This window comes from Kitasatospora sp. NPDC093806 (genome assembly GCF_040683335.1).
In the GTDB taxonomy this organism is placed as follows: Bacteria; Actinomycetota; Actinomycetes; order Streptomycetales; family Streptomycetaceae; genus Kitasatospora.
In genome coordinates this window covers 1-56095 of the sequence record NZ_JBFBDO010000052.1, presented here as the reverse complement: position 1 = coordinate 56095, position 56095 = coordinate 1, and the positions used below count along the sequence as shown (strand labels likewise).

The 56095-nt window shown below is 74.0% G+C and carries 26 protein-coding genes, 1 pseudogene and 1 riboswitch; of the genes and pseudogenes, 7 read left to right on the top strand and 20 right to left on the bottom strand.

Translation table 11 applies throughout. From position 1 onward, the window contains the following. A pseudogene (locus tag AB0N76_RS23485) lies at positions 1-128 on the top strand (pirin family protein); the annotation flags it as partial. Positions 129-333: 205 nt separating this feature from the next. Here AB0N76_RS23485 and AB0N76_RS23480 read toward each other — a convergent pair. The 6 genes from AB0N76_RS23480 to AB0N76_RS23455 all read right to left on the bottom strand — a co-directional run bounded on the left by AB0N76_RS23480 (position 334) and on the right by AB0N76_RS23455 (position 12287). Continuing rightward, a complete protein-coding gene (locus AB0N76_RS23480; protein ID WP_363559926.1) occupies positions 334-1404 on the bottom strand; it encodes a serine hydrolase domain-containing protein in 1071 nt (356 codons plus the stop codon). Between the two features lie 356 nt (positions 1405-1760). Continuing rightward, entirely contained in the window at positions 1761-2516 is a 756-nt protein-coding gene (locus AB0N76_RS23475) for a (2Fe-2S) ferredoxin domain-containing protein (RefSeq protein WP_363559924.1), read from the bottom strand. Further along, positions 2513-3331: an ABC transporter ATP-binding protein gene (locus AB0N76_RS23470; RefSeq protein ID WP_363559922.1), complete on the bottom strand. Its 819-nt coding sequence runs from the start codon at positions 3329-3331 to the stop codon at positions 2513-2515. The genes AB0N76_RS23475 and AB0N76_RS23470 overlap by 4 nt, the downstream gene beginning before the upstream one ends. Next, positions 3328-4470, bottom strand: coding sequence for an iron chelate uptake ABC transporter family permease subunit (locus tag AB0N76_RS23465; protein WP_363559920.1), 1143 nt, complete (start codon positions 4468-4470; stop codon positions 3328-3330). Before AB0N76_RS23465 ends, AB0N76_RS23470 begins: the two co-directional genes overlap by 4 nt. After that, positions 4467-5285 (bottom strand): ABC transporter substrate-binding protein, encoded by an 819-nt coding sequence (locus AB0N76_RS23460; protein ID WP_363559918.1) that lies wholly within the window; start codon positions 5283-5285, stop codon positions 4467-4469. The genes AB0N76_RS23465 and AB0N76_RS23460 overlap by 4 nt, the downstream gene beginning before the upstream one ends. Positions 5286-5523: 238 nt before the next feature. Next, a riboswitch (cobalamin riboswitch) is annotated at positions 5524-5728 on the bottom strand. 103 nt (positions 5729-5831) lie between these two features. Beyond that, a complete protein-coding gene (locus AB0N76_RS23455; protein ID WP_363559916.1) occupies positions 5832-12287 on the bottom strand; it encodes an RHS repeat-associated core domain-containing protein in 6456 nt (2151 codons plus the stop codon). A gap of 84 nt (positions 12288-12371) precedes the next feature. Here AB0N76_RS23455 and AB0N76_RS23450 point away from each other — a divergent pair, with 84 nt between their 5' ends. After that, positions 12372-12632, top strand: coding sequence for a hypothetical protein (locus AB0N76_RS23450; RefSeq protein ID WP_363559914.1), 261 nt, complete (start codon positions 12372-12374; stop codon positions 12630-12632). Positions 12633-12794: 162 nt separating this feature from the next. Here the strand turns inward: AB0N76_RS23450 and AB0N76_RS23445 are convergent, their stop codons facing one another. Further along, positions 12795-12965: a hypothetical protein gene (locus tag AB0N76_RS23445; RefSeq protein ID WP_363559912.1), complete on the bottom strand. Its 171-nt coding sequence runs from the start codon at positions 12963-12965 to the stop codon at positions 12795-12797. Here AB0N76_RS23445 and AB0N76_RS23440 point away from each other — a divergent pair. Beyond that, positions 12955-17652, top strand: coding sequence for an FG-GAP-like repeat-containing protein (locus tag AB0N76_RS23440; RefSeq protein WP_363559910.1), 4698 nt, complete (start codon positions 12955-12957; stop codon positions 17650-17652). The genes AB0N76_RS23445 and AB0N76_RS23440 overlap by 11 nt on opposite strands. Positions 17653-17910: 258 nt before the next feature. Here AB0N76_RS23440 and AB0N76_RS23435 read toward each other — a convergent pair whose 3' ends face one another. After that, the gene (locus AB0N76_RS23435; RefSeq protein WP_363559908.1) at positions 17911-28053 is read right to left on the bottom strand and encodes a hypothetical protein; all 10143 of its coding nucleotides are present in this window, start codon (positions 28051-28053) and stop codon (positions 17911-17913) included. A gap of 384 nt (positions 28054-28437) precedes the next feature. Between AB0N76_RS23435 and AB0N76_RS23430 the strand changes: the two genes are divergently transcribed. From AB0N76_RS23430 to AB0N76_RS23420, 3 genes are all read left to right on the top strand, one after another. Continuing rightward, a complete protein-coding gene (locus AB0N76_RS23430) occupies positions 28438-29106 on the top strand; it encodes a helix-turn-helix domain-containing protein (protein ID WP_363559906.1) in 669 nt (222 codons plus the stop codon). Between the two features lie 72 nt (positions 29107-29178). Beyond that, positions 29179-30639 (top strand): MFS transporter, encoded by a 1461-nt coding sequence (locus AB0N76_RS23425; RefSeq protein ID WP_363559904.1) that lies wholly within the window; start codon positions 29179-29181, stop codon positions 30637-30639. Between the two features lie 38 nt (positions 30640-30677). Further along, positions 30678-31103: a VOC family protein gene (locus tag AB0N76_RS23420; RefSeq protein ID WP_363559902.1), complete on the top strand. Its 426-nt coding sequence runs from the start codon at positions 30678-30680 to the stop codon at positions 31101-31103. 248 nt (positions 31104-31351) lie between these two features. On the opposite strand, the gene AB0N76_RS23415 is transcribed toward AB0N76_RS23420, so the two are convergent. The 5 genes from AB0N76_RS23415 to AB0N76_RS23395 form a co-directional block, all read right to left on the bottom strand. Continuing rightward, positions 31352-31597 (bottom strand): hypothetical protein, encoded by a 246-nt coding sequence (locus AB0N76_RS23415; protein ID WP_363559900.1) that lies wholly within the window; start codon positions 31595-31597, stop codon positions 31352-31354. A 177-nt stretch (positions 31598-31774) separates the two neighbouring features. Beyond that, the gene (locus tag AB0N76_RS23410) at positions 31775-32806 is read right to left on the bottom strand and encodes a hemolysin family protein (RefSeq protein ID WP_363559898.1); all 1032 of its coding nucleotides are present in this window, start codon (positions 32804-32806) and stop codon (positions 31775-31777) included. After that, on the bottom strand, positions 32803-34176 hold the full coding sequence (locus AB0N76_RS23405) for a hemolysin family protein (RefSeq protein ID WP_363559896.1): 1374 nt from the start codon (positions 34174-34176) through the stop codon (positions 32803-32805). The genes AB0N76_RS23410 and AB0N76_RS23405 overlap by 4 nt, the downstream gene beginning before the upstream one ends. Before the next feature lie 215 nt (positions 34177-34391). Next, the gene (locus tag AB0N76_RS23400; RefSeq protein WP_363559894.1) at positions 34392-34748 is read right to left on the bottom strand and encodes a hypothetical protein; all 357 of its coding nucleotides are present in this window, start codon (positions 34746-34748) and stop codon (positions 34392-34394) included. A 104-nt stretch (positions 34749-34852) separates the two neighbouring features. After that, the gene (locus AB0N76_RS23395) at positions 34853-35509 is read right to left on the bottom strand and encodes a hypothetical protein (RefSeq protein WP_363559892.1); all 657 of its coding nucleotides are present in this window, start codon (positions 35507-35509) and stop codon (positions 34853-34855) included. Between the two features lie 240 nt (positions 35510-35749). Here AB0N76_RS23395 and AB0N76_RS23390 point away from each other — a divergent pair, with 240 nt between their 5' ends. Then, complete coding sequence (locus tag AB0N76_RS23390; RefSeq protein WP_363559890.1) at positions 35750-36181, top strand: M4 family metallopeptidase; 432 nt, start codon at positions 35750-35752, stop codon at positions 36179-36181. Positions 36182-36477: 296 nt separating this feature from the next. Here AB0N76_RS23390 and AB0N76_RS23385 read toward each other — a convergent pair whose 3' ends face one another. From AB0N76_RS23385 to AB0N76_RS23355, 7 genes are all read right to left on the bottom strand, one after another. Next, entirely contained in the window at positions 36478-37725 is a 1248-nt protein-coding gene (locus AB0N76_RS23385) for an MFS transporter (protein WP_363559888.1), read from the bottom strand. Beyond that, entirely contained in the window at positions 37722-38987 is a 1266-nt protein-coding gene (locus tag AB0N76_RS23380) for a lysine 2,3-aminomutase (protein WP_363559886.1), read from the bottom strand. Before AB0N76_RS23380 ends, AB0N76_RS23385 begins: the two co-directional genes overlap by 4 nt. A 127-nt stretch (positions 38988-39114) precedes the next feature. After that, complete coding sequence (locus AB0N76_RS23375) at positions 39115-39333, bottom strand: MbtH family NRPS accessory protein (protein ID WP_363559884.1); 219 nt, start codon at positions 39331-39333, stop codon at positions 39115-39117. A gap of 84 nt (positions 39334-39417) precedes the next feature. Beyond that, positions 39418-40644, bottom strand: a complete 1227-nt coding sequence (locus AB0N76_RS23370) for a cytochrome P450 (protein WP_363559882.1) — start codon at positions 40642-40644, stop codon at positions 39418-39420. Continuing rightward, positions 40641-47885 (bottom strand): amino acid adenylation domain-containing protein, encoded by a 7245-nt coding sequence (locus tag AB0N76_RS23365; RefSeq protein WP_363559880.1) that lies wholly within the window; start codon positions 47883-47885, stop codon positions 40641-40643. The genes AB0N76_RS23370 and AB0N76_RS23365 overlap by 4 nt, the downstream gene beginning before the upstream one ends. Continuing rightward, on the bottom strand, positions 47885-55816 hold the full coding sequence (locus AB0N76_RS23360) for an amino acid adenylation domain-containing protein (RefSeq protein WP_363559878.1): 7932 nt from the start codon (positions 55814-55816) through the stop codon (positions 47885-47887). Before AB0N76_RS23360 ends, AB0N76_RS23365 begins: the two co-directional genes overlap by 1 nt. Beyond that, positions 55813-56095: phosphopantetheine-binding protein (locus AB0N76_RS23355; protein WP_363559876.1), on the bottom strand; the 283-nt coding region annotated here is incomplete at its 5' end. The genes AB0N76_RS23355 and AB0N76_RS23360, both read right to left, overlap by 4 nt.

Sequence of the window (56095 nt, the reverse complement as noted above, 5' to 3'; positions counted from 1 at the left end):
TCCGCCGGGCCCGCGAGGACTGGGAGACCGGCACCCGCTTCGGCGACGTCCACGGCTACGACGGGGACCGGCTGCGGGCGCCGGAGCTGCCCGACATCCCGCTGAAGGCGCGCGGACGAGTGCGCTGACCTGGACAATGCCTCGACGGCGTTCCGCTCCTCGTGTGTGCCTCCTCGGCAGGGCGGCCGACGCCGACCCGCGTCGGCCATGGCGGCTTCGGCGGGTCCGGTTGTGTGGTACGTGCTCGTGCACGGATGAACTCCTCTGCTGGAGCGGGCAATTGGAAGGGGCCGCGGGTTCGGCGCGGAGAACCCGCGGCCGGATCGGGAAGGGTCAGCGGCAGATGGCGGATTCCACCGCGGCCTCCACGTGCTGCTCGGCCCCGCGAGTCGGAATCATGGTCACCGCGATGCTGGCGGCGCGGCCGTCATCGGTGGCGCCGCCGGCGGTGTAGTAGCCGGGGATGGTCCCGCCGTGGCCCCAGTACAGGCCCCCGCACGGCAGTGGCCGGCTCACCAGGCCCAGCCCGTAGCGGACACCCGGACCCACCTCGTCGGCGGGGACGGTGGTGCGCATCTCGGCGAGCTGCGCCGCCGGGAGGAGGTGGCCGTCGAGCAGCGCCGTGTAGAAGCGGATCATGTCGCTGTTGGTGGAGACGGCGGCGCCCGCAGCCCAGCCCCAGGACGGGTCCAGTTCGGTGTAGTCGCGGAACGAGCCGTCGGCTTCTCGGTTGTAGCCCTTGGGGTGGGCCTCGTGGATGCTCGTGTCCCCCGGGCCGGGGAAGGAGGTGTGGCGCAGGCCGATCCGGTCGACGATGCGCCGGTTGATCTCTTCACCGAGCGGCCGCGCGGTGACCTTCTGGATGATCAGGCCCGCCACCAGGTAGTTGGTGTTGCTGTACTCCCAGCGCGCGCCCGGGGCGAAGTGAGCCTTCCGGGCCAGGGCCGCGTCGAGAAGGTCACGCGGTTCGTAGTACCGGGTCGGATTGGTGAGGATCGAGTCCTTGTCCACGTATTCGGGCAGGCCGCTGGTGTGTTGGAGCAGTTGGCGGACGGTGATGGCGCGTCCGTCGATGCCGTCGCCGCGCAGCAGGCCGGGGAGGTGGGTCTCGACGGGGGAGTCCAGGCCCACCTTTCCTTCGGCGACGAGCTGGAGGACGACGACGGCGGTGAAGGCCTTGGTGTTGCTGCCGATCCGTACCTGTCCGTTCGCCGGGACCTTGGCCCCGGTGGCGAGGTCGCCGACGCCGGCGGTGTAGCTGCGGGTGCGGCCGTCGCGGCCCTTGACGGAGGCCAGCGCGGCGGGCAGGCCGTCCTCCCGCACCAGCGCGTTGAGGCGAGACTGGACGGTGTCCGGCCTGCCGCCCGCGAACGCCGCGGTCGGTGCCAGTGCCCCGGCCGTCATCACCCCGGCGGCCACGGCGGTCACGACCGCCACCGCCCGGTGTCGGCCGCCCCGTCGGGAGAGCGGGAAGCGGCTGTGCGGTGCGTGCTCGTACACGAAAGGACCCCTCGGTGAATGGCGCCGGTGATTCCCGGCCTTGATCAAGAAGACCATTCGGGGGCAGGGGAGTTCGTCCGCACCCAGGACGAAGCCGCACCCGGGAGCGGACTCCGGGAGTCACTCTCGACCGGGACCGTACTCCCGGCATCCGGAGCCTCGGGTACGGCGACCGGGGGACCGACCAGCCGTACGCGGAGCAGCCGCGATCCCCGGGCCGGGAGCGGAGGTCCGGTGTGCTCCCGGCCCGGTGGGCGTGATCAGGGGAGGTCGGTCGGGTGCTCCTTCCGGTGGCGGGGGAGGCGGTGGGACTCGACCGGGCGGCCGGCGGTGAGGTGTTCGGTGACGATGCGGTCGGCGGCGGCCGGGTCGACCTTGCCGTACCAGACGTCGTCGGGCTGCACGCTGACGACGGGGGCCTGGTTGCAGGGGAACTGGCAGCCCGTCTGGGTGACGAGCACGTCGTCGTCCCCGAGGCCCTGCTCGGTGAGCCTCCGCACCAGGGCGCGCAGTCCCTCCTCCGCGCCCTGGGCCGCGCAGCGCGGGCCGCGGCAGACCAGGACCTGGTGCCGGTGGCCGGGGACGTCCTCCCAGGCCGCGGAGGTGAGGCCGGGCTCCTCGCCGGTGATGGCCTTCGTCGTCGCGGCCACCGTGCCGACGGCGTCGGGCGAGTCGGCCAGACGGGTCGCGACGAGGAGTTCGGGGCGGTGGCCCGCGCGCTCGCGCCACCAGTGCGCGGCGATCCGCCGCAGCCAGGAGTGGGCCGGGCCGGAGGCCGCGAGGCGGAGGCCGATCACGACCACGGTCCCGGTGCCCGTGTCGGCCAGCCTGGTCAGCTCGGCCGACAGGGAGGGGTCCGCCTGCTGGAGGAACGCGATCGAGGCCCGGTGCGCGGCCGCCGTCCGGAGGAGTTCGTCACGACGGACGGCCTCCGCGATCGACATGCCGACCAGGAGGACGGCACCGGGGCGGTCGGCGGGGCGGTGGGCGGGGGCTGCCGGGGCCGGCGAGGTCAAGGCGAAGTCCTTTCGGGGAGCAGTCCGTTCCACCGGATGTGCGGTCGGTCGTGCCGGGGGTGTCGTTCCACGGTGGCGTCGACGCCGTAGACGCGCGCGATCATGGGCGAGGTGAGCACCTTGGAGCCGGGCCCGTGCGCGACCAGTCGGCCGTCGAGCAGGACGGCGACCTCGTCGCAGTAGGCGGCGGCGAGTTCGAGATCGTGCAGCGCCGCCACCGTGGTGATGCCCAGCCCGCGCACGGTGTCGAGGAAACCGAGCTGGTGGCGCAGGTCGAGGTGGTTGGTGGGCTCGTCGAGCAGGAGCACGCCCGGTTCCTGCACCAGCGCCCGCGCGAGCTGCACGCGTTGCCGCTCGCCACCGGACAGCGTCGGCCAGGACCGGTCGAGCAGGTGGCCGACGTCGGCCGCCGCGACGGCACCGGCGAACACGGACCGCTCGTGGGCGTCGGCGGCGGCGTTCGCCGGGACGGGCCAGCGGCCGCGGTACGGCGTGCGTCCCAGCTCGACGACCTGACGGACCGGCAGCGCCAGCCGGGTGTCCGCCTGCTGCTCCATGAAGGCCACCTCGCGTGCGCGCCGGCGGGCGGTGAGCGCGTGGAGGTCCGCCCCGTTCAGCAGGACCCGCCCGGCGCTCGGCCGGGTCAGTCCGGCGAGCGCGCGCAGCAGGGTGGTCTTCCCGGCGCCGTTGGGCCCGAGCAGGCCGGTGATCCGGCCGGGGCCGAACGCGAGCGAGACCTCGTCCAGCAGGGTGGTGCCGCCGATGCGCACCCGGAGTCCTTCCGCGCGCAGCTCGGCGGGGGGCGGCGCCGTCATCGCCCGCTCCCCTCGGCCCGGCCCTGGCGCCACAGCAGCCAGGCGAAGAAGGGCGCTCCGAGTCCGGCCGTGACGACGCCGACCGGGATCTCCCGGTCGGGGAGGACCGAGCGCGCCAGGATGTCGCTGCCCACCAGGAGGGACGCGCCCACCAGCGCCGACGCGGGCAGCAGGACGGCGTGGCGGGGGCCGCAGAGGAGGCGGACCACATGCGGGACGACCAGGCCGAGGAACCCGATCACGCCGGTGTGGGCGACCAGGCACGCGGTCACCAGTGCGGCGGTGGCGACCAGGACCCAGCGGGTCCGCTCGACGTGGACGCCGAGGGAGCGGGCGGCGGTCTCGCCGAAGGCGAAGGCGTCCAGGTCGCGGGCCGCGGAGGCGAGGACCGTGACACCGGCCAGCGCGACCGCCGCCAGGAAGACGGCGGTGGGCCACCGCACGCCCGCGACCGAGCCGAGCGTCCACTCCATCACCCCGCGCGCCGCGTTGCGGTCCCCGAGGACCAGCACGGCGAACGAGGTGTAGGCCCCGCACAGCTGTCCCACGGCGATGCCCGCGAGCACGGTCCGGGTGGTCGGCAGCGACCGGGTGCGCGCGCCGGCCAGGGCCAGCACGACGGCGGCGGCGAGCAGCGCGCCGGCGAAGGCCGCCGTCGCCACCGCGCCGGTGCCCACGGCGCCGGACACGCCGACGCCGAGGACGATCACGGTGACCGCGCCGGCGGCGGCCCCGTCCGAGATCCCGAGCAGGAAGGGGTCGGCCAGGTCGTTCCCGGTCAGGGTCTGCAGCACGGCGCCGCAGACCGCGAGACCGGCGCCGGTCGCGGCCGCTCCCAGGACCCGGGGCAGCCGCAGCTGCCAGACGATCCGGTCGTCCAGCAGCGTCACCTGCGGGTCGCCCAGCCCGAGCCGGCGCGCCACGACGTCGACCACCGTCCGGACCGGCTCGGGCTGGGAGCCGACGGCCAGACCGAGGAGCACGGTGGTCAGCAGCACGGCCGCGGCGACGGCCAGGACCGCCGCCGCGCGGCCCCGACCGGCGGCCCGCCACCCGGCGGGGCGGGGTGCGGTCGGGCCGGCTGCGGTGGGGCGGGGTGCGGTGGGGTCGGCTGCGGTGGGGCGGGGTGCGGCGGTCATGACCCCGGGCGCAGTCGGCCGAGCTCCGCCGACACCCGGGCGGCGCCGTCGGCGAGCAGCACACCGGGCGTCGACTCGGAGAACGGGACCACCACGAAGGCCTTGCGCCGTACGGCGGTGAGCGTGCTCAGCACCGGGTCGCCCTGCAGATAGTCGATCTTGGACTGGGCGCTGTCCCAGTCGGCGTCCGCGAGCACGATGGCGTCCGGGTCCGCGGCGACGACCTTCTCCCAGCTGACGTTCTGCCAGGCGCCGGGCAGGTCCGCGAAGACGTTGCGGGCGCCCACGGCGTCGAGCACGAGCTGAGGCCCGCCATGGCCGGAGCCGACGAACGGCGCCTTGGTGTCCGAGTCGAACCACAGCACCTTCAGGTCCTTGCCGGCGGCCGTCGCCGCGAACCGGGCCAGCTGCTGCTCCTGCTGCCGCTGGATCGCGGCGGCCCGCTCGGGGACGCCGAAGACCTGGGCGACGTCGTTCAGTTCGCCCCACACCGCCTGCCAGGTCGTCGGCGGCACCTTGCTCTTGTCACCGCAGCCGAACGGGGACAGGTACGACGGGATGCCCTGGCCGCGCAGCTCCTCCCGGGTGCCCGCGACCTTCTCGGTGTACGCGCTGGCGTAGGAGGCGTACAGGAAGTCGGGGCGCGCCGCGAGGAGCTTCTCCTTCGTCGGGTACTGCTTGGAGAGCACCGGAACGGCGTCGTAGGCCGCCTTCCACTGCTCCGGGACGGCGTTGTCGAGATAGGCGGTCCCGGCCATCCGGGACTCCAGGCCGAGGGCCAGGGCCAGCTCGGTGGCACCCTGATTGAGTGTCACCAGGCGCTCGGGCGGCGCACCGACGGTCACGGTGGTCCCGCAGTTGTCCACGCTGACCGGCGCGGCACTTGCGGTCGTCCCGCCGGACGCGACCGGGGCGGGGGCACCGGCGCAAGCGCCGAGCACGCCGGTGAACAGGACGGCCGCGACCGCGCGGCCGATGTTGACCGGACGTGCGGAACGTATGGATCGAAACGGGTACGGCAAAGCGCTGGGCACGTGTTCTCCAAAACCCTCGTGGAACATGTCGCGCCGTGGCCGGTCTCCTGGCTTCCGCATCGACGCACCGCAGCCGACCTTCCCGGGCGGCTGTTCAGCCGTCCCAGTGGCCCTGACCGCTGGCAGAGCCGGTCAGCGAGGGCCGCGGCACTCCGCGGCAACAGTGGCGAGGGCCGCACCGGACTCAGACCGGTTTCCCGAACACCATGGCCACTGCAAGGTATCAGGTGGTCAGGCCGGTGCCGATCGATGCCCCGGGGGCTTGAGGGTCCGAGTGCGCGTCGGTCCTCCGGCACCGGCCGGAGGGCCGACGGGAGCCGCTGGGGCTCAGTCGACGGGGCTGTTCGGTCGGTGCGGGGTCGTCCAGGAGTCGTTCGGGATTGTCCACTCGAAGTCGCGTCCGTCGACCCAGGGGAGCCGCTTGGTCCACCGCTGGGTGGCGGCGATGCCCAGACGGGAGGCCTTGTCGGACCCGATCTGCCGGGGTGGCTTGGCAGCCCGGTACTGGATGGCCTCCACGTGCGGGAAGTCGTCGCCGTCGATCTTCACGGTGACGCCTTCGTCGTAGCCGCAGTCGTTCTTCGGCACGCCCAGTTCGACGTCATAGTCGACGGAGAACTTTTTGAGTCCAGGCCAGTTCGGGACGAACCCGATCAGGCCCTTGATGGTGGTTTTGAAGCCGTCGTCGGTCATCTTCGGGTCCGTCAGATCGTTGCCGTCGCCTTTGGCATGCGCTCCGATTTCGATCTGGGTGGGCGGAAAGAGATGGGTCGGTGCGAAGTCCATGACCACCTTTCCGGTGTCCGTGTCCCAGGCGAGGACGAGCCGGTAGGGCGCGTCGCCGTCGGTGGTGAACCCCCGGTCGTCCCCGGCGAAGGGTCCGACGGCCCTGTCCGCGATGAAGAAGCGCACGACGATGATGCCGTTCCCCGGTCGGGTCGGGCCGTCCTTCCTGATCTTCGTGTGGCCGGGATCCCAGCCCGGGTCGAAGAGCCGCCTGACCTCCTCGTAGTCCTGGTCGACCGCCATGAGGCCGATCGCGACCGAGAGCACCGCCGACCCGATCCCGGGGAGGAGTCCCTGCCACTGCGGGTCCGGCAGCAGGCCGCTCGGGTCGGAGCCGGTGGCCGGGGCGTTGTTCGCGTAGGCGTAGCCGTTCATCTGCTGCGGATCGGTCAGGTCCATCACGGGGTCGACGCTGATGAAGCGGCCGAGGGCGGGGTCGTACTCGCGGGCCCCGATGTGGGTGAGCCCGCTGCTGTCCTGCGGTTTGCCGAGGAAGCCCTTGTCGTCCGGCCAGGTGCCGGCCGCGGTGCCCTGCGGGGGTTGCGCGCCCCGGGGTGCGCCGAAGAGGGTCTGCTTGCGCCGGGTGACCTGCTGGGTGGCGCCGTCGATGCTGGTCGTGGCGGTCCCGTGCCGGTCGGCGGCCTGGAAGGTGACGGTGGTGGTGCCGGTCGCGGTGGCGCTGCGGACGGCGACGACCACGCCGTCGTGGGTGTAGCTGCGGGTCCCGAGGACCTTGGCCGACACCCGGTCCCAGGTGAGTTCGGTCTCGCCCAGGTAGAGGGTGACGAGGCCGGGTTCCTTGCGGAGCAGGCGGTTGCCGTCGGCGTCGTACACGTACGTCGAGCCGCCGCCCGCGCCGGCGGCCGGGTCGTTCGCGGCCAGGTGTCCCTGGTCGTTCCAGCCGAGGGTCTGGTCGAAGGCGCCGCCCGCGCCGGTGGCCGCGCGGCGGCGGAGGTTGCCCTCGGCGTCGTAGGCGTAGGTCTCGGTCCTGGTGCCCCCGGGGCCGGTCTCGCTCACGCCGGTGGTCCGGTGGCCGGTGTTGGCGTAGGTGCGGACGGTGCTGCCCGCGCCGCCGAGGCCGTGCCGGGTCTCGGTGCTCCGGTTGCCGGCGGCGTCGTACGTGTAGCTGGTCCAGTAGGCGTCGGGGCCGCCGACGTTCGCCGACGCTCCCGAGGCCGTGGGCGCCTTCGCGCACTGGTCGGTCGCCGTCCAGGCCTCCGTCGTGCGGCGCAGGGCGTCGTAGGCGAAGCACTGGGTGTCGGTCTGCGGGGTCCCGGCGCCGGCCTTCTGCTGCTCGCTGACGGCGGTGACGTTGCCGGCGGGGTCGTAGCCGTAGTGGGTGTCGGTGAGGTCGACTGGCGCGAGGTCGCGCTTGACGCTGACGTCGGTCAGCAGGCCGGTGTGCGGGTCGTAGCCGAGGCGCTGGTAGACGCGCTTGCCGGTGATCGAGGAGTCGACGCCGCTGGTCCGTCCGTAGTTGTCGTACGTGGTGTTCTGGACGTACGGCAGGAGGCCGGCGGTCGTCAGCGGCAGGCCGAGCGAGCCCTCGTAGGTGTGGCCGACGGTTTCCGCACCGAAACCGCCGGCCGCCGGCAGGTCGGTGCCCTCGGGCTTGCCGGTCTGCTGGTTGTAGTAGTACTTCCAGCTGTAGGTGCCGGCCAGTTGCCGTTCGGCGGCGGGGATGGTGACGGTCCGGCCGGTGGGCTGGTTGCGGTCGTCGTAGCCGGTGACCGCGGTGGTGTACGCCTCGCCGTTCTCGTAGCTGGTGGAGGAGGTGAGTCGGCCCTTGGCGAGGGTGTCGAACAGCCAGGCGGACCGTACGGTGGTGCCGTTGCGGACGGCGGTGGTCCGCCCGAGGGCGTCGTAGTCGGTGGTCAGGGTGACGCCGCGGGCGTCGGTCGCGGTGACCGGGCGGTCGAGGGCGTCGTAGGTGAAGCTCTGGGTGCCCTTGTCGGGGTCGCCGGTCGTGGTCCGCCGTCCCCGGACGTCGTAGGCGTAGGTCCACACGGCGCCGCCGGGGCCGGTCACCTTGGTGAGCAGGCCGCGGTCCGCGTACTCGTAGCCGGTCGTCACCCAGGCGGTGCGGGCGGCGTCGGTGTACTGGCGCAGTTCCGTGGTGTTGCCGCGGACGTCGGTGAGCTTCGTGGTGGCGGTGCCGCCGCTCGGCGGGAGGACGGTGGTGCGGTCGCCGCCGTAGACGGTGGTGGTGCGGGTCTTCTCCTGGTTGAGGTACTTGGCGACGACGGCGGTCGGGCGGCCCGCGCCGTCGAACTCGGTGACCTGCTGGTTCACCACGCCGTACGGGTCGCCGGTGACGAGCTTCGGCTCCGGCGCGCCGGTGGTGTAGTACGGCTTGAACTCGATCGGGCTCCGGCCGTGCGTGTCGTAGAACTTCTCCGTGATCAGCCGGCCCCCGGGGGTGAGCTGCTGGGTCTGGCGCTCGCGGAGCAGGGAGTCGTAGAGGGTGTAGCCGGTCAGGTAGGTCCCGTTGGGCAGGAGGGTCTTCGAGGTGACGATCGAGGGGCCGGTCCGGGTGACGTCGTAGCTGTACCGGACGCTGGGGTAGGACTGGTGGCCGGCCTTGGTCCAGCCCGCGGCCCAGCCCTGGGTCAGGCGGCCGAGGGCGTCGTAGACGCGGTCGGAGCGCTTGCCGTTGGGATCCACGGTCGCGGTGGTGAGGCCGCGGCGCGGGTCGATCTCGCTGGTGACGACGTGGCCGAGCGGGTTGGTCACCACGCTCCGCGCCGCGAGTTCCCCGGCGGCGGGGGTGTAGGCGGTGGTCGTGGTCGCGCCGGCGGCGTCGGTCATGGACGTCGCGCGGCCGTACCGGTCGTGGCCGACGGTCACCGTCGGCGCGTAGCCGGACCCGTCGCCCTTGATCTGCTCGGTCCCGGTGAGCAGCCCGCGGGTCGGCGCGGTGCCCGGCGTGCCGCCGTCGTATGCGCTCCGGTTGTCGGCGACCACGTCCCGGGGCCGGGCCGGGGTGTTCGCGCAGCCGGTGGCGACCGTCTCGATCCGGGACGGGAAGTCGAGCAGGTTGGCGGCGGTGTCGCGGGCGTACTCGGTACGGGTGCAGCGGTCGTCGGAGCTGACGGCGAGGTCGCCGAGGTCCTCCGACGTGGCGACCATGCCGTACCCGTCGTAGGTCGTCGCGGTCGCGTTCCGGCGCCACCCACCGCCGTCGACGAGGGTGCGGGTCTCGGTGCGGGCGGTGCCGGAGTAGCGGGCGACGAGGTCGGGGAGTCCGGGGCGGGCCCGGGTGGCGGTGGGGGCGGACTGCCAGGGGGTGTTGGTGGTGGCGGAGACGAGCGGGCCGCCGTCGCCCAGGTAGGTGCGGGTCTCCCGGGGCATGCCCTGGAAGGCGGTGTCGTCGTCGACGGTGGCGCCCTCGGAGTCGGCGACCCTGGCCCCGGGGATGCCGCGCAGGTAGACGGTCTCGGCCAGGGTGCGCCGGTCGTTGCCCGCGCCGGTGCGGGTCTGGACGGTGCCGTAGCCGCGGTACTCGGACCAGGTGCGCTGTTCGGGCCGGCTGAGTTCGTCGGTGGACTTCGCCCAGGCCGGTCCGTCCAGGTAGGTGTAGTCGGTGACCTTGGCCGGGGCCCCGCCGGTGTTGTCCTCCTCGCGGACCTGGGTGACCACGTACTTGTGGAACCAGTCGAGGGTGGGCTTGGTGTCGGAGGGTTTCTGCCAGTAGACCGGGTAGCAGCGGCGGCCGTTGGTCTCGGGGGCGGGCAGGTCGGCCGTCGTGCAGTCCTGGCCGGAGTAGACGGCGGCGATGGTCGCGCCGGTCTCGGTGGTGATGCTGTTGACGCGCCGGCGCAGGAAGGGCGGGGCGCCGTCGCCGGTGCCGTCGACCCGGTTGGCGAGCTGGACGCCGTTGAAGGTCACCGGCGGGACGGTGATCGGGCCGCCGCTGCCGGCGGTGCCGGTGCGGGTGACGGATTCGAGCCAGAGCGGGAACTCCTTGGCGGTGTCCCCGGTGGGCGGGAAGGTCTGGGCCAGCGACCAGGAGTCGACCTCCTGGTAGGCGCCGCCCACCAGCACCTTGGTGGTGACGGCGGTGAGCCGCTTGCGGGTCCAGAAGGACGGCGAGAACTGGCCCTTGCACTCCTTGCCGTCCGCGCAGTCGAGGTCGAAGGGGACGTCCGGCCACCACCTGGTGGTGTCCTTGGCGGGGTCCGGGTCGGTCTTGAGTTCCGCCGGCGCGCAGGTGATCTTCGCGGCGGCGTCGGGCAGGCAGCGCTCGGAGACGCCGAAGTCGACCCGGGCCGCGGCCGTGCCGTACACGGCGTCGGCGCGCAGGCCGTACTCGATCCGCAGCGGGTGGCCGCCGCGCACGTACGGGGTGGCGGTCGAGGCGCCGGTGGTGGTGCTGCCGTTGCGGCCGTAGTTGTTGGTCTCCTTGGCGTAGTAGACGGCCAGCGCGTTGCCGCGCGGGTCGACCACGTAGTCCAGGTTCCACCGCCAGCCCTGCTGGCACCAGGAGCCGGCGTAGTCCCCGGGCCGGTTGCAGTCCTCGCCGGGGTTGTTGCCGTAGACGGGGACGGTCCAGGCGGAGCCGGTCTCGTCCTTGCCGGCGGTCCAGCCGGGGAGGCGGTTGAGGCCGAAGAAGTACTGCACGCCGGTGGCGTCGGTGACCTTCCAGTGCTCGCCGTTGTCGTCGCCGTTGCCGGCGCCGGTCAGCTTCTCCACCTTCGAGGCGTTGTCGTTGACGGGGTGCCAGCTGCCGTCGGCGGCGCGGACCAGTTCGGTGGTGCTCCCGTTGAGGGACAGGGTGGCGTTGTCGCTGAACCAGCAGAGGTCGCCGGTCTTGGCGGTGTTGGCGGCGGTGCCGCCCATGTCGTCCGAGCAGGTGCGGTAACGGCGTTCGACGAAGTTCTCGGCGAAGGACCAGCCGTCACCCACCCAGTTGGACTGGTTGTTGCTCACCGACGTCCGGCCGTCGACGGCCTGGGAGGAGTAGGAGAGGGTGAGGCCGGGCTGCGGGCCGCCGAAGGCCTCGGGCGTGGGGACGGGGTAGGACCAGGTGAACCCGCCGGCCGAGTTCCCGGCGGTCCACGAGCCGGACGGGGCGAGGCCGGTGGCCTTGAAGTCGCCGCTCGCGCCCGCCGCCTGCGGTTCCGCCGCCAGCACGGTCGGGGCGGCGGCCGCGAGGGACCGGGCGGCCGGGGCGCCGGCCGTGAAGGCCTCTGCCCCCGGTGCGCCGGTCGCGTCCCCGGCCGGGGCGGCGGGGAGCTGTGCGGTCACCGTCCCGGCGCCGGCGTCGTTCACCGAGGCGAGGTCGGTGCGGACCTGGCAGGCCGGGACTTCGGGCGTGGTGAGCACGCAGGCGGGGAGCCGGACCAGCCGCAGCCGCGAGCCCCAGCCCGCGCCGACCGAGGCGGCGACCGAACGGTAGTCGACGCGCACCGAGAGCGTGCTGCCGTCGGGCGCTCGGCCGTCGGGTGCACCGCCGTCGGGGGCGGCGGCGTCGGGGGCGGCGGCGTCGGGGGCACCGCCGTCGGGCGCGGCGGTGTCCACGGTGAGGAGCAGCCCGTTGACGCCGGCGGCCCGTGCCGTCCGGGTGTCCAGCAGCTTCACGTGCGCCGAGGTGTCCGGCCGCCGCCCGGCCGCGTCCCGGGAACCACCCGGTCCGGCGGCGAGCGAGAGCTGGACGGGCAGCCGTCCGGCCGCCGTGAAGGAGTGCGGTGCCGCCGGCCCGCCGGTGAGGTCGACGGTGGCCTCGGCCTCCTGCGGCCACGCCACCGGGGCCGGCGCCGTCGCCGCTTCGGTGTCCGCGGGCAGGGGCTTCGGCGCGACCGGGCGCACGTGTGCCGGTGCCGCCGGCGCGCCGACCGCGCCGGGAGGCGCCGAGTGCGCGGCGAACGCCGAGGTCGGACCCAGCAGCCCGGCGAGCATCAGCCCGGCCAGGCCCGCCGCGGACCCCGGTCGGAACCGCTCTCTCGCCCTGCGCGACAGCGGAGTTCGGGTGCGGTCGTTCCTGAACGCGAATGCCACGGTGGTTCCCCCGTCCCGGTCATGCCCCGCCCCGCATGACTCGTCGATGTGGGACCGTACGAACGGAGCACTCGAAGATCAGTGATGCACCGTCAATTCTCAACGGGCGTCGCGCTGCGTCAATCGGGCGTCACCGTCGGCGCGTTCGGCGGGCCGGACGCTTCTGTGGTCCGCGTCACACCGTTCCCCGTCGATTTGGGGATGTCCGGGACGTCGCACCCGGAGCGGCACGAACGGCGCGTTCCGCAGCACTTGCCCGCGGACGAATGGGGCTCGATGGTGCATCCGGGCGGCCCGGCGGCCGCGGTGGAGCCCGGGGGGCGCGCGGGCGGTCCACTGGTGTGACGCTCGTCACATCATTGTCATGGACCCGTACGCGCTAGTCTCCGAACTCCCGCAGCGCCCAGGACTCTTCACGCGGTCGCGCGCGGGGACCCGGGCGCGCATCGTCCGCACCTGGGAGGTCGCTGTGACCGAGGCCCGTGCCCCGCGCAAGGAGCGAATGCGTCAACGGTGGAGGCCGCTCGCGGCGGCCGCCGCAGCCGTGGCGATGGCCATCGTGTCCGTCCCGCCGTCCACGGCCGCCGCCGCGCCGGCGCCGAACGCGGCGCCGAACCCGACGTCGACAGCCGGGCCGGCCGCCTCCGGGGCGTCCGAGGACCCGGAGGTGAAGGCCACCCGCGCCGAGGCCGCCGCCGAGGCCAGACGCACCGGCCACCGGATCGAAGTCGGCTCCGCGCGGACCGAGTACACCCAGGTGTTCGCCAACCCCTCGGGCACGTTCACCGTCGAACAGGCCTTCCAGCCGCAGCGGGTGAAGGTCGACGGCAAGTGGACCGCGATCGACCCGACGCTGCGGTTCGCCCCGGACGGCAGTGTCCGGCCCGTCGCCACCCCGCTCGGCATGACCTTCTCCGGCGGCAGACCGGGTCAGGCGCTCGCCGAACTCAACCGCCAGGGACGCGCCCTGGCGTTCTCCTGGGACGTCCCGCTGCCCGTGCCGACGCTCAGCGGACCGGTGGCGACGTACCCGGACGTCCTCCCCGGCGTGGACCTGGTCGTCACCGCGCAGGCCGAGGAGTTCTCCGAGGTCCTGGTCGTCAAGACCGCCGAAGCGGCCCGCAACCCGAAGCTCGGGAAGCTGACGTTCACGACCAAGGGCACCGGCGTCAGCGTGCGGACCGAGACCGACGGCACCCTGCGGGCCACCGACCCCGCCGGCAAGGAGTTCTTCACCGGCTCCCAGCCGCTCATGTGGGACTCCCGGGCGGATGCCGAAGCGAAGCCGCCCGCCGCGCCCGAGGCCGCACCGGCGGCACCGGGAGCGGAAACGCCGGACGCGCCGTCGGACGCGCCCCGCCGGACCCGCCCGATGGCGGCCACGCTCTCCGGCACCGGCACCGGCACCGGCACCGGCGCGGACGCCAAGCTGACCATCACCCCCGACCAGTCGCTGCTCACCGCACCGGACACGGTCTTCCCGGTCGTGATCGACCCGACCTTCCCGGGTCGGCTGCAGAACTGGACGACGGCCTACAAGACCACGCCCAACACCGGCTACTGGAACGGCGCGGGCTTCAACGAGGGCGACGGCAACAGCTACACCACGGTCGCCCGGGTCGGCCACGAGACCGACACCAACGGCACCGCCCGCTCGTTCTTCGAGCTGGACACCACGAACCTGTGGGACGCCGGCATCATCAGGTCGACCTTCCGGCTGCGCGCCACGCACAGCTGGTCCTGCACCTCCAAGCCGATCACGCTGTACGACACCCCCAAGATCAGCCCGTCCACCAACTGGTCCAACTCCGGCGGCTGGTGGGGCTATCCGGTGTCCACCGCGAAGACCGGCGCGGGCGGCGGCGCGAGCTGCCCGGCGGGCGACGTCGAATGGGACACCACCGGCCCGGCCCGGCTCGCCGCCGGCAACCACTGGTACGCCTGGTCGCTCGGCCTGCGGGCGGACGACGAGAGCACCGCCTACTCCTGGACGAAGTTCCAGGCGTCCAGCGCCATCCTCTCCACCGAGGCGAACTACCCGCCGGAGACGCCGGACTGGCTCTCCACCGACCCCGGGACCAGCTGCGACGGCTCGGTCGTCCTCGGCGACGCCCCGGCGGTCCGGCTGCGTGCCCGGGGCCAGGACCGCGACGGCGGCACCGTCAAGCTGTACTTTCGGCTGTACCCCACCGGCGGCCCGGTGAAGGACGCCGGGATGGTCGCCGTCTCGGCCGGCAACGTCGGCACGCTGGAGGTGCGGACGCAGGACCTGCCCACCGGCGACTACAGCTGGGACGTGGTGGCCTTCGACGACGCCGCGTGGTCCGGCTGGTCGCCGACCTGCCGGTTCACCATCGACCGCTCCCGCCCGTCCAAGCCGCCGACGGTGACCTCCGGCGACTACGTCCCCGACCCGGCGAAGACCGGGAAGGCCCGCGGCACCGGCACGTTCGCCCTCACGGCCAACGGGGTGGGCGACGTCGCCCGGTACGAGTACTGGACCGAGTGGGCCCCCGACCACCGGCCGGTCGACGCCCCGTGCGCCGGCTGCGACCGCAGCATCAGCCTGCGGATCCCGAACCCGGGCCCGCACACCCTGTCCGTCCGCAGCAAGGACCGGGCGGGCAACTACTCCGACGTCGCGACCTACGACTTCTGGGCGAACGGCAGCGGCACCGTCGACGCGCCGGGTGACCTGAACGGCGACGGCAAGGTGGACGTCCTCACCGCCGACCCCGACGGCCGGCTCCTCTTCTACCCGGGCAACGGCAACGGCGGGCTCGGCACGCCCGTCCGCGCCTCGCAGTACACCGACACCCTCCCCGGCAACGCCACCGCCTGGAAGGGCAACCTCGTGACCAGCCGGGGCGACTGGAACGGCGACGGCTACGCCGACGCGCTCGTCCGCCGCACCGACCCGACCACCGGGGCGGTGGAGGTGTACCTGCACCCCGGGCTCGGCGACGGACGCGTCTGCGTGGACAAGGAGTGCTCGGGCTACCAGCGGATGCTGGTGCGCGACGACGCCAACCGCGCCCGGATCGCCGCCGCCACGGACCTGCTGGCGATCGACAACGCCACCGGCGACGACACCGGCCTCGGCCTCGGCTACCCCGACCTGCTGGTGCTCTCCGGCGGGCAGCTGTGGCTCTACCAGGGTGACGGCTCGGCGACCCTGGACGCGGCGGGCCGCGACCCGGTGCTGCTGGGCTCGGGCTTCGCCGGCACCACCCTCAGCACGCCCGGCGACCTGACCGGCGACGGCCGGCCGGAGGTGTGGGCGCGCAACGCGACCACGGGCGGCATCACCCAGTACGCGCTCACCACGGCGGGCACCACCCTGGTGCTCGGCCCCGCCACCACCGTCGCGGGCACCTTCACGGCCGCCGCGCGGCCGTCGCTGGGCAGCGGCGGGGACCTCACCGGCGACGGGAAGCCGGACCTGTGGGCGCGCGGCGCGGACAAGCACATGTACCTGTACCCGGGGACGGGCACGGGCACCGGCAGCGGCTTCGGAGCGGCCGTGCCGCTCACCGACAGCGCCAGCCTGTGGGGCGACTGCCGGGCGTTCTCCGGTCTGAACGTGTGCGGGCCGATCCTCGACAAGTACCTCGAACTCGGCGGCCCGGACGGCCCCCTGCGCAACCCGGTCACCGGCACCACCGGCACCCCCGACGGGATCGGCCGCTACGTGCACTTCCGGTCCGGCGCGGCGGAGGGGAGCTCGGCCGGCTCGATCTACTGGTCACCCGACACCGGAGCCCACTTCGTCAACGGCAACATCCGCAACAAGTGGGCCGAACTCGGCTGGGAGAAGAGCTTCCTGGGCTACCCGACCTCGGACGAGCTGAACATCGGCGGCCTCGGCACCTCCTGGATCTCCACCTTCGCCGGCGTCCCGGGCCAGCCGGGCGCGCTGCCCGGGGCGATCACCTTCACCGGCACGGCCGGCACCCACGAGCTGCACGGGGCGATCTACCAGCGCTACCTCGCCCTCGGCGGGCACAACGTGATCGGCTTCCCGACCACCGACGAGACGCCCACCCCGGTGAAGGCCGGGCGCTACAACCACTTCGTCCTGCCCACCGGCGGCACCGAGCCGTACCTCTCCATCTACTGGAGCCCCGACACCGGAGCCCACGAGGTGCACGGCGACATCCGCCGCCGCTGGTCCGAACTCGGCTGGGAGAACGGCTACCTGGGATTCCCGACGAGCGACGAGTTCACCGTCGCCGCCGGCCGCCGCTCCTCCTTCACCGGCGGCTACATCCGCTGGAACGGCATCGCCGGCGGCTCGACGGACTACCACGGCGGGGACGAACGCCCGATGGCCCGCACCAACGTGGCGGGCGACTTCAACGGCGATGGCCGGGACGACGTCGCGACCTTCATCGACTACGGCACCTGCGCCATGGGCATCTGGACCTTCACCACCGGCCCGGACGGCAAGCCCGGCAACCCGGTCGAGCGCAAGAGCTGGCCCGGCGGCTGGTGGTGCCACGGCAGCGCCAAGTACCTGGCGGGCGACTTCGACGGCGACGGCCGGGACGACCTGGCCGCCGTCTACGGCTACGGCGACGGCCGGGTGCGGATCTTCACCTGGCTCTCCCGCCCGGACGGCTCCTTCGAGGAACGGCTGGGCCGCGACGTGCCGCCCGGCAACTGGGACTGGAACGCGATCAAGCCCGTCACCGGCGACTTCAACGGCGACCACCGCGACGACATCGCCTTCCTGTACGACTACGGCAACTGCGACTCCGGCCTGTTCACCCTGTTCGGCCAGACCAGCGGCGGCTTCGCCACCGAACTCGCGAGCTACCGCTCCGGCCCCGGCAACTGGTGCGCGGCCGCCTCCACCCTGCTGGCCGGCGACTTCGACAAGGACGGCCGCACCGACATCACCGCCGTGTACGACTACGGCAACGGCAACGCCCGGCTGTGGACCTTCCGCGCCCGGCCCGACGGCGGGTTCAACGGCGCGTCCGTCGCCTGGACCGGAGCCCAGAACGACTGGTGGCCCGGCCGCGCCAAGTACGCCGCCGGCGACTTCAACGGCGACGGCTACGCCGACATCGGCGCGGTCTACAGCTACCCGGACGGCCGCGTCCGCTTCTTCACCTTCACCGGCCGCTCCGACGGCACCGTCAACGGCTTCGCCGGCGGCTGGGACATCCCGGCCGGCAACTGGAACTGGAACGCCCTCACCCTCACCGGAGGAAAGTACGACGGCGACAACCGCGCGGACCTGACCTTCATGTACGACTTCGGCGACACCCGCTTCAGCCTCGCCGTCGTCCCCGGCCGCCCCGACGGCACCTTCACCGGCAACCTCCCCGGCTGGGAAACCCCGCCGGGCCTCTGGTGACCGCCCCCTGACCGCCCCGCCCTGACCCCCGCCCCGCCCGGTCGCCCCCAGCCCCCCGCGACCGGGCGGCGCGGCCCCGGCACGCTTCCTTGGTGCCCACGCCCTGCCGCATGAGCTGGGAGTATGCCTCCCGCTCACGCGGCAGCTTCGTCGGCCCCTGAGCCGTCCGACTCTCCCGGATCTTGAAGTCCATCGCATCCCCTGAGCTGGGGTGTTGCGACGACCACTGGAACGGAGGTGCTTGTGTGGCGCCACCTGTCATCGGCGCCCCCGTCCCCGGACGGCGAGTCGGGTACCGACACCCAGGAGGAGCAGCAGCGCGGCGAGTGCGGCGAGTTCCTCGGCCAAGGGGCCGGTGCCGGTGTGCGGCAGTGGCGCCGGGCCCGGAGTCGGACCGGGCGTCGGGCTCGGGCTGGGCGTCGGGCTCGGAGTGGGCGTCGGGCTCGGAGTAGTACCGGGTGTGGTCTCCGTGTGGCAGGCCGGGTCGGTGGAGTCGGGCGGGCAGTTGCTGTCGCGGGCGGTGACCACGTTGATGAGCTTGCCGGTGGCGGACGGCTTGACGGTGACGGTGTAGGTCACCTGCGCCTGCTCGCCGACGGCGAGGCTGCCGGTCCAGGTCAGCTCGGGTGCGGTGTAGGACACCTTCCCGCTGGTGGCACCGGCGTCGTCGTTGTAGTCGGCACCGGCCAGCACGCCGCTCAGGTTGTCGGTGAAGCCGGCGGTGGGGTGGTCGGCGGTGCCGTCATTGATGACGGTGACGGTGTAGCCGACACGTTCCCCGGCCTCGGCGTAGGTCCTGTCGGCCTTCTTGACCACCGTCAGGTGCAGGACGGTCAGGTGCGTGGTGCAGTTCGGGTCCGTCGCCCGCCGGGCCCGGGGGCGTGCGAGGGCCGGCATGGGGACGGGGCAGTTGGAGTCCGGTGCGACAACCGTGTTGTCCAGTGCCCGGTCTCCGCTCAGCGGGTCGTTGACGGTGACGCTGTAGGTGATCACGGACCTCTCGCCGGGCTTGAGGCCTCCCTTCCAGGAGAGGTTCGGGGCGTCGTAGGCCACCGTTCCGGTCATGGCGGAGGCGTCGTTGCCGAACGCGGCGTCGTCCAGCACCTTCGTCAGGTCGTCGGAGAACGAGGCGCCCGGGTAGTCGGCCTGGCTGTCGTTGGTGACGGTGACGGTGTAGGTGACCTTGTCGCCGGGCCTGGCCGAGGTCTTGTCGGCGGTCTTCCGTACCGTCAGGTGCTGGACCGGCACCACGGTGGAGCAGACCGGGTCGGTGGCGCCGGGCGGACAGTTGCCGTCCGGGCCGACCACGGTGTTGGCGAGCTTGCCGTCACCGCTGGGCGGGTCGTTCACCGTCACCGAGTAGGAGACGGTCGCGGTTGCGCGGCCGGCCAGGTCGCCGGTCCAGGAGAGGTTCGGTGCCGTGTAGGTCGCGGCGCCGGTGGTGGCCGTGGCGTCGTTGCCGTAGGTCGCGTCATCGAGGACGGTCGTCAGGTCGTCGGTGAAGGTGACCCCGGCAGCCGGGCCGTCGGTCAGGTTGGCGACCGTGATGGTGTAGGTGACCTTGCCGCCGGGCTTGGCCGGGGCGGGTGAGGCGGTCTTGGTGATCCTGATGTCGCGGGTCGGCACCACGGTGGAACAGGCGGGGTCGGTGGCGCCGGGCCGGCAGTTGGAGTCGGGCGCGACCACGGTGTTGGTGAGCCTGGCGTCGCCGCGGGCCGGGGTGTCGACCGTGACGGTGTAGGTGATGGTCGCTGTGGCGCCGATGGCCAGGTCGCCGGTCCAGGAGAGGGCGGGCGCGGTGTAGCTCACCCGGCCCGCCGTGGCGATCGCGTCGTCGTCGTAGCCGGCGTCGTCGAGGACCTTCGTGAGGTCGTCGGAGAACGAGGCGCCCGGGTAGTCGGCGGTGCCGTCGTTGGTGACCGTGACCGTGTACGTCAGCTTCTCACCGGGCTTGACCGACGCCCGGTCGGACGTCTTCCGGACGACCAGGTGCTTGACGGCGACCACCGTGCGGCAGGTGGGGTCGGTGGAGTCCGGCGGGCAGTTGGAGTCCGGCGCCACGACGGTGTTGAGCAGCTGCTTGTCGACGCCCGGCGGGTTGTTGACGGTCACCGAGTAGGTGATGGTCGCGGTCGCCCCGACGGACAGGTCTCCGGTCCACACCAGGTTCGGCGCGAGGTAGGAGGCGGTGCCGACGGTGGCGGTCGCGTCGTCGTCGTAGCCGGCGTCGTCGAGGACCTTCATGAGGTCGTCGGAGAACGAGGCGCCCGGGTAGTCGACCTGGCCGTCGTTGGCGACGGTGACGGTGTAGGTGATCCGGTCGCCGGGGCGGGCGACGTTCGTGTCGGCGCTCTTCCGTACCGTCAGGTGTTTGACGGAGACGGTGCTGGAGCAGTCGCGGTTCGTGGAACCGGGCGGGCAGTTCGAGTCGGGGGAGACGACGGCGTTGACGAGGCTGCTGTCACCGGTGATCGGGTTGTTCACCGTCACCGAGTAGGTGACGGTCGCCGATGCTCCGACGGCCAGGTCACCCGTCCAGGACAGGATCGGCGCCGTGTACGAGGCACGGCCGGTGGTGGCCGTGGCGTCGTTGCCGTAGGTGGCGTCGTCCAGCACCTTCGTCAGGTCGTCGGAGAAGGAGGCCCCGGGGTAGGCGGCGGTTCCCTTGTTGGTGACGGTGACGGTGTAGGTGATCTTCTCTCCCGCCTTGATGCCGGTCCGGTCGGCGGTCTTCCGCACCTCCAGGTTCTGGATCGGGACGGTGGTGGAGCAGGCCGGGTCGGTGGAGCCGGGCGGGCAGGTGGAGTCCGGGGCGACGACGGCGTTGACCAGTTGCTTGTCGCCGGCCGGCGGGTTGTTCACCGTCACGCTGTAGGTGACGGTGGCCTTCTCTCCCACCTTGAGCGCGCCGGTCCAGGAGAGCGTCGGCGCGGTGTAGCTCACGCTGCCCGTCGAGGCGGTGACGTCGTCGTTGAAGCCGGCGTCGTCGACCACCTTCGACAGGTCGTCGGAGAAGGAGGCGTCGGGGATGTCGCTCCGGCCGTCGTTGGTGACGGTGACGGTGTAGGTGATCTTGTCGCCGGGTTTGGCCGAGGTCCGGTCGGAGGTCTTGCGCACGTCCAGGTGCCGCACGGTGACGGTGGTGGAGCAGGCCGGGTCGGTGGATCCGGGCGGGCAGCTGGAGTCCGGGGCGACGACGGTGTTGAGCAGCTGCTTGTCGCCGCTGGGCCGCTGGCTGACGGTGGCCGAGTAGGTGATGGTCGCCGTGGCGCCGACGGCCAGGTCGCCGGTCCAGGAGAGCTTCGGGGCGGTGTAGCTCACGCGGCCGGTGGAGGCGGTGGCGTCGTTCCCGTACACCGCGTCGTCGATGACCTCGGACAGGTCGTCGGAGAACGAGGCGCCCGGGTAGGGGGCGCTGCCGTCGTTGGTGACGGTCACGGTGTAGGTGACCTTGCCCCCGGGGCTGGTCTCCCGGGTGTCGGAGGACTTGCGGACGGTGAGGTGCTTGACGGTGACGGTGGTGGAGCAGGCCGGGTCGGTCGGGCTCGGCGGCAGGCAGGTGGAGCCGTCCGCGGTGACCTTGTTGACGGCGGTCAGGCTGGTGGCGCCGGTGACTCTGACGCTGTACCGGAGGGTCACCGTTCCGCCCTTGGCGACCGTGCCGGTCCAGCTCAGCCGGGGTGCGGTGTAGACCGGTGCGGCGAGGACGGCGCCCTCGTCGTCGGTGGCGACGGCGTCGTCGCGGTAGTCGGCGGCCCCGAGGACGCCGGTCAGGTCGTCGTCGACGACGGCGCCCGGGTAGTCGGCGGTTCCGGTGTTGCGGACGGTGACGGTGTAGGTGACGGTGTCGCCGATCGCGGCCGGGTTGGGCGCGGCGCTCTTGTCGATCTCCAGCCGGGGCAGGGGGGTGACGGCGGTGCAGGCGGGGTCGGTGGAGCCGGGCGGGCAGACGCCGGGCACGTTGGTGGTGACGGCGTTCCGCAGCGTGGTGCCGTCGGCCGGCACCGGGTTCTTGACCTTCACCCGGTAGCCGACGACCACGGTGGCACCGGCCGCGATGTCACCGGTCCAGCTGAGCGTGGGCGCGTTGTAGGCGGGCGGGGTGAGCGGGTTGCCGTTGCCGTCGGCCGCGGTGGCGGGCCCGGTGTAGTCGGCGCCCTTGAGGACGCCGGTCAGGTCGTCGGTGAGGGTGACTCCGGGGTAGGGGCCGGTGCCGGTGTTGGTGGCGGTGACGGTGTAGGTGACGGTGTCCCCGGGCTTGGGGTTCGCCGGGGCGGCGGTCTTGGCGACCTTGACCGACGGGGTCGGGACGACGGTGCGGCAGGCCGGGTCGCCGGGATCCGGCGGGGCGCAGTTGGACCCGTCGGAGGTGACCTGGTTGGCCAGGGTGGCGCCGGCCCTGGCGACGGTGACGCTGTAGCTGAGGGTGACCGTGGCACCGGTCGGGACCGGGCCGGTCCAGCTGAGGGTGCTGCCGGCCACGGTGGGGGCGCCGAGCGGGGTGCCGTTGCCGTCCTTGGCGGTGGCGTCGTTGTTGTAGGTGGCCGCCCCTCCGATGCCGTCGGCGCCGTTGAGGACCTTGGCGAGGTCGTCGTCGACGGTGGCGTCGCGGTAGTCGCCGGGGCCGGTGTTGGTGACGACGACGGTGTAGGTGACCTTGTCACCCACGTTCAGCGGGGCGGTGCCCTGCGGGCTCGCGGACTTCCTGACGTCCAGGCGGGGCAGTGGCACGGTGGTGGAGCAGGCGGGGTCGGTGGAGCCGGGCGGGCAGACGCCGGGCACGTTGGTGGTGACGGCGTTCCGCAGCGTGGTGCCGTCGGCCGGCACCGGGTTCTTGACCTTCACCCGGTAGCTGACGACCACGCCGCCGCCGGCGGGCACCGTGCCGTTCCAGCTGAGCAACGGGCGGGCGTAGGACGGCGGGTTCAGCGTGTTGCCGTTGCCGTCCTTCGCGGTCGCCCCGCCGGTGTAGTCGGCTCCCTTCAGCACGCCGGTCAGGTCGTCGTCGAGGGTGGCGTCCGGATAGGCGGCCGCGCCGCTGTTGGTGGCCGTGACGGTGTAGGTGACGGTGTCGCCGGGCTTGGGGTTCGCGGGGGTGACGGTCTTGGCGACCTGCAGCTTCGCGAGCGGGACCTCGGGGTTGCACCTGGGCTCGGTGTTGCCCGGCGGGCAGTCCGAGCCGGGGGCCTCGACGTGGTTCCTCAGGGTGGCGCCGGTGGTGCCGGTGGCCTTGACGGTGTAGGTGATCACCACGCGCTGGCCCTTGGCGATCGGTCCGGTCCAGGTGATCCTGGGCGCGGTGTAGGAGGGGGCGTTCAGGGTGCCCCCGCCGCCGTCCCTGGCGGTGGCGTCGTTGTTGTAGTCGGCGCCGGTCAGGACGCCGGTGAGGTCGTCGGTGACGGTGGCGCTCGGGTGGTCGGCGTCACCGGTGTTGCGCGCGGTGACGGTCCAGGTGACCGTGTCACCGACCTTGGCGGGATCGGGCGTCGCCGTCTTGGTCAGCTCCAGGCGCGGCAGGGGCACGGTGGTGGAGCAGGACGGGTCGGTGGATCCGGGCGGGCACTGGTCGGGGTCGCTGGTGGTGACTGCGTTCTTCATGGTGGTCGCTCCCGCCGGGACGGGGTCCAGCACCGTGACCGTGTAGCCGATCCTGATGGTGCCGCCGGCCGGGACGGTGCCGGTCCAGGACAGGTTCGGCCGGTTGTAGACCGGTGCGGGGGTGACGGTGTTCCCGTTGCCGTCCTTCGCCGTGGCGTCGTTGTCGTAGGTGGCCGAGCCGAGCACACCGGTCAGGTCGTCACCGATCCGGTAGCCGGTGGCGTCCGTGGCGGCGGTGTTGGTGGCGGTGATCGTGTAGGTGACCCTGCCGCCCGGCAGCGGGTTGGCGGGGTCCGCGGTCTTGACCACGCGGACCGCGCCGACCGGTGTGCACGCGGTGTGCGTGCTGCTCTCGCCGTTGACGTTCGTGGTGGCCTCGTTCAGGGTTCCGGTGCCCGATTCGCCCGCGTCCAGGTCGCAGTCCCCGGAGGCGGAGGTCAGGGTGGTGCGGTCGAGCCGGTACCGGACACTGATCTGCCACAGGTGCTCGCCGGAGCCGGGCAGGGAGGCGCCGGACTTGATGACGGTCCGGTCCAGACCGTTCCAGTCGAAGATGTCGTTCTCGTACGCGGCCGGCGGGAGGACCTTGGCCGACACGACGGTGACGCCGGTGCCGTAGTGGAGCCTGTCCGCCAGGTCGTAGGGGGCGTCTCCGGCCCCGGTGTTCTTCACGTCGATGTCGTAGACGATGTCGAAGGTGTCGGCCTGTCCGGCCACCGGGACGGGGCCGCCGGCGACGGTCTTGGTGGTCGTCACGCTGGGGGTGCGGTTGCAGGCGGTGCTGGTCCGGCTGTCGCCCGCCACCGTGGTCGTCGACTCGTTGGTCAGGCCCGTGCCGTTCTCGCCCGCGTCGAAGGTGCAGTCGGTGCTCGCCGGGTCGGCGCTGCCGCCCGCCGGGAGGGTGACCTGCACGGTGACGGTGTAGCTGTGCGTGCCGCCGGCCGCGAGGGCCTGGTCGGTGACCACCCGGGCGTCGCCCTGCCCGTTCCAGGTCGACGAGGGCGTCACCCCGGTGGCGGTGGTGGCGATGGCCGGGGTGGGGACGACGGTGATCCCGGCGCCGAACCGGAAACGGTCGTCGAGGGTGTACCTGCCGTCCCCCGCGCCGCTGTTGACCACGTCGATCCGGTAGGTCTGGGTCCAGGTCCGGTCACCGTTCGGCTTGAGGTCCAGCGCCGTCTTGGCGGTCCTGATCAGCGGGACCGGCGCGCAGGCGCCGGCGGTGGTGGTGCCGCCGTTGACGGTGACGCCGGCTTCGTTGAGCGTGCCGGTTCCGCTCTCGCCCGCGTCCAGGGTGCAGTCGGTGGAGGCGGCGGTCGCGGTGGCGGTGTCGAGCCGGAACCGGACGGTGGCCGACCACACGTGGGTGGAGCGGGCGGCGATGCTCTGGGCCGCGCTCACCTGGGACTGCGTGAGGCCGTTCCAGTCGCCGCGGCCGCTGAGGCCGCCGGGGGCGGTGTTGGCGGCGGTGGCGGAGGTGACGGTGAGGCCGGTGCCGTACTTGAGGGTGTCGGACAGGGCGTAGGAGCCCGCTCCGGCGCCGGTGTTGGTGACGGTGAGGTCGTAGCGGACCTCGTACACGCCGGGCCGGCCGGCCACCGGGGTGGGCGGCTGGGTGAACGCCTTGGCGATGGTGACGCTGGGGACCTCGGTGCAGGCCCGGGTGGTCCCGCTGTCACCGGCCACGGTGGTGGTCGCGGTGTTGGACAGGCCCGTGGCGCCGTTCTCGCCCGGGTCGTCGACGCAGTCGGTGGTCCTCGGGTCGGTGGCGGCGCCGGGGACCCTGGCGGTGGCGGTGAGGGTGTAGCTGTGGGTGGTGGCCGCGGCGATGCCCTGGGCGGTGCTGACGCGGGTCCGGTCCTGGCCGTTCCAGGTACCGTCGACGTTCAGGGTGCCGGGGGCGGTGTTGACGACCCTGGCGGAGGCGACGGTGATGCCGGCGCCGAAGGTCAGCTTGTCGTCGAGGTCGTAGGAGCCGTCGCCGCCGCCGGTGTTGGCGACGTCGATCCGGTAGACCACGGAGACGGTGCCGTCACCGTTGGGGGTGGAGCTGACGACCGTCTTGGTGGTCCGGATCAGCGGGACCCCGGCGCAGGTGGTGTCGGTGGAGGTACGGCCGTCGGTGGTGACGCTCGCCGTGTTCAGCAGGCCGGTGCCGGACTCGCCCGCGTCCAGGCTGCAGTCGGTGGACTGCGTGGTGGCGCTCGCCCGGTCGATCCGGTAGCGGACGGTGGCGGTGTAGACGTGGGTGGCGGAGCCGGCGATGGTCTGGCTGTCCGAGACCTTGGTGTCGGTGGTGCCGTTCCAGCCGGCGTTGACGGCCAGGCCGCCCGGAGCCGTGTTGGTCACGGCGGCGGAGACGGTGGTGATACCGGTGCCGAACTTGGTGGTGTCGTTGACCAGTTGGTAGGCGGTCGGGGCGGAGCCGGAGTTGGCGACGGTGAGGTCCCACTTGATCTCGTACACGCCGGGGCTGCCCGCCACCGGGGTCGGCTGCTGGGAGATCCGCTTGCTCATCGACACGTTCGACGTCGACGCGCAGGCGGTCTTCTTCTCCTGGCGCCCGTCCACCGTGGTGGTGGCCTCGTTCAGCAGGCCGGTGCCGGACTCGCCCGCGTCCAGGGTGCAGTCGGTGGACTTCGGGTCGGCCGGGTTCGCGGGCACCCGGGCGACGATCGTCACCCGGTACGTGTGGGTGGTGTCGGCGCCGAGGGCCTGGTCGGTGACGATCCGGGCGTTGCCCCGCGCGTCCCAGGCGGCATCGGTGGTGACCCCGGCGGGCGCGGCGGTCACGGCGGCCGACACGACGTCGATACCCGCGCCGAACCGGGCGCGGTCGTCGAGGGTGTAGGTGCCGGGGGCCGCGCCCTTGTTGGTGACGGTGATGTCGTAGACCGCCTCCCATTGCCCGCCGCTCGTCGGTGCGGCCGACACCAGGGTCTTGGCGCTGGTGATCGCCGCGACCGCGGAACACGCGGACTTGGTCGAGCTGCTGCCGTCCGAGGTGACGGTGGCCTCGTTCAGGGTGCCGGTGCCGGACTCCGCGCTGTCCAGGGCGCAGTCGGTGGAGGCGGCGGTGGCCCGTGCGGCGTCCACGGTGAAGCGGACGGTGGCCTGCCAGACGTGCGAGGCGGGGGCGCCCTCGGTGCCGGCCCCGATCGGCTGACCGTTGGCGATCGCGACCTGGCCGCGCCCGTCCCAGCCGGCCACGGGCGTCAGCCCGCCGGGGGCGGTGTTGGCCACCGAGGCGGAGGTGATGTTCACCCCGGAGCCGTACCTCAGGGTGTCGCGCAGGTCGTACGTGGCGGCCGGTCCCGCGTTGGCGACCCTCAGTTCGTAGGTCGTCTCGTAGCTGCCGGGGCTGCCGGACACCGGGGTGGGGGCCTTGGTGACGACCTTCTCCAGGGCCACCTTCACCGGGGCGGGACCGGCGGGGATCGTCACCTGGCGCTCGGGGCTCGCCACCGCGGTGCCCGCGGGGTCCTGGCCCCTGGCGACGGCCGTGTTGGTGATGCTGCCGGCCTTGGCGTCCGCCTCGGTCACCGTGTAGGTCGCCGTGCACGAGGTGCTCTCGCCCACCGTCAGGCGCGTCCGGTCGCAGACCACGGCCGAGGGGGCGGGGATGTGATCGTCCGCGACGACGATGCCGTCGACGGTCGTGTTGCCGGTGTTGGAGACGGTGTAGCCGTAGGAGACCGTCTCGCCCGGATTGGCCTTGCCGTCGCCGTCGGTGTCGTCGAGCTCACCGGTCTTGGCCAGGTCCAGCCTCGGCGACGGCTGCGACTCGAACATGAAGCCGACCACGCCGTAGCCGATCTCCTCGATCGAGCCCTCCCGGCCCTGCACGACGCTGAACGTCCGCCCCGTGGGCGCGATCCGGGTGATGTCGATGGTGTCGACGTCCATGTCCGGACACGGCATCCCCGCGTTTCCCCACCCCGTCCCGTAGTTCGGGCTGCGTCCGGGGATGTCACTGCCGTACTGGGAGCAGGTGCCGTTCCCCCAGTCCGTCGCCGGGTTGAGCGCGTCCGAGACCCGGTTCCCGTTGACCTTGATCGAGTCGCCGTAGTTCACATCGCCGTAGGTGGCCGTCGCGAACACCGACGCCCGCTTCAACGCCGCCCCCGAGTAGGGCGTGGTCCCCAGGTCGAAGGTGTTGGTGACCGCGGTGCCGTTCATCCGCGCCCACTGGTCGCACAGCGCGACCTGGGTCATCGTTGCACTCGGCGAGGAGTAGACCACCGCCAGTGCCCAGCCGCCGAAGCCGCGGCTGCCGTAGTTCTGGTAGAACGGCGTGTCGCCGATCCCGTAACTGCCGGACCCGCCCGCCCTCACCAGGTCCGTGACGTCCCGGTACGCCTGGTGGTTGTTGCCGTAGGTGCCGTTGTTGTACAGCACGTTGTCCCAGCCGTCCGCGGTCAGCCGCTGGTACCCGGCCGCCGGGGTCCGCATCTGGAACGTGTCGGGAGAGGAGTAGTACGGACTGCCCGGCGCGTAGTACTGGCTGCCGTACACGTACGCCATCGCCTTGACCACCGTCGCGTCGGCGGGCAGCACCAGGTCGGCGCGCGAGGAGTCGTCGCGCGTGGTGTAGGAGTAGGAGGTCGGCTGGCCCGTGATGTTGTCGACGTTGGCCGGGGCCCTGCCGTTGTTGAAGAGCAGCCCGTTCCCGGTCATCACCATCCCGCCCTGCAGCGTGCCCTTGTAACGGCACGTCAGGCCGTTGCGGTCGGCGTAAGCCGAGGTCACGGGCATCAGCAGTCCCGCGACGGACAGCATCGAGGTGAGCAGGACGACGAGCACTCGTCGGAAGCCGAGCTTCGGGACTCGCCTACAGCGGAGCATCACGGATCGCCTTCACGGGACGGTCGGAAACCAGTACGGGCACGACACCCCCGCCGACCTGCACAGGAGGGGGACGCGGTTAGAAATAGTTCACGAGCGATCCGTCGGATGAAACGACACGCCAAAGTCCGCCAAGGTGGTTCTCATACCAGGTTTCTGATCATCCAAAAGGACGATTCCCCGTGCCGTGCCCAGCCCCATATGGCGGCGACCGCCACGGCATCCGGCACGCCCTCCCGCAGTGGAGGCGTCCGGGTGGGGGTTCGTGGCGGGCGCGTGAATCGGCGTCGGGTAAAAATGGAGCAACTCCAGATTCTCAACGGCTGCGGCTAGGCTGGAGCCATGGCTTCCCATACCAAATCCGCCACCGAAACCGCCCCCGGCCTGCGCGAACGCAAGCGGGAACGGACCCGTCGCACGATCGGGGACGCGGCCTTCCGACTGTTCGCCGAACGCGGTTTCGAGGAGGTACGGCTCACGGACATCGCGACGGCGGCCGATGTCGCGCCCGCGACGGTGTTCACGCACTTCCGGACGAAGGAAGAGATCTTCTTCAGCCGCCGGGACGACTTCAACCAGGGGTTGGCCGAGGTCGTTGCGGGGGCGGGCACCAGTGTGGAGTTGATCACCGCGCTGGAGACGTTCTTCCGCTCCGCCGCCCGGATCGTGCTCGGCGAGGACGACCTGGCGAGGGCGCGGACCTTCGCGGGCGTCCTGCTGGCGAGCGCGGCGCTGTGCGACGCGTACCTGGTGCTGGAGCGGGAGCGGCGGGAGCTGCTGCTGGCGGCGCTGACCGAGCGGGCCGCCGGTCGTACGCCCGCGGTGGACCTGGAGCTGTTCGCCTCCCTGGTGAGCGCGGTGACCTCCGCCGCGTTCGGCGCCCGGCACCGGCTGCTGGCGCAGGGTGCGCCGGTCGGAGAGGTGGAGGACGGCATCGACGAGGTGTTGCGGCGCGGCTTCGGCCGGATCGCCGCCGCCTACGCGGGGGAGGCCGTGCTGGACGCCCGCTGACGCCGGTGCGGGGGTGAGCAGGACCACAATAGAAAAATAGTAGAACTCTATTTTTAGAGCTACTCTTCTTTCATGTCTGAGTCCGCCTCGGTGCCGCGCGCACCCATCACCTCACCCGCGACTCCACCCTCCGCCGAGGCCCCCGTCCCGGACCGGCGGAGCGCCGCCGTCCTCTGGATCGCCTGCGCCGCCCAGTTCATGGTCGTGCTCGACGTGTCGATCGTGAACGTCGCGCTGCCGCGGATCCGGGAGAGCCTCGGCCTCGGCCCGGCCGGGCTCCAATGGATCGTCAACGCCTACACCCTCGGCTTCGCCGGGCTGCTGCTGCTCGGCGGCCGGCTCGCCGACCTGATCGGCGCCAAGCGGGCCTTCACCGCCGGGCTGGCCGCCTTCACCGCCGCCTCGCTGGTCTGCGGTCTCGCCGGCAACGGCCCGCTGCTCATCGCCGCCCGCGCGGCCCAGGGGGTCGGCGGCGCCCTGCTCGCCCCGGCCACCCTGACCCTGATCATGACCACCTTCACCGAACCCCGCGCCCGCACCCGGGCGATGGGCGCCTGGAGCGCGGTGATGGCCGCGGGCGGCGCGGCCGGCGCGGTGCTGGGCGGGGTGCTCACCCAGTGCGCGGGCTGGCGCTGGGTGTTCTTCGTCAACGTGCCGATCGGCGTGGCCCTCCTGGTCGCCGCCGCCCGCTCCATACCCGTCGGGCAGCGTCCGCGCGCCGGGCGCCGGCTGGACCTGCCCGGGGCGCTCACCGTCACCCTGGGGCTGACCCTGCTCACCTACGGCATCGTCGCCACCGAGACCCACCCGTGGGGCGCACCCCAGGTGTTCGCCCCCGTCGCGGCGGCCCTTGCGCTGCTCGCCGCGTTCGCCGTCATTGAGGCCCGTACGGCCCAGCCGCTGGTGCCGCTCACGGTGCTGCGCCGACCCGTCCTGGTCCTCGCCAACTCGGCCGTGTTCGCGCTGGGGGCGGCGATGTTCGCGATGTGGTTCCTGCTCTCCCTGTACTTCCAGCAGATCCTCGGGTGGGACCCGCTGCGGGCGGGCCTGGCCTTCGTCCCCGGCGCGCTGTCGATCATCGCCGGCGCCCGGATCGCCACCAGGTTGATCGGGCGGACCGGGCCGCGCCCGCTGATGGTCCTCGGCGCGGCCGTGAGCACGGCCGGGTTCGCATGGCTGTCGCGGATCGCCGCCGACGGCTCCTACGCCACCGACGTCCTGCCGCCGTTCGTGCTCTGCACCCTGGGCATGGGGCTGGCGATGATGCCCGTCACCGTCGCGGCCACCGCCGGCGCCCGGCCCGAGGAGGCCGGACTGGCCTCGGGACTGGTGAACACCTCACGGCAGGTCGGCGGCGCCATCGGCCTGGCCGCCCTCGCCTCCGTCGCCTCGCACACCGCCGCCTCCCACGGCGGCACCGCGGCCCAGGCCGCCACCGCCGGCTACGGGCGGGCCCTGCTCCTCGCGGCGGCCTTCACCACCCTCGCCGCGCTCCTCTCCCTCGCACTCCCGGGCCGCGCGGCCCGGGCCTGAAGATCCACCACCTCGCAAGAAAGAGTGAACCCGCCATCATGGCCAACGAGTTGAACCACATCATCGTCCACTGCCACGACCGCCGGCAGACCGCCGCCTTCCTCGCCGAGCTGATGGACGCCCCCGCCCCGGTCGACTGGGCCCGCTTCACCCAGGTCACCACCGCCAACGGCGTCGGCATCGACTTCGCCGACGACCTCGTCCCCGCCGAGGCCGTCAACCTCAGCCACCTCGCCTTCCTCGTCACCGACGAGGAGTTCGACGCCGTCCTCGACAAGCTGCGCGAGCGCGAACTCCCCTACTGGGGCGACCCGGCGATGAGCCGCGCGGGCGAGATCAACCACGACTACGACGGCCGCGGCCTCTACCTCCTCGACCCGGGCGCCACCGTCTCCATCGAGTTCATCACCACCCCGTACGGCGAGACCCCCGAACCCCGCACCACCATGCCGTCCGCGGCCTGACCCGCCCCGGCCGTGCGGCGCCCGGGCCCGCTCGGCCCGGGCGCCGCACGGGCACCGGGGCCTCGGCTTCCCGATCTGCGACTGCCTGCCCGCCGACCTCGGTGGCCTCCGGCGGGCACGGCCTGGACCGAGGCCGGGGTCGCTCGGCACGCCAGTGCGGGGCATCGTCGACAGCGAACACGGACGCCGGAGCCATGGCGGTGGTCCCGGTGCGGCGCTGCCCGGCACGGGCCTGCCGCGGCGGGGTGTCAGGTGCCGGTGGTGGGGAGGAGCAGGAGGTGTTCGGGGTCGAAGGGCATCCAGGTCGAAGCCTCGCCGCGGCCCATGGCCTTGACGCGGCACCAGGTCCGACTGTCGCCGCTCGGGTGCCACCAGGCGTTGATCCGGCCCACGGCCCAGCTTCCGTCCGCGCGGTTGATCTGGACCGGCCGGTAGGTCGGTTCCACCTCGGCCTCGGGCGGCTCCCAGTCGGGCGCGGCGGCCGTGCGGGGCACTCGGGCCGATGTCTGTGGACGCGGATCGTCGGTCACTTCTCCTCCTGTCGCGCGGGCTGCCGGTCAATGACTCTACAGTCTTGTAGAAGTTGACGGGAGGGAACACCCGATCAGCCCGGACCGCGCGCGAAGGCCCGTGACACCCGTGCGGTGCGGGTGTCACGGGCCTTCGTGGGGTCAGCGGGTGCCGGTCGTCGGAGCCGGGCCGACCAGTTCCTTGAGTACGTCCTCCATGGTGACCAGGCCGATCGCGGTGCCGTCGGCGGCGGTCGCGGCGGCGAGGTGGGTGCCGGAGCGGCGCATCGCGGTCAGCACGTCGTCGAGCGGCGTCGCCGCGGGCACCCGGGCGATCGGCCGGAGCGTGCCGGCCGGGAACGGCTGGTCGCGGGTGCCGTCGTGGTCGAGGGCGTCCTTGATGTGCAGGTAGCCGGCGACCGCCCGGTCCGGGCCCAGGACGGGGAAGCGGGAGAAGCCGGTGCGGGCGGCGAGCTGCTCCAACTGGCCGGGGGTGGTGTCGGCGTCGGCGAAGACGACCTGCTCGCGCGGGGTGACGACCTCGGAGACCGGGCGGGTGCCCAGCTCCAGCGCGTCGTGCAGCAGCTCGGTGTCGCGCGCGCTGAGCAGCTCCGCGTCGGAGGAGTCCTTGACCATGCGGGCGAGTTCGTCCTCGGTGAAGACGGAGGCGACCTCGTCCTTGGGATCGACCTTCAGCGACCGCAGGATCCGGTTGGCGAAGCCGTTGATCGAGAAGACGACCGGCCGCATCGCCTGGCAGGTGGCCACCAGCGGCGGCACCAGCAGCATCGCGGCCCGATCGGGCGCGGCGAGGGCGATGTTCTTGGGGATCATCTCCCCGAGCAGCATGTGCAGGTAGGTCGCCGCCGCCAGCGCGATGACGAAGGCGATCGGGTGGATCAGGCCCTCGGGCACGCCGAGGCCGTGGAAGGGCGGCTCCAGCAGGTGGGCGATGGCCGGCTCGGCGACCATGCCGAGGACCAGCGAGGAGACCGTGATGCCGAGCTGGGCGGTGGCCAGCATGGCGGAGACGTGCTCCAGGCCCCAGATGACGGTCCGGGCGCGGCGGTCGCCGGCCTCGGCGCGCGGCTCGATCTGGCTGCGCCGCACCGAGATCAGGGCGAACTCGCCGCCGACGAAGAAGGCGTTGGCCACGATCGTGAGCAGGCCGATGATCAGTTGGACGGCGGTCATCGGTTCTCCTCCCGGCCCTCGGCCCGGTGCTCGTCGTCCCCGGAGTCCCCGCCGTGCTCGGCGGGTGGTTCGGGTGCGGTGATCCGCACCCGCTCGGCGACGTGGTGCGCGACGGCGCGGACGTCCAGCGTCCAGCCGCCGACCTCGACGGTGTCGCCGGGCGTCGGGATCCGGCCGAGCCGTTCGGCGATCAGGCCGGCCAGGGTCTCGTACGGCCCCTCGGGGACGGGCATGCCGAGGGCTTCGAGCTCGTCGGTGCGGGTGATGCCGTCGGCGTCCCAGAGGCGGCGGCCGTCCTCGGCGGTGCCGAGGTCGACCAGGTCGGGGGTCTCGGTCGGGTCGTGCTCGTCGCGGACCTCGCCGACGACCTCCTCGACGATGTCCTCCAGGGTGACGATGCCGGCGGTGCCGCCGTACTCGTCGATGACCACCGCGAGGGTCTCCTCGCCGCGCATCCGGTCGAGCAGGCGGTCGACGGTGAGGGTCTCGGGGACCAGCATCGGCTCGGTCATGAACGCCGACACCGGGCGGGTCGCGCGCTGCTCGACGGGGACGGCGAGGGCGTCCTTGATGTGGACGGTGCCGACCACCTGGTCGAGGCTGTCGCGGTAGACCGGAAAGCGGGACAGGCCGGTGGCCCGGGTGAGGTCGGCGACGTCGGCCGCGCTGGCGTGCTCCGCCAGGGCCTGGACGTCCACCCGCGGCTTCATCACGTTCTCCGCCGTCAGCTCGCGCAGGTTCAGCGAGCGGATGAACAGCTCGGCGGTGTCCGGCTCCATCGCGCCCTCGCGGGCGGAGTGCCGGGCGAGTGCGACGAGCTCCTGGGGAGTGCGGGCCGAGGCGAGGTGCTCGGCGGGCTCCATGCCGAGCTTCCGCACGACGCGGTTGGCGGTGTTGTTCAGGTGGCCGATGAACGGCGAGAACGCGGCCGAGAACCAGTACTGCGGCCCGGCCACCACCTTCGCCACCGCCAGCGGCCGGGAGATCGCCCAGTTCTTGGGCACGAGCTCGCCGGCGACCATCAGCACGACGGTCGACAGCAGGATGCCGAGGACCAGTGAGACCGTCTCGGCGGCGGCCTCGGGCAGGCCGACGGCCTCCAGCGGACCGCGCAGCAGCGCGGCCACCGAGGGCTGGGCGATCATGCCGATCACCAGGCTGGTGATGGTGATGCCCAGCTGGGCGCCGGAGAGCTGGAAGGTCAGCCGTTCGACCGCCTTCAGCGCGGTGGCGGCGCCGCGCTCGTCGGCCTCGACGGCCTGTTCCACGGCGGCGCGCTCGACGGTGGTCAGCGAGAACTCGGCGGCGACGAACAGCGCGCAGGCCGCTGTCAGGAGCAGGGCGAGGATCAGCAGGAGCACTTCGGTCACCGGGTCACCCCCGCCCCGGCTGGCGCGTGCGACGGGCGGGGAACGACACGGTGGGGACTGGGAGGCTCGTCCATCGCGGGGTCCGCGACTCCTTCGTGGCAGAGGGTGATCGGTTCGACAAGAGTGTAAAGGAATGGCAAATCAGTGCAGCGTAAGGCCCGGGTCGCCCGATCGCGGGTGGCCCGGGCCGGCGGCCGGTCGACCCGGCCCTCCGGTCACGCCGTCCGGCGGCGACGGAAGATCGCCCGGACCGCGAACACGATCGCGACGACGAGTCCGATCGCGAACAGCACGATCAGCAGGATGACGACGATCACGGCGAGGCCGAGCTTCTTGAAGAAGCCGCCCTTCTTCTTGTCGTCCTTCTTGTCGCCGGCCATGAGGACGGAGCCCTGAGCGGTGCGGGAGTCCGCCGAGCGCGCGTGGACCGTCGCCGCGCTGGCCGCCCGGGCGGGGGAAGCTTGCGCGGCCGTCGTGACGGTGTGCGCGGCCGCGGGAACGGCCTCGGCGGTGGCCGGCGAGCCCAGCAGGAACCCTGCGGCCACGAGGGCGGGCACAACCTTCGCGAACATGCGCGACTTCACTGTTTCTCCTGGTGTCTTCGGTGCTACGTGCAAGGTGTCTGTCGATGGGGCGGCGAGGTGTCTGCCGACACCTCGTCGTCCGACCCGGCCGGTCAGTCGCGCCCGCCACCCGGGCTGTTGACAGCCGGGTTCGCCTGACCGCGCAGGAACGGGATCACGCCGCGGTCCAGCAGGGCGGCCAGCCAGGCCTCGCGAGCGCGCTCGGTCTCCGTGCCCACGCGGTCGGCGGGCTGGTCCGCCGGCGTGGCGGCGGCTCGCCTGCGCGATGCCATGACGACGAGCCCGCACAGGCCGAACAGCAGGCTGAGCCCCGCGACGACGGCGGCCACTCCGGCGGCGGACGTCAGGAAGTCCCCGAGGCCGGGCTGGGCCTCCGTCATGTCGAGGACGACGCCCAGCAGGAAGAGGACGGCCGCGGTGGAACCGGCGAGGACCGGAATGAGGGTCGCCAGGACGCCCACGACGCCGGCCGCCCGCTCCTGGGCGGGGGCCGGCTCCGGCCGTCCGGCGGCAGGCCGCCCGGGCGACGAACGGGCCTCGGCGTACCGCTCGAACTCCGGGTTCGCGGTGGCGGTGATCTCGGCCATCGCATCACGGGCGAGTACCCGGAGGTGCTCGTGGCCGGGGGCCGCGGCTCCGGCCCCGCGCAGCGCGGACCGGACGCCGGGGTCGGCGAGTGCCCGGTTCAGGACGTGCTCGAAGTCGGCCCGGTCCTGCTGCTGGTACGGGTCTCCTGGCGATTGGTCCATCTGGTTCCCCCGAGGTGCGTGATCGGCCGCCGGCCGGACCGACCTGCTCCGCCGACCTTGCCAGCGGGAATCTACAGGACTGTAGAGGATGGGGTGAATCCGCGGCTGTCCTGCGGCGATTCGAATGGTTCGGCCGGATCCGCCATGGCCGGCGTCCTCCCCGGGATTGACGTCACGTCCGGCCCGGCCGGCCGGCGACGCCGGAGGGAGGGGTCGTCATGTCCGAGAACCCGGCAGATCATGAACCCGCAGCTGCTGTACGCCTTCGAGCCCGGGCCGCTCTCCGAGTCCATCGCCGACGTCTTCGCCTCCCTCGTCAAGCAGCACGCGCTCGGCCGGGGCGTCGACCGGGCCGACTGGCTCCTCGGCCTCGGGATGATCGCCCCGGGCATCAAGGCCGAGGCCCCGCGCTCGCTCGCCGCACCCGGCACCGCCTACGAGGACGACAACCTCGGCAAGGATCCCCAGCTCACCGCCACCGCCATCGGCGGCCGCGCCCGGGAGCAGGCCGGACGGATCCGGTACGACGGCGCCACCGGCGGCAAGCCCACCGACGAGGCCACCTTCGCCGAGTTCGCCAAGCTGACCGCGACCGTCGCGAGGGACCGCTACGGCACCGGGACCGAGCCGGACGCCGTCACCACGGCCCGGAAGACCGTCGGCGTCCTCTGACTTCCCCGCCCCGCCGCACCCGTGCGGCGGGGCGACGGCCTTTCTCTTCCTCGTTGGCCTTCGCGCTGGGCGTTGCCGGCCGCCTTCGGCACCGATGGTCGGACCGGGCGGAATGTCGCGCATGGTCGGCAGCTCTGTGCGAGCTTGCTCTCCGGGTGGCCCGATGCGGTGGTGGGGTTCGATGCGACGGTGACGATCACCGAGATCCAGCAGGCGGTGCCTGGCGATCGGTAGCGGTGGTGGCGCGGTGGTGGAGGAGGGTGATGGTGCGGGGGGCGGGGGCGGCGGAAGGGATGTCAGGGTTCGGTGGTCATCGAGCGGATGCCGGTGCTGAAGGTGGCGGTGACCGCGGCGATGGTGACGACCAGGGCGAAGGCCAGCATCGCGGTGGTGCCGGAGAAGTGGTCCAGCAGCAGGCCGGCCAGGGCGGGGGCGAGGGCGGCCGCGGAGGTGGCGGCCAGGATGATGACGCTGAAGACGCGGCCCTGGAGGTGGTCGGGGGTGATGGCCGCCTGGTAGCCGAAGAGGGCCGCGTTGGCGGTGGGGCCGAGGAAGACGGCGGCGGCCAGCGGGACGGCGGCCAGGATGCTGGTGGACCACAGGGCGCTGGCGGCCATCAGGGCGGCGGTGGCCCAGCTGAGTACCAGGATCAGGGTGGGCAGGCGCAGCCGGCGCTGGAGGGCGGGGGCGGCGAAGGCGCCGAGCAGGCCGCCGACGGCGAAGATCGTGCTCGCCAGGCCGACCAGGTAGGAGGAGGTGCCGGAGCGCTGGAGCGCGACGATGATCGCGAAGAGCATGCCGGTGAACGCCAGGTTGAGCGGGGCGGCGATCAGCAGCAGGGCGCGCAGGAAGGGGTTGGCGAGGACGAAGCGGAAGCCGCTGAGGCCGTCGGCCGGGCCGTCGCCGGCGGAGTCGGCGTCCTTCTTGCGGGGTTCCTGCATCGGTTCGCGGATGGCCAGCAGGGCGACCAGCGAGAGCAGGTAGCTGACCGCGTTGCCGAGGAACGGCAGCGCCCGGCCGAGCCCGAACAGCAGGCCGCCGAGCGGCGGTCCGGCCAGCTGGGTGCCGTAGGAGCGGGCCTCGTTGCGGGCGACGGCGTCGGAGAGCTGCCCGGGGCGGACCAGGTTGCGGACGGCCGCGTGTTCGGCGGTGCTGAACACGGCGTTGGCGGCGGCGCCGAGGACGACCAGCACCAGCACCATCGCCAGATCGGCGACGTCGGCGAGCACGGCGGCGCCGAGCGCGGCGTACGCGGCGAGTCGCAGGACGTCGCAGATCACCATCAGCCGCCGCCGGTCGTAGCGGTCGGCGAGGACGCCGGCGGGCAGCCGGCAGACCATGCCGGCGACCAGGCCGGTGGTGCCGACCAGGCCGGCCTTGGTCGGCGACCCGGTCAGCTGGAGCACCAGCAGCGGCAGGGCCAGGTTGGCCATGGCGCTGCCGAGGTCGGAGAGGCACTGGCTGGTCCAGAGCAGGTTGAACGCCCGGTTGCGCCAGAGGTTGGGGGACGGGGTGGCGGAGGTGGAGGCGGCGGGAAGGGTCACCGGGGCCACCAGGAGCCGAGGGCCGGGCGCAGGTCGTCGAACCACTCGGCGGCCGGGTCGTGGTGGGCGAAGAACTGACGGCCCACCTGGCTCGCGTCCCGGGCCTGGAGCAGCCGTAGGGAGAACACCTCGGTGCCGGCGATCTCCGTGACGGCGTCCACGAGCACCTTGCCGGGGGTGGCCGACATCACCGGGCCGCGGGCGGTGCGGGCCAGGCCGGAGACGGAGCGGACGGAGTCGGTGTAGATCCGTAGCGCCCGGGCCAGCGGGACGCCGAAGTAGTTGCGGGCGCCGGTGTCGCGTTCGACGAACATGTAGTAGGGCACCACGCCGAGTTCGACCAGCCGCTGCCACATCGCGGACCAGTCCTCGGCCCGGTCGTTGACGTGCGCGATGACCGGCGCCTGGGCGCGGATCACCGCGCCGGTGGACCGGATCCGGCGGATCGCCTCGGCGACGGCGGGGTGTTCGAGTTCGCGGACGTGCGAGAAGTGCGCCATCACCGCGACGTGCCGGCCGCCGGTCACGATCCGGTCGAACAGCCGGAGCAGCTCGTCGGCGTCCTGGTCGGTGGTGAAGCGGGCAGGCCAGTAGGACAGCGCCTTGGTGCCGAAGCGGATCGTGCGCACCCGCTCCAGCTCCGGGGCGAGCAGCGGGGTGACCCAGCGGTCCAGTACGGCGGTGCTCATGATCATCGGGTCGCCGCCGGTGAACAGCACGTCGGTGACCGCGGGTCTGGCGGCCAGGTAGGAGGCCACCCGGGAGACGTCGGAGGCGGACTGCCGCAGGTCGGTGTTGCCGACGAACTGGGACCAGCGGAAGCAGTAGCCGCAGTAGGAGTGGCAGGTCTGCCCCTGGGAGGGGAAGACCAGGACCGTCTCGGCGTACTTGTGCTGGACGCCGGTCAGCGGGGTGCCCTCGTGCACCGGCACGTTGGCGTCCGTCTGGGCGCCCGGGTTGGGGTTGAGCAGGGTGTGGGCGGCCTGGGCGGCCTTGCGGATCACCGCCGGGGCGGCGGCGGACAGGTGCAGCGCCGACAGGGTCTCGAAGACGTCCGGCGGCAGCATGTCCCGGTGCGGGAAGGTGAGCCGGAAGATCGGGTCGTCGGGGACGGCGGACCAGTCGATCAGCTCGTCCACCACGTACTGGTTGACCTTGAACGGCAGGACCGAGGAGACCACCCGCAGGTCGTGCAGGTACTCCGGGGGCATGCCCCGCTCGGCGGCCAGCCGCTCCAGCCGTTCGTGCGAATAGACCTTCATCAGGTACCTCCGTAGCCTCCGTGACGCCCGGGCGGGCGTGCGTGGGCCCGGGGCCGCCGCGGCGAGGCGGCGACCCCGGGTGCGGAACCGGGCGCGGAACCGGGTGCGGAACCGGGTCGGGCGGGGGTCAGGCCTGCTCGGCCGCGGCCATCCGCAGGCGCAGGCTCAGCGGGCGCATGTCCGTCCACACCTCGTCGATGTGGGCCAGGCAGGCGCTCTTGAGGCCCTCGAAGCCGGTGGCGGTCCAGCCGGCCGGCAGCTCGCGGCCGGTGGCCCAGATCGAGTACTGCTCCTCGTGGTTCGTCACGACCAGGTAGACGGTGGTGTCGTCGTCGGTGTCGGTCATCTCGGTGGACCCTTCTCTCGGATGGGATGGATGGACGGATGAACGGGCGGTGGACGGATGGACGGGTTCGCTCGGGCGGGCGGTTCAGAGCCGGACGGGGAGCGCGCGGAGGCTGCGGTTCAGCAGCGAGGGCTGCCAGCCGACCGCGGGCTCGGCCAGGGCGAGCTTCGGCGAGGCGGCCAGCAGGTCGGTGAGCGCCGCCCCGGCGACCAGGCGGGCCAGCGGCGCGCCCAGGCAGAAGTGCTCGCCGTGGCCGAAGCCGAGGTGCGGGTTGGGGGAGCGGCGCAGGTCCAGGTCATCGGGGCGGTCGAAGGCGGCCGGGTCCCGGTTGGCGGCCGCGGTGACCAGGTAGAGCCGGTCGCCGGACCGCAGGGTGCGCCCGCCGAGGGTGAAGTCGGCCGCGATGTGGCGCACCGACAGCTTGGACGGGCCGTCGAAGCGCAGCAGTTCCTCGACGGCGCCGCGGGCCACCTCGGGGTCGGCGCGCAGCAGTTCGAGCTGCTCGGGGTGGCGCAGCAGGTTCCACACGCCGACCGCGATCAGGTTGCTGGTGGTCTCGCCGCCGGCGAAGGCGATGTGGGTGAGCATGGCGACGAACTCGTCCTCGCCGACCTCCTCGCCCACCAGCCCGCCGGCCAGGGCGGCGCTGATCAGGTCGGCCCCGGGCTCCTCGCGGCGCCGGCGGACCAGGTGGCGCAGGTAGCCGAAGAGGTCGAGCAGGGCCCGGTGCGAGGCCTCGGTCTCCTCCGGCGACTGCACGGTGCCGAGGGCGAGGTCGCCGACCAGCAGCGCCCAGCGCTGGAAGTCCGCGGTGTCCTCCGCCGGCACGCCCATCCAGGCGGCCGCGACGGTGGCGGGCAGCGGGCGGGCGAAGTCGGCCACCAGGTCGGTGACCGGGCCGCCGGCCGCGGCTCCGGCGGTCAGCCGGGTCACCGCCTCCTGCACCATCGGGCGGTTGCGCCGGATCTGCCCGGGGCCGAAGGCGCCCCGGAAGACGCCGCGCAGCCGGCGGTGCTCGGGCTCGTCGACGAAGACCATCCAGCCGGCCATGATCTTGAAGGCGCGGGCGGCCTCCGGGCCGAGCAGGTGCAGCGGCGTCTGGGCCAGCACCGGGCCGATCCGGTCGGCGGACACCGCGGGCTCGGCGAAGCAGGCGGCGACCTCCTGGTAACCGGTCACCAGCCAGGCGCGGTTGGCCGGGCTCCAGTGCACGGGCGCGGCCTCGCGCAGCCGGGCGAGCGGCGGGTACGGGTCGGCGACGAACGCGTCGTCCAGCAGGTAGGGGTCGAAGGCGTGGTCGGTGGCGGTCATGCCGGGTGCTCCATCAGGTCGGCGGCGATGGCGGCGACGGCGGCCACGTCCGGGTCGGTGACCATGCTCCGGTGGGTGCCGGGCAGGCGGTGGACGGTCAGCGCGCCGGGAAACATCTCCCGGCAGCGCCGCTCGTACGCGGGGTAGTCCGCGCCCGCGACCACCGAGCGGCGGTCCGGGGCGGCGTCCGTGGACTCGGCGCTGACCAGGAGGTGTACCGGGCCCGGGTACGGCGCGGGGCGGTAGCCGGCGGCGGCGCGCAGCAGGGCCGTCCACATCGCCACCGGCCAGTCGGCGCCCAGGCCGGCCTCGGTCGCGTTGACGCCGGCGGCCAGCAGGGTCGCCACCAGTTCCCGCTCCTGGCTGAGCCGGGCCGGGGTGCCGGGGGAGAGCCGGCGGACCGCCTCGCGCAGGGCGACCGCGCGGTCCAGCAGGTCGAGCGCCTCGGTGACGGCGAACATCCCGTCGGCGTCGGGCACGGCGGGCTCCAGCAGCAGCAGTTCGACCCGCTCGCCCGCCGCGGTGAGCCGGATGGCCATCTCCTGGGCGATGTTGCCGCCCATCGACCAGCCGAGCAGCGTGTACGGGCCCTGCGGCCGGTGCGTCCGCAGCTGCCGGACGTAGTCCTCGGCCAGGCCGGCCATGGTGTCGGCGTCGGTGCCGCCGTCGATGCCCCGGGCCTGGAGGCCGATCACCGGCCGGCCGGGCGGCAGCGCCCTGGCCAGCGGGAGGTACCAGGCGACGCTGCCGCCGCTGGGGTGCACGCAGTACAGCGGGTCGCCGGTGCCCTCGCGGAGCACGACCAGGACCTCGCCCGCCCGGCGGACCGGGGTGTCCGCCGCGTCCGCCGACGCCCGGGCGGTGACGGCGGCGGCCAGCGCGGCCACGGTCGGGTTCTCCAGCAGGTCCGCCACCCCGACCGGGAGGCCGAGGTCGCAGGCCCGGGCGGCGACCCGGACGATGGCCAGCGAGTTGCCGCCGAGGTCGAAGAAGTCGTCGTGCACCCCGACCCGGTCCAGCCGCAGGGTCTCGGCCCAGAGCTTGGCCAGTGTGGTCTCGGCCTCGGTGCGCGGCGCCACGTACGGCTGCTCCGATTCGACCAGGCCGTCCGGCGCGGGCAGGGCCGCCCGGTCGGTCTTGCCGTTCGGGGTGACCGGCAGTGCGGCCAGCGGGACGAGCGCCGTCGGCACCAGGTAGGCGGGGAGGCGGTCGCGCAGCCAGCGGCGCAGCTCGGCGGCGCCGGGCAGGGCGGCGCCGGCCGCCGGGACGAGGTAGCCCACCAGGACGGCCTCGCCCGGCCGGTCGGTGCGGGCGAGGACGGCGGCGGCCCCCACGGCGGGGTGCGCGACCAGCACGGCCTCGATCTCGCCGGGTTCGATCCTGCGGCCCCGGATCTTCACCTGGCCGTCCAGCCGACCGCCGAACTCCAGCTCGCCGTCGGCTCGCAGCCGCCCCCGGTCGCCGGTGCGGTAGAGCCGGCGGCCGTGGCCGGCCGGGTCGGGGACGAAACGTTCCGCCGTGAGCCCGGGCTGGCCGACGTAGCCGAGGGCCAGGCAGTCGCCGCCGACCACGATCTCCCCGGACATCCCGGCCGGGACGGGGCGCAGTTCCTCGTCGACGACCAGGACGGTGGTGCGGGCCAGCGGCCGGCCGATCGGGACGGCGACCGCGTCGGCGGCGACGGCCCGCACCTCGTGCCGGGTGACGATGAAGGTGCACTCCACCGGGCCGTAGCCGTTGAGCAGGCGCAGGTCGGGCCGGCGGGCCAGCAGCTCGCGCAGGTGGGCCGGGGAGGCGGCCTCGCCGCCGATGATCAGCCGGCGCAGGCCGGCCAGCGCGTCCGGCTGCTGGTCGACGACCAGGTTGAACAGCGAGGTGGTGAGGAACGCGGTGGTGACGCGGTGCCGGCGCAGCGAGTCGGCGATGCCGGCCGGGGTGAGCGGCCCGGCCGGGTGGAGCGCGCAGGTGCCGCCGGTCAGCAGCGGGCCGAGCAGCTCGAAGATCGCCGCGTCCCAGTTGAAGCTGCTCAGGTGCAGGACCGTCTCGTGCTCGTCCGGGCGGAGGAAGTCCTGGTCGAGCAGGGAGTCGACGATCGCCCGGTGCGGCAGCGCGATGCCCTTGGGGCGGCCGGTGGAGCCGGAGGTGTAGAGCACGCAGGCCGCGCCGTCGGCGTCGGGCAGCGGGAGGGCGCCCTCGGCGGTGGACTCGGCGGAATCGGCCTCGGCGGCGGAATCGGCGGAGTCCTCGACGGTGAGGTCGAGCACGGTGGTGACCCGGGCGGGCACCGCCGCGCGCCGGTCGGGCTGGACCAGGACCAGGTCGGCGCCGGTGTCGGTGACCATCCGGTCCAGTCGCTGCGCCGGGTCGGCCGGGTCCAGCGGCAGGTACGCGGCACCGGACGCGAGGATCCCGAGCAGCCCGGCCACCAGCTCGGCGGAGCGCTCCGCGCACAGCCCGACCACCCGGCCCGGTCCGGCGCCGTGCCGGCGCAGCCGCCGGGCGATCCGCTCGGCCCGCGCCCGCAGTTCGCCGTAGCTGACGGTGCGGCCGTCGGCGGTGGCCAGCGCCACCCGGTCGGGGTGCGCGGCCGCCCGTTCCGCGAAGACCGCCACCACGCTGCGGTCGTCCCGGGGCCCGTCGGCCGCCCGGGCCGGGGTCTCGGCGGGGAGCGCGAGCGCCGGGGCCGCCTCCGGGTCGGCGACCATCGCGGCGAGCAGCGCGCAGTACGCGTCGGCGAGCCGCTCCACCTCCGCCCGGGACATCCGGCCGGCGTCGGCCTCGAAGGAGACGCCCGCCGGACCGGTGGTGACCATCAGCCCGAAGTTGGTCCGGGCGATCTCCTCGATGTCCTCCTTGTGCTCGCTGTCCAGGCCGTGGAAGTGCACGTAGTTGAAGGCGGTGTCGACCAGCACCTCCCCGGCCCACCGGCCGCTCTGCAGCTCGGCCAGCGGGAACCGGCGGTGCGGGATCACCTCCTGCTCGGCGGCGAAGACGTCCCGCAGCAGGCCGAGCCAGCTGGTCGCGGCGGAGCGGGCGCCGAACGGCACCACGTTGAGGAACACCCCGCGCATGCCGTCCGCCCCGGCCCGTTCGGGGCGGCCGTTGGTGGCCATCCCGGTCGAGTAGGCCTCGCCCTCGGCGAGCCGGCGCATCAGCCGCAGGTGGGCGGTGAACAGCACCGTCTTCCGGGGCACCCCGGCCCGGGCGGCGAGCGCGTCCAGCCCGGCCGTCAGGTGGCCGTAGGAGCGCAGCGCCTCGTGGGTGCCCTTGTCGGCGAGCTCACCCCCGGTGGCGCGCGGCAGGCGCACCGGCGGGAAGGACTCCACCATGGCGTCCCAGAACGCCCGGGCGGCGGGGTCGGCGACGGCGGCCCGTTCCAGCGCCACGTACTCGGCGAAGGCGGGCACCGGCGGTCCGTCCGGCTCCGGCTCCGACTCCGGTGCGGGGGCCGCGCCGGTGACGGCCCGGCGGTGCCGCTCGACCAGCTCGGCGATCAGCGAGGTCAGGCTCCAGCCGTCCAGCACGGCGTGGCAGTCGGTGATGGTCAGCCGGTACTCGGCCGCGTTCAGCACGTGCACGTGCAGCCGGATCAGCGGCGGCACCGCCAGCTCGAACCAGCGGCCCGCCTCGGTGTGCAGGTAGCCGCGCACCCGCTCGGCGGCGGCCGTCTCGTCCAGGCCCCGCAGATCCTCCACCCCGACCGGCAACTCGGCCGAGGGGTGGACGAGTTGCAGCGGTTCGTCGTAGCCGGCCCAGTCGAAGCCGGTGCGCAGGATCTCGTACCGGCGGACGATCGCCCGGGCGGCCGCGCGCATCGCCGCCGCGTCGAAGCCGGCCGGCTCCTGGATCCGGAAGCTGGTGACGTTGTGGTAGGTGTTCTTGCCGGCGTCGGCGAGCAGTTCGTAGAGCATGCCCTGCTGCATCCGGGTCAGCGGGTAGGCGTCCGCGAGCCCGGCGGGCAGCCGCTCGCGGTCCGCCGCCGACAGCAGGGCGAACGGCTCCACCGGGCCGGCCGGGGATGCGGGGGTGGCGCTCGGCCCGGCCGCCTCGTCCACGGCGCGGGCCAGTTCGGCCAGTTCCTGGTGGGCGAAGACGGTGCGCAGCGGCACGGTCAGCCCGCGCTGCTCCGCCAGGCCCACCACCCGCAGCGCCAGGATGGAGTCCCCGCCGAGCTCGAAGAAGCGGTCGGTGGCGCCGACCCGCGCCACGCCGAGCGCCGCGCCCCACACCTCGGCGAGCGCCCGTTCGGTCGGGGTGGCCGGCGGGACGTGGGCGCGCACGCTGTCCAGCCCGGTGCCGTCGGCGGCCGGCAGCGCCTTGCGGTCGATCTTGCCGTTGGCGGTCAGCGGCATCGCCGCCAGCACCGTGAACGAGGCGGGCACCATCGGCTCGGGCAGCCGCTCCAGCAGCCGGCGGCGCAGCTCCTCCCGGTCAAGCGGGCCGGCGGGGACGAGGTAGGCGTGCAGCCGGTACTCGCCGCTGCGGGTGCCCCGGGCCAGGACGGCGGCCTGCGCGACGGCGGGGTGGCCGAGCAGCGCGGCCTCCACCTCGCCGAGTTCGATCCGGTGGCCGCGGATCTTCACCTGGTCGTCGGCCCGGCCCCGGTACTCCAGGCTGCCGTCGGGAAGCTGCCGGGCCCGGTCGCCGGTGCGGTAGAGCCGGGCTCCCGGCACGGCGGCGAACGGGTCGGGGACGAAGCGTTCGGCGGTCAGCCCCGGCCGGTTGAGATAGCCGCGGGCCGGGCCGGCGCCGCCCACGTACAGCTCGCCGACCACCCCGGGCGGGACCGGCCGCAGGTGCCGGTCCAGGACGTGCGCGGTCAGGTCGCCCAGGGCCCGGCCGATCGGGGAGAGCGCCGGGCCCGTCAGGTCGGCCGGGGTGACGGTGTGGTGGGTGACGTGCACCGTGGTCTCGGTGATGCCGTACATGTTGACCAGCCGGACCCCGGCGCCCGGGCCGGCCGGCCAGCCGTCCAGCTCGGGCAGGTCGAGCTTCTCCCCGCCGAGCACCACCGTCCGCACGCCCAGCGCGGCGAGCGGCCGGCCGGCCAGGGCGGCGCGCAGGTTGCGGAACGCGCCGGGGGTCTGGCTGAGCACGGAGACCCGCTCGGCCTCGACCAGGGCGGCGAACCGGCCCGGGTCCCGGGCGGTGTCCCGGTCGACCAGCACCACGCTGCCGCCCCGGGCCAGCGCGCCCCACAGCTCCCAGACCGAGAAGTCGAAGGCGTAGGAGTGGAACAGGCTCCACACCCCGCCCGGGGCCAGCTCCAGTGCCTCCTCGCAGGAGTCCAGCAGCCGGACCACCTGCCGGTGCGGGACGCAGACGCCCTTGGGCCGGCCGGTGGAGCCGGAGGTGTGGATGATGTACGCCAGCGCGTCGGGGTCGCCGAGCGGCGCCGGGTCGGCCGCCGGCTCGGCGGCCAGTGCCGGGTCGTCCAGCCGCACGTGCGCGCCGACGGCGGCCGGGACCTTGTCGCCGAGGCCCGGCGAGACCACCGCCAGGGTGACGCCCGCGTCCGCCGCCACGAAGGCCAGGCGCTCGCGCGGGTGCTCCGGGTCCAGCGGCAGGTAGCCGCCGCCGGCCTTGAGGATGCCGAGGATCCCGACCGCGAGATCGGCGTCGCGCGCCACGCAGAGCCCGACCACCGTCTCCGGGCCGACCCCGGCCGCGCGCAGCCGGTGGGCGAGCCGGTTGGCCCGCTCGTTCAGCGTCCGGTAGTCCAGCCGCTCGCCCCCGGCGACCACCGCGAGGGCGTCCGGACGGGCGGCCGCGTGCCGTTCGAAGCGCCGGTGCAGCAGGTCCTCGCTCGGGTACGAGCACTCCGGGGCGGTCCAGGCGGCCAGTTGCCGCCGCTCGGCCTCCGGCAGCAGCTCCAGCGCCGACAGCGGGGTGTCCGGGTGCGCGAGCGCCTGCTCCAGCAGCCGGGTGTACTGCCCGGCCCAGCGCCGCACCGTCCCGGGGCCCCACAGGTCCGCCCGGTGGAAGAAGGCGGCGACGACGCCCTCGGGCCGGCGGGCGGCCTGCAGCACCAGGTCGAACTTGACCGCGTCCAGCTCCAGGTCGTAGCGGGCGCCGGTGAGTCCGGCCAGCCGGACCGGGCGGTCGTCGGCCTCCTCGTCCAGGCTGAACATGGCCTGGAACAGCGGGGTGCGGTGCAGGTCCCGCTCCGGGGCGAGCTCGTCGACGATCCGCTCGAACGGCACGTCCTGGTCCTCGTACGCGCCGAGCGCGTCCGCCCGGACCCGGTCCAGCACCTCGCCGAAGGACGGGTCCCCGGCCAGATCGGCCCGCAGCACCAGGGTGTTGACGAAGAAGCCGATCAGCGGCTCCACCTCGGGGCGGCCGCGCCCGGCGACCGGCGTGCCGATCGCGAAGTCGCCCTGGCCGCTCCAGCGGGACAGCAGCACCTCGAACCCGGCCAGCAGGGTCATGAACAGCGTCGCGCCGTGCCGGCGGCCGAGCCGCTCCAGGCCGGCCACCAGCTCCGGCGGCAGGGCGAACTCGGTCACCGCTCCCGCGGTGGAGCGCCCGGCCGGGCGGGCCCGGTCGGTGGGCAGCTCCAGCGGCGGCACCGCCGCCAGCCGGCGGCGCCAGTGCTCCGGCCCCGCCGGGCGCGGGGTGCGGCGCTGCCAGGCGGCGAAGTCGGCGTAGCGGACCGGGAGTCCGGGCAGCTCCCGGCCGGCGTAGCAGGCCTCCAGCTCGCGCACCAGGACGCCGACCGACCAGCCGTCGGCGGCGATGTGGTGCAGCGCCACCAGCACCACGTGCTCCTCCGCGGCCGCCTCGGCGACCCGCCAGCCGGTGACCCGCAGGACCGGGCCGGTGGCCAGGTCGAAGGGCTCGTCGGCGGCCTGCCGGACGGCCCGGGCGAGCTCCGCGGCCGGCAGGTCCCCGCGCCAGTCGACGCCGGGCCAGCCGGGGTCCACCTGCTGGCGGACGGTGCCGTCGGTCACGGTGAACCGGGTGCGCAGCGGCTCGTGCCGGGCCACCACCCGGTCGAAGGCGGCGGCCAGCCGGTCGCGGTCCAGCGGCCCGGTCAGCCGCCAGGCCACCGGGATGGTGTACGCCGGTCCGGGGCCCTCCAGGCGGTCCAGGAACACCAGCCGCTCCTGCCCGAACGACACCGCGAGGTCCGTGTCGCCGGTGACCGGGGTGAGCGCGTCCGCGTCCGGGCCGGGCCCGGCCAGGCCGGCCAGCCGTCGGCGGAGCAGTTCCCGCTGGACGGGGGAGAGGTCGTTCATCAGTGCTCCTCCAGCTTCCGGGCGAGTCCGGCGATGGTCCGGGCCTCGAAGAAGGCGCGGAGGGTGACCGTGGCGTCGAGTCGGGACCGCAGGCGGGAGATCACCCGCATGGCGGTCAGGGAGTGGCCGCCGAGGTCGAAGAAGTCGTCCTCGACGCCGATGTCCGGCCGGTGGAGCAGTTCGGCCCACACCTCGGCGAGGGCCCGCTCGGTGGCGGTGCGCGGGGCGACGTGCGCGGCCGCGCCGCCGGGGGCGGCCGGTTCCGGGAGGGCGGCCCGGTCCACCTTGCCGTTGCCGAGCAGCGGCAGGGCGTTCAGCACCACCAGGGCGGCGGGGACCATCGCGTAGGGCAGCACGGTCTCCAGGTGGGTGCGCAGCCCGGCGACCGTCAGCGGCGCGCCCGGCACCCGCTGGGCGTAGCCGGTGAGCCGCCAGCCGTTCGGGCCGTCGGGGCGGGCGACCACGGCCGCCGCGCCGACGCCGGGGTGCGCGGCCAGCGCGGCCTCCACCTCGGCGGGCTCGATCCGCACGCCGCGCACCTTGACCTGCCGGTCGAGCCGGCCGGCGAACTCCAGGGTGCCGTCGGCCAGTCGGCGGCCGCGGTCGCCGGTGCGGTACAGCCGGGCGCCGGGCGGCCCGAACGGGTCGGGGACGAAGGCGGCGGCGGTCAGGCCGGGCCGCCCGTGGTAGCCCCGGGTGAGCCCGGCGCCGCCGATGTACAGCTCGCCGAACACGCCGGTCGGCACCGGCCGCAGCGCGGCGTCCAGCACCTGGACGGCGGTGCCCGGCATCGGGCGGCCGATGGAGCCGGGGCGGACCGGCAGCGCGGGGTCGAGGTCCTCGACGGTGGTGGTCAGGGTGCACTCGGTCGGGCCGTAGTGGTTGACCACCCGGCGCAGTCCGGGCAGCGCGCGGTGCAGCCGGGCCAGCAGCTCCGGGGTGCGGGCCTCGCCGCTGAGCACCAGCAGCCGCAGCGCCGGCAGCCGTTCGGCGGTGAACTCGCCGCCGTCGATCAGCTGGTGCAGCAGCGAGGGCACCATGCTGAGCACGGCGGTCGGGGCGGGGGTGCCCGGGTGGGCGAGGTCCTCCGCCAGGCCGGACAGGTCGGACTGGCCGGCCAGCAGCACGGTCGCGCCGACGGTGAGCGGGCCGACGCAGTCGCGCAGGAAGGCGTCGAAGGAGGGCGAGGCCCGTTGCAGGACGACGTCCGCGCGGGTCAGCCGGTAGTGGGCGAGCACGGTGTCCAGGTAGTCGGTGACGGTGTCGAAGGCGGCCGACACGCCCTTGGGCGCGCCGGTGGAGCCGGAGGTGTAGACGAGGTAGGCGAGCCCGTCCGGCGCCGGGGCGGTGTCGGGCGCGGTGTCCGGACGGAGCCTCAGCGCCGGGTCGGCCAGGGTGGTCTCGTCGATCACCAGCCGCAGCCCCGCGTCCTCGGCGATCCGGGCGGTCCGGGCCTCGGGCAGGTCGGGGTCGAGCGCGACGTACGCGCCGCCGGCCTTCCAGACCCCGAGGACGGCGGCCACGGTGTCGGCGCCCCGGCGCAGCCGCAGCCCGATCCGGTCCTCCGGGCCGGCGCCGAGGGCGAGCAGGTGGTGGGCGAGCCGGTTGGCCCGCCGGTCGAGTTCGGCGTAGCCGAGCCGGACGCCGCCGTCGAGCACGGCCGGGGCTTCCGGGGTGTCCCGGACGTGGTCGGCGATCCGCTCCAGCAGCGGGCGGGCCGGGGCGGTCCGGGCCGGGGCGGCCGGCTGCGGCGGGACCGGCAGCAGCGCGCCGATCCGCGCGGTCGGGGTGGCGACGGCCTCCCGCAGGATCGCGGTGTACGCCTCGGCCATCCGGCCGACGGCGGCGGCGTCGAGGATGTCGGTCGTGAAGTCGAGGGCGCCGGCCAGCCCGTCGGGGCCGTGCACCAGCTCCAGGGTGAGGTCGAGCTTGGCCGCGCCCCGGTCGACCGGGACGGCGGTGCCGGTGACGGGGCCGAGCCGCAGGGTGTCGAGGTTCCAGTCGTTGAAGCTGAACATGGCCTGGAACAGCGGGGTGCGGTTGAGCTCCCGCTCCGGGTGCAGCTCCTCCACCAGCCGGCCGAACGGGACGTCCTGGTGCTCGTACGCGCCGAGGGCGTCGGTGCGGACCCGGTCGAGCAGCTCGGTGAAGCCCGGGTCGCCGGTGAGGTCGGCCCGCAGGACCAGGGTGTCGAGGAAGAAGCCCACCACGTCCCGGACTTCGGGGCGGCCCCGGCCGGCGACCGGGGTGCCGACGCCGAAGTCGGCCTGCCCGCTCCAGCGTCCGAGCAGCACCTGGTAGGCGGCCAGAAGGGTCATGAACAGGGTCGCGCCGTGCGCCCGGCCGAGCTCCTCCAGCCGGGCCGTCAGCTCGGGGCCGACGGTGAAGGCGACCGAGTCGCCGGCGCCGGTGCGCACCGCCGGCCGCGGCCGGTCGGTGGGCAGCTCCAGGGTCGGCAGGCCGGCCAGCCGCTCCCGCCAGTGGGCGAGCTCCGCGGCCGGTCCGTCGCCGCCCAGTCGCTCGCGCTGCCAGCGCGCGAAGTCGGCGTAGCGGACCGGGAGTTCGGGCAGCGCCGCGCCGTCGTGGCAGGCCTGCAGGTCACGGACCAGCAGCCCGGCCGACCAGCCGTCCGCGACGGTGTGGTGCAGCGCCAGCAGCAGCACGTGCTCGGCCGCGCCGATCCGCCAGAGCACGGCCCGGAACAGCGGCCCGCCGACCACGTCGAACGGCACCCGGGCCTCCTCGCGCAGCGCCCGCTCGGCCTCGGCGGCGGAGCCGGCCGCCCGGACGTCCAGCCCGGCCCAGCCGGGGCGGATGTCCTGCGTCAGCACGCCGTCGGCCAGCGCGAACCGGGTGCGCAGCACCTCGTGCCGGGCCACCAGGGCGTCCAGCGCGGCGGCCAGCCGGGCCTCGTCCAGCGGACCGGTCAGCCGCCAGGCCACCGGGATCGTGTACGCGACGCCGGCCTCCTCCAGGCGGTCCAGGAACACCAGCCGCTCCTGCCCGAAGGAGGCGGGCAGCCCGGTGTCGCCGGTGCCGCGCCGGATCGGTCCGTCCGCGGCCGGGCCGCTGCCGGCGTCGTCGAGCAGTTTGGCCAGCCCCGAGATGGTGCGGGCGGTGAAGAGGTCACGGAAGGTCAGCTGCCGGCCGGTCCGTTCGGCGACCGCGCCGACCACCCTGATGGCCAGCAGCGAGTGCCCGCCGAGATCGAAGAAGTCGTCCTCCGCGCCCGGCTCGTCGACACCCAGCACCTCCGACCAGACGGCGGCCAGCTCCCGCTCCAGCCCGGCGGCCGGACGGCGCCCGCGCCCGGCCGGGGTGTGCACCGGCGCGGGGAGGGCGGCCCGGTCCACCTTGCCGTTGCGGGTGAGCGGCAGTTCGTCGAGCACCACCACGGCGGACGGCACCAGGTAGGCGGGCAGCCGCTCGGCGAGGAAGCCGGCCAGCCCGTCCAGCGCGGCGCGGTCGCCGACCGCGTAGGCGACCAGGGCGAGCGCGCCGCTGCGGTCCGGCCGGGCCACCACCACGGTGTCCCGCACCGCCGGGTGACGGCGCACCGCGCCCTCGACCTCGCCCGGCTCGACCCGGAAGCCGCGCACCTTGACCTGGCCGTCGGCCCGGCCGACGAACTCCAGCCGGCCCCGGGCGTCCCAGCGCACCAGGTCGCCGGTGCGGTAGACCCGGGCGCCGGGCGGGCCGAACGGATCCGGCAGGAAGCGCTCGGCGGTGCGGCCCGGCGCGCCCGCGTACCCCCGGGCCAGACCGGCGCCGCCGAGCAGCAGCTCGCCGACCACCCCGACCGGGACCGGCCGCAGCCGCTCGTCCACCACGTACGCGGTGGTGTTGTCCACCGGCCGGCCGATCGGCACCCCGGCGGCGCCGCGGTCACGGCCGTCCACCAGGTGCCAGGTGCCGAAGGTGGTCGACTCGGCCGGGCCGTACATGTGCAGCAGCCGGTCCGGGCCGCCCGCCTCGGCGAGCAGCGCGCCCACCGCCAGCGGGTCGGCCGCCTCGCCGCCGAACAGCACCGTCCGCAGCGCGGCCAGCGCCCGCGGGCGCTCCCGGACGACCTGGTTGAACAGCGCGGTGGTGAGGAACAGCGTGGTGACCCGGTGCCGCTCCAGGTGCCCGGCCAGCGCGTCCGGCGACAGCACCACGTCCGGCGGGGTGACCACCAGGGCCGCCCCGGCCACCAGCGTGGCCCACACCTCGAAGGTCGCCGCGTCGAACACCGGGCTGGCCGCGAGTGCCACCCGGTCCTCCGGTCCGAGCGCGAGGTGGCTGCCCGCGCGGACGGTGCGCACCAGCGCCCGGTGGCTGATCGCCACGCCCTTGGGCCGCCCGGTGGAGCCGGAGGTGTAGACCAGGAAGGCGAGGTGGTCCGGGCCGACGGCCACTTCCGGCGCGGTGTCGGGGAGCCGGTCGATCGTGGCCGCCTCACGGGCCAGGTCGACCACCCGGCAGCCCAGCGCCGGGCGCCCGGCGTCGCCGATCAGCAGCCGGGCACCGCTCTCCGCGAGCAGGTGGCGGCTGCGCTCCGCCGGCTGGTCGGCGTCCAGCGGCAGGTAGGCGGCGCCGGCCTTGAGCACCGCGAGCTGCGCGGCCACCAGCTCGGCGCCGCGCGGCAGGCTGACGGCCACCACGGTCTCCGGGCCGGCGCCGAGTGAGATCAGGTGGTGGGCGAGCCGGTTGGCCCGCGCGTCCAGGTCGGCGTACGTCCAGACGACCGGGCCGTCCACCAGGGCCGGGCGTTCGCCCTGGGCGGCGGCCCGGTCGGCGACCAGCCGGTGCAGCGGGAGCGGCTCGATCGGGGGCCGGGGGGCGGTGCCCGCCGCCACCAGCCGGGCCGCCTCCGCCGGGTCCAGCAGGTCCCAGTCGCCGAGCCGCCCGTCCGGCCGCTCGGCGATCGCCAGCAGCAGCCGGCCGAAGCCGGCGGCGAGCCGCTCGACCGTGGCGGCGTCGAAGAGGTCCGTCGCGTACTCGAACAGGCCGGTGCAGCCGCCGTCGGCCGCCCGGTCCACGAACAGAGTCAGGTCGAACTTGGCGGTCCGCCAGCCGAGCGGGAGCTCCTCGGCGGCGAGCCCGGGCAGCCGCAGCGCGGCGGTGGCGTCGCGCAGCGCGAACATGGTCTGGAACACCGGGTTGCGGCTCAGGTCGCGGTCCGGCCGCAGCTCCTCCACCACCCGCTCGAACGGCACGTCCTGGTGGTCGTACGCGCCGAGGACGGCCTCCCGGACCCGGCCGAGCAGCTCGTCGAGGGTGGGGTCGCCGGCCAGGTCGGCCCGCACCGCGAGGGTGTTGGCGAAGAAGCCGACCACGTGCTCCAGTTCGGCGTGCGCCCGTCCGGCGGCCGCCGTGCCGACGGCGAAGTCCCGCTGCCCGCTCCACCGGCCCAGCAGCACCTGGAACACCGCCAGCAGCAGGGTGTGCAGGGTGGTGGAGCCGTCCCGGGCGAGCTGTTCCAGGGTGCGCAGCGCCTCCTGGGGGAGCGCGAACCGCAGGGTGGCGCCGTCGGTGCCCAGGACCGCCGGGCGGGGCCGGTCGGTGGGCAGCTCCAGCACCGGGACGCCGGTCAGGGTCGCGCGCCACCAGGCCAGCCGGTCGGCCAGCCGGGCCGGGGTGAGCTCGGCGCGCTGGTGGCGGGCGAAGTCCGCGTAGCGCACCGGCGGCAGCGGCGGGGTGCCGCCCGCGTACAGTTCGCCCAGCTCGCGGGCGATGACGCCGAGCGACCAGCCGTCGGCGACCAGGTGGTGCAGCACCAGCAGCAGGACGTCTTGCCCGGGGAGCCGGAACAGCACGGCCCGCCAGGCCGGGCCGGCGGCGAGGTCGAAGGGCCGGCGCAGCTCGGCGGCGGCGAGCTCCTCGTCCCACTCCCCGGCCTCGGCGAGGCGCAGGTCCACCACCGGCTCGGGGCCGATCACGGGCGGCCGGTCCCCGCCGGGGAAGCGGGTGCGCAGGGCGTCGTGCCGGGCCGCCAGCCGCTCCAGCGAGCCGCGCAGCAGCGTCGGGTCGAGCCGGCCGGCCACCCGCCAGGCGATCGGGATGACGTAGCCGGGGCTGTCGGGGTGCAGCTCGTGCAGGAACAGCAGCCGCTCCTGACCGGACGAGGCGACCACCGGCTCGTCGTCGCCGCCCCGGGTGAGCGCCGGGCGGGCGGGGCCGGTGCCCGCGCCGGCGCCGGTGCCGGCACGTTCGAGTGCGGCGGCCAGCCCGGCGACGGTCGGCGCCTCGAACAGGTCGCGCAGCGCGACATCGGCGCCCAGCTCCTCGCGCAGCCGGGCGATCAGCCGCACCGCCAGCATGGACTGGCCGCCGAGTGCGAAGAAGTCGTCGTCGGCGCCGATCCGGTCCACGCTGAACAGCGCCGCCCACACCGCCGCCAGCCGCTCCTGCAGCCCCGGCGCCGGCGCCCGGTACGGGATGGCCAGCTCGGGCCGGTCCGGGGCGGGCAGAGCACGGCGGTCGAGCTTGCCGTTGGGCGTCAGCGGCAGCGCGTCCAGCAGCACGAAGGCGGACGGCACCATGTAGCCGGGCAGCCGGGCGGCCAGGCCCTCGCGCAGGTCGCCGACGTCCAGGCCGTCGCCGACCGCGTACGCGACGATCCGCTGCTCGGCCGCCGAACCGGCGGCCACCACCACGGCCGTGCGCACCCCCGGCAGCTCGTGCAGGACGGCCTGGATCTCGCCCAGCTCGACCCGGTTGCCGCCGAGCTTCAGCTGGTCGTCGGCCCGGCCCAGGAACTCGGCCACGCCCGGCCGGTGCCAGGCCGCCAGGTCGCCGCTGCGGTACATCCGGCCCCCGGGCTCGCCGTACGGGTCGGGCAGGAAGCGCTCCGCGGTCAGGCCCGGCTGCCCCAGGTAGCCGCGGGCGAGCTGGACGCCGGACAGGAACAGCTCACCGGTGCCGTCGTCGGGGACCTGACGCAGCTGCGGGTCGAGGATGTGCATCCGGCTGTTGTCGACGGCCGCGCCGATCGGCACCGACCGGCCCGGCCACTCGGGCCGGCACTGCCAGGCGCTGACCTCGATGGTCGTCTCGGTCGGCCCGTACAGGTTGTGCAGCTCGATGTGCGGCAGCAGGCGCAGCACCCGGTTCTGCAGGTCGGTCGGCAGCTCCTCGCCACTGGTCAGCACCCGGCGCAGGCCCAGGCAGTCCGCCACCCCGCGCTCGCCGGCGAACAGGCCGAGCATGGTGGGGATGAAGTGCACGGTGGTGATCCCGCGGCGCTGGATCAGCTCGACCAGGTAGCTCCCGTCCCGGTGCCCGCCCGGCCGGGCGATCACCAGCCGGGCCCCGACGGTCAGCGGCCAGAACAGCTCCCACACCGAGACGTCGAAGGCGTACGGGGTCTTCTGCAGGACCCGCTCGTCGGGCGTCATCCCGTACTCGTGCTGGCCCCAGCGCAGCCGGTTGCACACGCTCAGGTGCTCGACCACCACGCCCTTGGGCTTGCCGGTGGAACCGGAGGTGAACATCACGTAGGCGGGGTTGCGCCCGTCGACCGGCACGCCGCACGGGCCGTCCGCCGCCCCGGCGGTGTCGTCGGTGACGCCGTCGAGGAGCACCTCGGGAAGCTCCGTGCCGAGGTCGAGCGCCGGGTCCAGGCCGGGCCCGCGGACCAGGGCCACCGGCGCGGTCCGGTCGACCATCGAGGCGAGCCGGTCGGCCGGCAGCTCCAGGTCCAGCGGCAGGTACGCCGCACCGCTCTTGAGGATCCCCAGCAGCGCCACCACCAGCTCCGGGGAGCGCTGTGCCCCGACCGCGACCACCCGCTCCGGCCCGGCGCCGAGCGCGCGCAGCCGGTGGGCCAGCCGGTTCGCCCGGCGGTCCAGTTCCCGGTAGGACACCTCCACGCCCTCGAACTCCAGGGCGACCGCGTCGGGACTGCGCCGGGCCTGCGCCTCGACCAGTCCGTGCACCGTGCTCGTCATCGCTGCTCCCCCTTCGGTGCCTCGGTCTTCAGCGCCTCGGCCACGTCCTCGCCGCTCATCGCGGCGATCTCCCGGATCAGTTGCTCCTCGACGGCGGTGGCGAAGCGCGCCACCGTCGGGCGTTCGAACAGGGCGCGCACGCCGATGTCGCAGCCGAACGCGGTGCGCATCCGAATGGCGACCCGGGTGGCGAGGAGGGAGTGGCCGCCGAGGTCGAAGAAGTTGTCGTGGATGCCGATCCGGTCGAGCTGGAGGACTTCCTGCCAGACCTGCGCGATG

Bases quoted from the DNA above. Each gene is read 5' to 3' on its own strand.
- AB0N76_RS23395 (WP_363559892.1), bottom strand. From the start codon at position 35,509: ATGGACCAATCGCCAGGAGACCCGTACCAGCAGCAGGACCGGGCCGAC.
- AB0N76_RS23360 (WP_363559878.1), bottom strand. From the start codon at position 55,816: ATGACGAGCACGGTGCACGGACTGGTCGAGGCGCAGGCCCGGCGCAGT.
- AB0N76_RS23390 (WP_363559890.1), top strand. From the start codon at position 35,750: ATGAACCCGCAGCTGCTGTACGCCTTCGAGCCCGGGCCGCTCTCCGAG.
- AB0N76_RS23410 (WP_363559898.1), bottom strand. From the start codon at position 32,806: ATGACCGCCGTCCAACTGATCATCGGCCTGCTCACGATCGTGGCCAAC.
- AB0N76_RS23420 (WP_363559902.1), top strand. From the start codon at position 30,678: ATGGCCAACGAGTTGAACCACATCATCGTCCACTGCCACGACCGCCGG.
- AB0N76_RS23425 (WP_363559904.1), top strand. From the start codon at position 29,179: ATGTCTGAGTCCGCCTCGGTGCCGCGCGCACCCATCACCTCACCCGCG.
- AB0N76_RS23430 (WP_363559906.1), top strand. From the start codon at position 28,438: ATGGCTTCCCATACCAAATCCGCCACCGAAACCGCCCCCGGCCTGCGC.
- AB0N76_RS23370 (WP_363559882.1), bottom strand. From the start codon at position 40,644: ATGACCGCCACCGACCACGCCTTCGACCCCTACCTGCTGGACGACGCG.
- AB0N76_RS23470 (WP_363559922.1), bottom strand. From the start codon at position 3,331: ATGACGGCGCCGCCCCCCGCCGAGCTGCGCGCGGAAGGACTCCGGGTG.
- AB0N76_RS23380 (WP_363559886.1), bottom strand. From the start codon at position 38,987: ATGAAGGTCTATTCGCACGAACGGCTGGAGCGGCTGGCCGCCGAGCGG.
- AB0N76_RS23365 (WP_363559880.1), bottom strand. From the start codon at position 47,885: ATGAACGACCTCTCCCCCGTCCAGCGGGAACTGCTCCGCCGACGGCTG.
- AB0N76_RS23400 (WP_363559894.1), bottom strand. From the start codon at position 34,748: ATGTTCGCGAAGGTTGTGCCCGCCCTCGTGGCCGCAGGGTTCCTGCTG.
- AB0N76_RS23375 (WP_363559884.1), bottom strand. From the start codon at position 39,333: ATGACCGACACCGACGACGACACCACCGTCTACCTGGTCGTGACGAAC.
- AB0N76_RS23465 (WP_363559920.1), bottom strand. From the start codon at position 4,470: ATGACCGCCGCACCCCGCCCCACCGCAGCCGACCCCACCGCACCCCGC.
- AB0N76_RS23450 (WP_363559914.1), top strand. From the start codon at position 12,372: ATGCACCGTCAATTCTCAACGGGCGTCGCGCTGCGTCAATCGGGCGTC.
- AB0N76_RS23480 (WP_363559926.1), bottom strand. From the start codon at position 1,404: ATGACGGCCGGGGCACTGGCACCGACCGCGGCGTTCGCGGGCGGCAGG.